This is a genomic window from Bacillus sp. V5-8f, from assembly GCF_002863565.1.
Taxonomy (GTDB): Bacteria; Bacillota; Bacilli; order Bacillales; family DSM-1321; genus Peribacillus.
In genome coordinates this window covers 57,672-115,342 of sequence record NZ_PGUW01000017.1, presented here as the reverse complement: position 1 = coordinate 115,342, position 57,671 = coordinate 57,672, and the positions used below count along the sequence as shown (strand labels likewise).

Here is a 57,671-nt window from a genome sequence, read left to right as displayed (position 1 = left end):
ATCACTATCTAAAATTGGAAATTGTTTCTCGAACCATTCTATGTTTGAATTATTTTCCAACCAAACCAACCCCATCCAATATCCTAGGAATATTGTATGATTATGTATCATCTACGTCAAGGTAACTAAAAGAATTTCTACATCTGGTTTCCTATACATTCCGCCTTTTTCGATTATAAACTTTTTTCTGTCTTCAAATACTTCCTTCCTGATTTATTCTGCAATCATCTTTATTGCATCTTAATCACGTATAGGTAACCCTACAATGCTGTCCACTACTACCAATATCATCATTTATTTGGCTTCAATGCAGCTGGATGTACCTTGTCGCAATCATTGACTGGTATTCCCGGTACGTTGTCAGTTGGGAATTGGATCAGACACTGGAAATAGACTTTGTCCTGGAAGCCGTTAAACGGGCGCTTTCACAGAGCCAGCCGGTCATTTTAAACAGTGATCAGGGCGGTCATTTGACCAGTCCGAAATATACGGATTTGGTGTCTGAAAAGGATATTCAAATCAGCATGGATGGTAAAGGCCGGGCGCTGGACAATATTATTACGGAGCGATTATGGCGGACGCATCAAGTATGAGGAAGTGTATTTAAAAGATTACCAGACTCCCAGAGAAGCAAGAAAGAGATCGGCAGCTATATCGACTTCTACAACCAGGAGCGCCCCGACCAGTCATTAGGCTATAAACCACCTGTATCCATGTATGGCCTGTGAACGATTCATCCTGAAAAGAGTCTCCTTCTCACGGGTGAACCTGCCGAGGATTCGGCTACGCCCTCGCTTCGCTCGCTCTTGACAGAACCTCCCCAGAGAAGGAAAAATAAAAGAAGGATGAATTGCTCCCAAAAAATGTGTATAACTAGCCTCTTTTAGGCCCAGTAAGCACCTTGGCTCAAAAAAAGAAGACACTCAGGTTGCGTGCTGCCCCACCTTAAAAATATATAACTCGTGTGTTGACGATGGGGTCCACTTTAAACCGTATTTACAAGTTCATCATTCTTTACGAAAAGTTGGACATATAACACCTTAAAAGAATGTTCCTTTGTCATTTCTCCAATGTATTGACATGTTTGTCTACTTTTCCCTGTGCCTGCCTCATAATAAAAACATGGAAGTGTTGGTTATCCCATTTTTCTTGGTTGATTATCTGCTCTTTTAATTCCCTAAAATAAGTAGATCCTTGATTCATTTGATGATTCCTCCTTTTTAGACTGCTTTTGCCTATAAAGGATATAGAAAAAACTTTTGTATGTAGAAAGAGGAAATCGGTTCTATGCTGTTCTATAATATGCCCAATTATGTAAAACATAGACTATCATATATTGATAAAAATATACTTGATTTTATCTTTGTGGAGGAATTTGATGTGTGACATTGTTGGTTTGGCTACTCTGTTGAGTGTGTGGATATGTTTGTTTGTACTTTTTATGCTACTTAGTATGTTCAAGGTCAGTTACAACCCTTTACGCAGAATCAACTTGAAAACTACCTTATTCTTCACTTTTATTTTGAGTGTGCCTATAACGATGGTGATAGCTTTTTTTAATATGGAAATCCAATAATTTTTTTATCATCTTGCGTTATTTCCGTAAGAAAAAATCAATGACTGCAATAAAGCAGGTTTTTTTCTTTGGGTTAAAATTCAACAATGGAATTTAACTGAGCCTATTACATAGAAGTGGGCCGGCGGCGTAAACTTCTTTACATAATCACGATTTTGTATTAAGTCTACCTGCGCTGATACTAGGGACGAAAGTAAATGTGATACGGAATAACACACAAATACTCGATATCAGCAATGTGCAAAGTCCTTCAACTACCTAGAAGCACCTATTATTATGAAGAAAAAGTAAGAGTAGCAGAGGATGATATCACTTGGATGTCATTGAAATCTTCCAGGCGAGCCGTCAAAATTATGGGACTCGAAAAATTAAGGTTGAGTTAAAAAAACGTGGCCTAATCGTCTCCAGACGAAGAATTGGACGGATTTTGAAAGAGCAGGGTCTTGTATCCACGTATACCGTGGCCCAGTTTAAGCCACATACTAAATCATGTAATGAATCTGAGCTGAAGAATGAACTAAACCGTGAGTTTAACCAGGAAGAAGAAATGATAGTGATAGTGAGCGATTTGACGTACATAAGAGTCGATAAAAAATGGCGCTATGTATGTGTATTTGTTGACCTCTTTAATCGGGAAATCGTGGGCTATAGCACAGGACCAAACAATGATGCATTACTTGTCTATCGTGCACTTTCCTCCATCAAGGTGGACCTTCATAAGATTCAACTCTTTTCCATACAGATAGAGGAAACGAGTTTAAGAATAAGTTGAGAGATGATGCTCTAGGGACATGTAAGATTAAGCGATCACTAAGCATGAAGGGCTGCCCTTATGACAATGCCGTCGCAGAAGCAACGTTCAAAATCATCAAAACGGAGTTTGTTAAAGGACGAAGTTTTGATAGTTTAGAAGATTTGACACGAAAACTACATGACTACGTTCACTGGTTTAATCACATAAGAATTCATGGGACACTTGGGTATGTCAGCCCGATTGATTATAAACTTGAACACCTTAAGGAAATTGTCTAGTTAAGTGTTGAAAATCCAGGCTTTTCACCTGCTTTTTTTCAGGGTTTTAGGGTTCAGAGAACCCCTCTCCCTTTTCTTTAGACATCAGGTTTCTCTGGTTTATTGCACCGTTTTCCGTTCCGAAGTTACTTCTTGAGCCTCAACCTGTTCCAAATTCTCCGTTCTGAAGCGACATGCCTATTTAGAAAAGAAAAAGGATGGGATTCCTGTTCCCATCCTTTCTTTCCTGCTTGTAATTCCTGCCTTTGTCCACACGTTTTCCACAGATGTCAGAACTTTAAATTGAATATCCTATGGGTTTGTTTTAAAGGTCAGGAGTTTATTATTGGGCTACACTTTTAAAATTATCTGCGATACTACTTCAACATGCGACGTCTGTGGAAACATATCCACAGGCTGCATGTACTCTACTTTGTATAGCTTGCTTAATTTCTGCAGGTCCTTTGCAAGCGTGGAAGGATTGCATGATACATATACTACTTTCTTAGGTTTTACTTTTAAAATGGTTTGGAGCAGGGCGTCATCACAGCCCGTTCGTGGCGGATCCACTACTAGGACATCGGGCTTCCAGCCTTCTTTAATCCATTTTGGCAGGATTTGCTCTGCTTTTCCAACTTCATATTTGACGTTTTTCCGGTTATGGCGCTCAGCATTTTTACGTGCGTCTATAATGGATTCTTTGATTACATCCATCCCGCGGACTTCTTTCGCCCCTTCTGACAGCCAGAGCCCGATGGTGCCTACTCCGCAATACGCATCGACCACCCTTTCGTTACCAGTCAATGCCGCCGCTTTTTTCACTTCATCGTACAGCTTAACCGTTTGAACGGGATTTAACTGGAAGAAAGTGCGGGCCGAGAGTTCATAGGAAAGGTCGCCTAATGTTTCATTGATCACTTGTTCACCAGCAAGGTGAACGGTTTTTTCTCCAAAAATCAGGGATGTGTTCCTGTTATTCACGTTTTGGACAATTGATTTAACTTCCGGAAGCTGTTCCGTTATAGCTTTAATAATTAAATCCTTTTTAGGAAGACCTTCCGTGCTTGTAACAATAACGACCTGGACTTCGCCTGTTTGGAAACCGACCCGAGTGATCACTGTCCGTACAATCCCTTTTTTCTTCTTTTCATTATAGATGGAAATGTTCAGGTCTTTTAAAATTCGCTTAATCACCGAAGTTGTCTTATTGCTGGCAGGGTGCTGGACCATGCAGTTGGGCAGGTCGATTAAGCGGTGAGAATTCAGACCATATAAGCCCGCTATAACATCCCCGTCTTTCAGGCCGACCTGGAACTGGCTTTTATTACGGTAGTTCCAGGGGTTTTCCATGCCGATCGTATCTTTTACTTGTTGAGGTTGAAGCGGAAAACGTGCATAACGCTCCATTGATTGGAGGACGATATCCCGTTTTTCTACTAGCTGTTGGCTGTAACGCAAATGCTGGAGCTGGCAGCCGCCGCACTCTTCAAATACCGGACATGGCGGTTTTACCCGATGCGGCGATGGCTTTCTGATCTTTTTTATTCTTGCTTCTGAGAATTTAGGCTCCACTTTTGTTGCTTCTGCCACGATTTCTTCTCCTGGCAGTGCCCCGGGAACGAAAACCACTTTCTTTTTAAAATAGCCTACTCCCTCTCCATTAATGCCAAGCCGTTTTATTGTCAAAGGGAAGGTTTGCTTCACTTCAAGCTTCGTATCTTGCTGATTTGCCATCTTTTTCACTCCGTTTTTCAATGCTTCTCCATAAGTACAAAGAAGCATAGCTTAAGAATGGAGACCAGTCTTTGCTATAAATCTCCATCTCTTCCTGTGTCGGCTTTTGTGGAAGCCCATATAACTTTTGCAGTGCCTTTTGAATGCCGATATCCGCTTTCGGAAACAGATTCGGCCGGCCGACTCCGAATAAAAGGAAGCTTTCTGCCGTCCACTTTCCAATTCCTCTTATTTTAACCAGCCCATCGATAATCTCTTGGTCTGATTTCTTTACAAGCTCGTTTAAATCCAGCCTTCCTTCTACGATTTCTTTGGAAAGACCGATAATATATTCTGCTTTTCTTGCACTGAACTGGATTTCTCTCAGTTGCTCCACTTCTAATGCCGCCGTCTGCTCTGGTGTTGGGTAAAACCACACACCTTCAAATTCGAATCCAAACGTTTTTACGAACCGTTCTGTCAGCTTATAGGCAAAAGAAAGATTTAACTGCTGATGGATAATGCTTCTCACTAGACAGTCATAATAATCAAAGTCTAACACAATCGCAGTCCCATAATGTTTTTCAAAAATATCCTTCAAGTCAGTTTTCTCGAAATGGGCCGCAATTTCGCTTAGAGGCTTGTGCCAATGAAAAATCTTCTTTAGTCTTTCCATTGCCTGACTTTTTGGTGCATCCATCCCGCCTTTTATGACAAAAACAGGCTTGTCCATTCTTCCGATACTTTGAACAGTTAACACAACTGGCTTTTTTTCTATATATAGAGGTACCTTAATCATGCGATTTTCGGTGTCTACTACATGAAGAGGGTCCAATTGCAACCGTTCAAGGACCAGGTCAAAATTGTAGGGCCCCTGGACCTCCAGTGTTTCAGTCCACATAGAAATCCTTCCTTTTGCAGTTTTCCACGTATTATAGCATGTTTTGCTGCAAATTACCTGACACAAACATATGTCTATTAATAAAGCATCTGATCCGGCAGCTGCTGCCCGATCATTAAATCATCCAGACTTTTAAAGGTGTATCCCTGTTTCTCCAGTTCCGTGATTATGGAATCAAGTGCATCTGCATTATCCTTGGAAACTGTATGTAAAAGCAGGATCGCTCCGGGATGGATTTGTTTCATCACTTCTTTATAAGAGTATTGAGCCCCTTTTTGTTGATCCACTACCCAATCCTTGAATGCGAGTGACCAAAATATATGCTGGTATCCCTCTTTTTTTGCCACAGCCATCGTTCTTTCGCTAAAAACTCCACGCGGAGGGCGCAAATAGGCCATTTCTTTCTGTCCGGTGAGCTCTTCGGTTTTTTGTCGGACCATCTCAAGCTCCTGTCTGATTTTTTCGTTTGTAAGTGTTGTCATATCAGGATGGTGCCACGAATGGTTGCCGATAATGTGCCCTTCTTTTGCCATTCTTTTTACTAAATCAGGGGCCGTATTCAGATAATGCCCTGTTATAAAAAATGTACCAGGAACATGATGTTTTTTTAAAACGTCCAGCACCTTTGCTGTATAACCATTTTCGTAGCCATTATCAAAGGTGAGGTAAATCTCCTTTTTTGTCGTATCACCCTTATAGACCGCGCCATATTTCGCAATCATTTCGTCAAATACCTGCCCAGCTTCGGCAGGGACACCGTTTCTTCCTTTTCTAAATCCCCAGCTATGTGGTGAATTGGATTCTGCAAGAGCTTTAGTAGACAGCAACATAAAGAAACACAACGCCATAAGAAGAAGTGCCTTTGTCCTCATATTCGAATTCCTCCTGTGTTCCATTTTCTTTTATTGTCACATAACAGGAAGAAAATATACAAAATGGGCCGCCCGCTCATGTAATGCGGCTGCCCATCAAAAATTACTTAAATAAGGATTTGAAACCGCTCCAAATAAGGAATAGTGAAAGTACGAGTATATCAATAATACCTATTGCTGTTGTAACTGGGGCAACGGCTGAAACGATACTGTTCATAGTTCCAGTCATTTCAAGACCCGGCAATAAAACTAATGCAAAGCCAGATAAGATTGCAAGAAACAATAATCTAAAATCCATGATAATTCCCTCCCTTCCATACTAATTTATGCTATTCGCACGATTTGTGTCAGCGCTTACATTAGCAATTTCAAAATTTTATTCAATAAAAAAAGCCCACAGCAGATGCTGTGAGCATACGATACTAGTTAAATACTGGGTCCTTAAACTGGGCAAGCTTCTCCAAAGATGTTTGTGCAACATCTTTATGAAGACTGTTTCCATGTGAATCCATCGTGACTACAGCTGTGAATCCTTCTACCTTCAGGTGCCACATTGCTTCTGGAATGCCGAACTCCATCAGGTCGACACCTTCAACAGACTTAATGCAGTCTGCATAGTATTGTGCTGCCCCACCGATTGCATTTAGATATACACCGCCATGTTCCTTAAGAGCTGCAAGGGTCTTAGGGCCCATTCCGCCTTTGCCGATCACAGCACGAATGCCAAATTTCTTCATGATATCCCCTTGGTACGGTTCCTCACGGATGGAGGTAGTCGGACCAGCAGCCTTCACATGCCAGTTTCCTGCTTCGTCCTTCATCATTACAGGACCGCAGTGATAAATAACTTGCCCATTGAGGTCCACAGGTGAATCATGGTCTGTTAGGTATTTGTGGATGGCGTCGCGTCCTGTATACATCATGCCCGTAATATGGACGACATCCCCCACTTTTAATTCACGGATTTGCTCTTCTGTAATCGGGGCTGTCAAAACGACTTCCCGGTTTGTCGGAGCAGGAGCGGCTTCCGCAGACGCAGCAGTCTCAACAGCTGCCAGTTCTTTTTCTGCTTCTGCCGCAAAGTCAATGTTGTCACCTTCCTGATAAAGCCATTCACGAATGTCTCCTGTTTCCGGATTCAGTTTAACCCCTAAACGGCGGAAAGCCCAGCAGTTGTAGGCAACTGAAACGAAGAAGCTCGCTGGAATACGGTGCATGACTCCAATTTTACAGCCCAGCAAAGTAGTTTCGCCCCCAAAGCCCATCGTACCGATACCAAGCTCGTTTGCCGTCTCCATAATGTACTCTTCGAGCTTGCGCAGGTCTTCATGCGGATTCACATCATCAGCACTTCTAAACAATTGTTCCTTTGCCAGGTCATAACCGGAAGAACGGTCGCCACCGATCCCCACACCAATAAATCCGGCGCTGCAGCCCTGTCCCTGGGCTTGGTAGACCGAGTGAAGGATGCATTTACGGATACCATCAAGGTCGCGGCCGGCTTTTCCTAGCCCCTCCAGCTCGCAAGGAAGGCTGTACTGGATGTTTTTATTTTCACACCCGCCCCCTTTTAAAATGAGGCGTACATCTATGTAATCATTTTCCCATTGCTCGAACTTCATGACAGGGAGTCCAAGCCCAAGGTTGTCGCCGCTGTTTTTCCCTGTTAGGGAATCTACTGCGTTTGGACGCATCTTTCCTTGTTTTGTTGCTTGGATCATAGCATTCTTAATGGCTTCCTTTAATTCCAGCTGGTTGACGCCAACCGGAGTTTTTATTTTAAATGTCGGCAGCCCGGTATCTTGGCAAATCGGCGACACCTTCTCATCAGCCATAGAGATATTTTGTGTGATGGTGGATAAACTCATAGCTGACCGTGTTCCGGCGTTTTCACGTTCTTTTGCGGCTTTGATCGTTCTGCGGACATCTCTTGGAAGGTTCGTGGACGTCTCAACAATGAGCTTGTACATACTTTCTTGAAGCTTTTCAATATTCATGATACTTTTTCCCCCTCTTGCTTCCCTTTGTTCTCCAGCCGCCTTATGACAAGCAGTCGGATACCGTTTTATGGCGATTCCAATAATAGAATAATCGAAATTTTCATTCCCCGTCCATTATACTCCTATAGCTAAAAATAGAAAAGATATCTGTTGCAACCGATTGCAATAAACTTCAGCGCTTTAATGTATAAGGGGTCAGTCCCCCGCCGCTTTAACGCGGTGGGGGACTGACCCCTTAAATTACCGTTTTTTAAATTGTTCCATTTTTGTTTCAATATCATCAATAATAGTGATGAGACGATCGATGTCGTCGAGTTCTGTGCTTTCAGGTTCTATATTTTCGATAACCTCCATAAACATTGAGAGGCGTTCTTTTAAATATGTTAATTGATCATCCTTATTACTAATGGATTTGCCCATGTTCGTCGCTCCCTTCGATTCTACTATCCTACCGAAAACCGGGAAATCGTGCAAATGATTTCCATGTATAGGGATAATCCTTTCTGATATTGACATTGTTATATTGCTTTTCGATAATGGGTTAGGGCAAGCCCAAAGTGAGGAGATTCTTTACCATGACAACAAAAACTAAAATGTTACAACCAATCACCCCTGATTATGATCCATGGGAAGCTTATACAGACGTTGAGCAATACGGAAAACTAACTCTAACAAATATAGAATTTACAACGACAACCCTGTGTAATATGAGATGTGAGCATTGTGCAGTCGGCTACACGCTCCAGCCAAAGGACCCTGATGCCCTTCCGCTTGAACTGCTGCTTCAAAGACTGGATGAAATACCTGCCCTGCGGTCGCTCAGCATCACAGGCGGCGAACCGATGCTATCTAAAAAAGGGGTAGCAACATATGTGGTGCCCCTTTTAAAGTATGCCCGGAAAAGAGGAGTCCGCACCCAAATCAATTCCAATTTAACATTAGATCTCGACCGCTACAACGAAATTATTCCTTATTTAGATGTTCTCCATATCTCACATAACTGGGGGACTCTTGATGATTTCATAGATGGCGGTTTTGCCATGATGGAACGGAAGCCCTCAAGGGAACAACGCGCAAGGTTGTTTGAAAAAATGATCGAGAACTCACGCGCCTTATCCAAAGCTGGTGTCCTTGTTTCGGCAGAAACCATGCTTAATAAGCGGACCCTTCCCCATTTGGAACATATACATAAACAAATTGTTGAAGAAATGGGCTGCCAGCGCCATGAAGTTCATCCAATGTACCCAAGTGACTGGGCATCCAACCTAGAAACGTTATCGTTAGACGAATTGCGGGCAGCCATTCATCATCTTCTTGATATTCGTGACAAAGATACATGGATGCTGTTTGGCACGCTTCCATTTTATCCATGTAGCAGTAACGAAGAGGATTTGAACCTGCTGAGAAGGCTATTTGCAGCCGAAAACGTGACAGTACGGAATGATCCGGATGGCCGTTCTAGGTTAAATGTTAATATTTTTACCGGGGAAGTGATTGTGACCGATTTTGGTGATGCACCAGCACTCGGCAATATTGTAGACCAGCCGCTTTCGGCCTCATACGATATCTGGATGAAGTCTAAGCTGGCTAAACAGCTGAACTGCCATTGTCCATCGGTTCAGTGTCTTGGTCCAAACGTTCTTGTAAAAAATGCTTATTATCCCGGTACAAATTTCAATGAACGAAAAACAAATATTTAATTCTTAGAAGCTGGCTGCTCATAGAATGATCTAGTTTGATTAGCTATGGAGAGTACGGTAGGTAATGTTTTTTTACTCAAAAGTCAGCTTTTTTTGTTTTTCTACCTTGTGAAGTGCCAGGAAAGTATGAGGCAAGTAAAAACCCGGCTCAAGGCCGGGCAATATTTTATTTACTTTTGTACATTAGTCGAAGTAAAACTAAAAGAGACTAAATCCTGAATCGGTATCCAGGCACCAATGCCTTGAGAGGTGACATTTTTTAAGGCAATAGAACGTTTATTGCCTTTAAGAATCAAATAGACTTCTCCATACGTAACCTTCCCTTTCTCATTAACAGCCGATGCATAGGCATGTAAATAACCGAGTCTTTTCGAAGGGATATTATACTGTTGGTCCTTTTTGGTGCCTGCGCCTACAATCGTTTCAAACGCTAGCGGCAGATTTGTTTTTTCCGTTGCTTTTAAGAGCATCATCTTTTGAACATCATCCGATGCTGGAATTTTTGCGGTCAGCCCACCACGTACTTTTTTCTGGGCTTCTTGAACATAATGGATTTTATACGTATCCTTGCCGCCTCGATTATCGAAATAGTTCGTATTGATTTTCTGATATTCCCAGTTGGGCGAAGTTTCAACTGATTGGTAATTCAATGCCCAATGTCCCAAATAAATGGTAGCACGATAGCCAAATGCAAATGGTGCTTTAGCAATATTGGTTTCATTCAGCATATGAATAAGTTCAGGATTTTCAATCTTTGTATCTGATGAATCAATCAACAGCTTGGCAAGCCTGCTAGGTTGTAAGAACGGTAAATCCTGGGTAGGATTTGGGTAGGTATTTTCCTTTGTAATATTTTGGACGGACGGGGGTACATTGACCTTTGAAACGGCTGGCAATTCATCCGGAGCTGCCTTTTGGCTTGCAGTAGTGTTGCCTGGTTGAAAAGCAATCGCTAACAGAATCATAAACAGTAATAAAAGGCGTTTCATGATGTCGCACTCCTTGTAAGGTAATCTTGTTTAAGTTTAGATTTCACTGCCGTCCCTTTTTTTATGCGCTGCTATTGGCAACAAATATAAAACTTTGGATGAGATAACCTTTGATAATTTAAATGTGTTTAATGAATTTCTACGGATTGTAACATTTTTGTAATGTTCTGAATATTTACAATTTTATATTTTTGTTGTATACTTTACCTACCCTATAAAAAAGGAGGCGAATTCATTCATACCTAACACCTAACCATCTCAAGGAGGTATGTTTATCGATTAAATCACCTATCAATCATTAGCTCAAAAAGGATATTTTCTCTTCAAGCTATGCTACCGGTAAAGGCGGGTGAAATTTCTAGAATTATTGATTGCTGAAGCAAGCAACATACGATAATAATTTTGGATAACAATATGTACTTACCTTTTTTAAAACAATGAAAATGACTCTGCAAATCAAGGTATGCAGAGTCATTTTTTATAGTTTATGCAAATATCTTATAACAAATAAAATCCTATCCCCATAATCACATAAGCCGCTAACAAGGTAAGCCCCTCAAACCAGTTTGTTTCTCCGTCATTCGAGATGATCACGATTAAAAACACAGCCGTTACCATCGTGATCAATTCAGGCCATGTGAATACCAGCGGCATGGATGTTGGGAAAAATAATGAAAGTAAAACAAGCACTGGTGCAACAAACATAGCAACTTGAAGCGTAGAACCAACAGCAATCTCAACAGCAATATCCATTTTATCTTTATATGCCATGATGACAGCCGAAGCGTGTTCCGCGGCGTTTCCAACTATTGCAACAATAATGACACCGATAAATAACTCAGTCCATCCAAAAGCTTCCCCTACTTCATGGAAAGTATGGACAAGATGCTCTGAAACATAGGCAACAGCAATGGTGGCTACAGCAAGAATCGCCATCGCTTTTCCTTTTCCCCATTCAGGTTCTTCCTCATGACTCGCCTCTGCTCCGCCCTTTTCCTTCGACTGATATACCCCCCGATGGGTAACAAGTTTAAAGAAGAGTGCCGCAAGATACAATGTGATCAAGATTACAGAGGTGCCAATGCTTAACGCCATTGTTTTCCCTTCCGGCATCCCCTGGGAGAAAACCTCGGGAATAACAAAAGCTACAATTACAGCAAAAATCAATAGTCCTGCATTATGCCTTGCATCGTACACATTGAATTTCTGCCGTTTGTATTTTAAGCCTCCCACAAAAAAAGATAAGCCTGCCACTAAAAGCAGATTCCCTAACACTGAACCGGTAAGGGATGCAAGCACTACACCAACTAACCCAGCTTTTAAAGAAAAGATAGAAATGATTAGTTCCACCGCATTACCGAATGTTGCATTGAGAAGCCCTCCAATCCGTGGCCCCATGGTTACTGCCAGGCTTTCTGTCGCTCTTCCCATAAATCCGGCCAAGGCAATAATCGTTAAGCAGTAAACAACAAACATTAGAATACTAGACCAATGCAGTAGAGATCCGATTACGGAAAGTGGGACACCCACTAAAACTAGAATCAAAAATATTCTGTTCATCAGTACAACCTCACCAGTTAATAAATTTAGATTTTTATGAAATATAGTCCCTAACGTGCTATTCATTTTATGATTGGATATATTCCAGCTAATTTTACATTACATTATTTTCCTTCCGCGAAACATGAAACCCATCCGTATGTATTTTCTAGAAAACATATACCCTAATTACCCTTGATTAATCATCCCGTTACCAAGTAACATCAAGAGAGCAGATTTTATAGAAGTCATCTCAACGTAATATTGAAACAACATCCTTCACCGGAACGTTGAAGCGCTTTTTGAAAGTTAGTAAATATGCTTGGGTGGCCTTCCTTCCTCCTTTTGGCTATGGATTCCTTAAAGCGTCTCTTAATGGGAATTTTCCTGTACATGCTCTTCGTTCTGGGATTGATATAAGCATGGTTTCGATCATTATTACTTCTTTTTCGGCAGGGAGCTTGATGTCGCAAATCCCGTTTGGCGTAATGAGCGATAAAATAGGACGAAGAAAAGTATTGTTGTTTATCCTTTTTTTTGGATTTCTTATCTTGTTTTCTTCCGGATTCCTGTACAAGTCACCGATTAGCTTGCTATTATGTTTCCTCCTCACCGGTGTAATGGTGGGTTCCACCTTTTCTCTTGGAATCAGCTATATGGCTGACCTTGTTCCAAGAAACCTTTTGCCGACTGGAAATTTATTATGTGGTATCTTCTTCAGTGTCGGAAGCATTTGCGGCCCTTTTATCGGGCAGATTGGTCATCGAATTTTTAAAAGGAGACAGCTTTTTTTTCGTCATCAGTTTCATGCTTTTGCTCATCTTCCTAGCTCTAGCTCTGTAAAGGAACGTGCAGCCCATTTGCCGGATACACAGGAATGGGCACCCCATAAGAATATTTAATATTTAGAATGGAAAGAATAAGCAAATTTCTTTTTTTAGGATAGAATGTATGGTAGGATAAACATAAAATAATTTTATTAATTTCTATTCTTATGGGTATACGCTGTCATCGGCTTCGATGACAGCTTTCGTTATTTTTAGGGGTAATGATGTTGAATATCTTTCTCATTTAAATAGAAGATTGATTGTTTCATAACCCTTTGCATCCAATTTGCTAGAAAATATCTACAGGAGGAACGTATATGACTTCAGAAACAAAAACAATGGCCCGCGGGAAAGACGTAAACTTCCTTTCCTTTGAAAAAATCATGCCTCATCTGGAACTTATTGCAGCATTATTAAGTGGTGTATTGATTTTGACCGGTTGGATTTTATCAAAAAACAACATGGAAACCGCTTCTATCGTTTCTTACCTGCTCGCCTTTGTAATTGGGGGTTACGCAAAAGCCAAAGAAGGCATTGAAGAAACAATAGAAAATAAGGAATTGAATGTAGAGATGCTGATGGTGCTGGCCGCTATCGGCTCCGCAATCATTGGCTATTGGACAGAAGGTGCTATTTTAATATTTATTTTCGCGGTAAGTGGTGCTTTGGAAACATACACAATGAATAAAAGCCATAAAGAAATTTCCGCATTGATGGATCTGCAGCCTGAGGAAGCCTTAAGACTCAATCCTAACGGCATGGAGGAAAAGGTCCCCGTTTCAAAGCTTGCTGTCGGTGATTTCATTTTGGTAAAACCCGGTGAACGCGTTCCTTCTGATGGAGTCATCACTGAAGGACAAACAAACATTGATGAAGCTGCGATAACAGGGGAGTCTATGCCGGTCAGTAAGGTACCGGGCAATGAGGTGTTTGCAGGAACCGTTAACCTGCGCGGTACCGTTACGATAGAAATTACAAAACCAAGCAGTGAAACCCTTTTCCAAAAAATCATTACGCTTGTACAATCAGCCCAAAGCGAAAAATCACCTTCTCAGCTGTTTATTGAGAAATTTGAAGGTACTTATGTAAAAGTTGTGCTCCTCATTGTTGTTTTAATGATGTTCCTGCCCCATTTTATCTTCAGCTGGAGTTGGACAGAGACTTTCTACCGTGCGATGATTTTACTTGTAGTGGCATCACCCTGTGCCCTTGTCGCTTCCATTATGCCAGCAACATTATCGGCCATTTCCAATGGGGCTCGCCATGGAATTTTATTTAAAGGCGGAGTTCACATGGAGAATTTGGGAAATTTGAAGGCCATTGCCCTTGACAAAACAGGTACATTAACAAGAGGAAAGCCGGAAGTAACTGATGTTATTTTAAGAGAAGATTTAACAACTGAGGAATTCCTCTACCACGTTGCATCAATTGAAAACTATTCGAACCATCCGCTTGCCAATGCAATCGTTCGTTATGCTATAGCAAATATCAATAAAGAATTGATAAAGCCAGAAGCGATGGAGGATATATCAGGCTATGGCGTGCAAGCTCAGTTTGGGACTGTTCAATGGAAAGTCGGCAAGGCTGACTTTGTCGGCATTGAAGAGGCACAACAATTCCAGGGTGGCATTGCTGCTTCATTGAGCGCTGAAGGAAAGACAATCGTATTCGCCCGTGACGATAAAGGGATTGCCGGAATCCTTACCCTAAAGGATCAAGTGCGTGATGAAACCATTTCAGCCATTGAAGATTTAAGGCATGAAGGAATCTACACCGTCATGCTGACAGGCGACGGTGAGAAAACAGCGAAAGCAATTGCCGCCGAAAGCCATTTGGATGAATATGTATCAGACTGTCTTCCTGAAACGAAAGTGCAGGAAGTCAAAAAATTAAAAAATCGGTTTGGCACCGTTGCGATGGTTGGAGATGGAATTAATGATGCTCCTGCCCTTGCTACAGCATCTGTTGGCATCGCCATGGGGGAAGGCACTGATGTCGCGCTAGAAACCGCAGACGTTGTCCTTATGAAGAATGACCTGCCTCGGATTGCTGAGGCCGTAAAGCTTTCAAAGAGAATGAATAAAATCATTAAACAAAATGTAATTTTTTCGATCAGTGTCATCATGTTGTTAATCGCTTCAAATTTCTTTCAATTTTTGGATCTACCATACGGCGTGATCGGTCATGAAGGCAGCACCATACTGGTTATCCTTAACAGCTTACGTTTATTAAAAAATTAATCACAATTAGCTGGCTCCGGGTTTGAACCCGCAAGCCGGCTCTTTTATTTTTACTTCAGTAAATGTTAATGTTTATCTCACAGATAGACCTGCTGATTTTATCGAGGATATATGCGTTCAGCAGTAGGGTTGTTTTCGGTCACTTTTGATTGCATTGACCTCCCCTCCAATAATAATAATGAATCCGGATAAATAAAACCAGATCATGAGCACGATGATTCCGCCAAGACTTCCATATGTTGAGGTATAATTGCCGAACCTTTCTACATAGAACGAAAATCCAAGTGAAACCAGGATCCAGCCAATCGTAGCAACAAGAGAGCCTGGCAACACGCTCAGGCAGCTAATCTTTTTATTGGGTGCAATCCAATATAACATCGTCAGGACGAAAAATAATACAAGGGAGCTCACTACCCATCTCATTGCATTCCATATATGCAAAAATTCGTCAGACAGCCCGAAGCTGGAAGTTAAAAATAGCCCGATCTGTCTTCCAAACACGGGAAGAAGTAAGGCAACAACAAAAACAAAAATCATGGCAATAGTCAGAACAATGGACATCGCCCGTGCAACTAAGAAATGCCGGTCTTCTACGACATCGTAGGCCTTATTAAAGGCCCGTACCATTGTATTAATTCCATTTGAGCCAGACCACAATGTGGCAAAAATACCAAAAGTGAGAGCCTTTCCATTACCTTTTAATACTTCATTGAGGTTTCTCTCGATAACCTGCATGGACTCCTGTGGTGCATAACCTCGTACAAGATTCAGAATATCCTGGTAGGATAAAGATAAGTATGGCAGGATTGCAACTAAAAAAATCAAGAGAGGGAACAGTGAAAGCAGGAAAAAATAGGCTAGTTGTGCTGCGAGACCTGTAGCTTCATCCCCGGACATGCGTTTAATTAGACTGATCATGAATGGCCGTTTTGCCCTTTCCTGTCTTTCCATCATACTCCCACCTCTTGAAGATCCTTAACCTAGGTTTGTCCTGAGCTAATGTTTTAAGGTTTGGTTTACGTGATGTAGACCATCCTCGGAAACGAATGCATCCTTTGTTTCCCTAACCATTTCGGCCAATTGGGGCGGAATTTCTTTTATCTCATCCATTCGGGCAGAGATGAATGCAACATCTTCTGCAATATTTTCCATCGTTGTTCGAAGCTTGCTTGTGGCTTCTTTCACTTGATTCATGGTGCTATTTGGGTGTGAAGCCATCGTTCTCATATCATTTAGATATCTTCTGCTGTTATTCATGACCGAATAGCGTGTCTGTCTGTCGAATAGGCTGATTGCTGCCCCAGCAATTGCACCATATAACATAGCTTGCATAAATCTGCTTCTTGTTTTATTCTGATAGACGTCCATTTTGCTACCTCCTCTTGATGTGATTTTTCAGTAAGGGAGTATGGAAGTAATTGTTGATTTAATTTTTATTGGAAGAATCTATGCGCTTGTATAGGCTTCTTCGCATTTATTATCTGCGGAAACCGACAATCTTATTGTTGGTTATTTTTCGGCAGTTCCTTTTAAAGGTCCAATTTCATCTAGTAGTTGACTTATCGCTCCAATCGTGAAAAGATGAAAATAAAATTCTTGAAGGGTGGATTTTTTTATGGATTTAACAAAAAATACAGCAGAAAATGTGGAATACATAATTGAAGCGATTAAAGAGAAACTGAAGGTAATGAATATTGGTGCCATTAAATCTACTCACTTCAACGCGGAAATGTACGAAGAGCTTGTTGAAATTTATGAAATGGTGATGAAGAAAAACAATTTCAGTCCTAGTGAGATGCAGGCAATAGCCGAAGAACTTGGGAAGTTAAGAAATCAATAAATAAAAACTAAAGATATAAATTAAATCCAGACGGTTTTCACTGTCTGTTTTTTGTTTTGCAAGGATGTCTGTGTAAGTGTGAATGATCTTCAGCCATATCCATGGTATATTAACGAAATCCAAAAAATAGGGGTAATTTCAACATATATCAGCATTCCTTTCAACAAATTTCATTTGCAATATGCATCATTACCATCCTTCGTATGATTTTGATATAGTTTAATTAGGGATTTTTACTGTATTGTAAATATTGATACTTAGAATCAAAAAGGGCTACTTATTATAAAGCCCATGTTATATAAAAGACTGGAGTGAACAGCATGGTAGAGCGCAGGACACCCATCAGTGTGTCTGAAGCAGTTGAGAAAGTGATGAGCAAGAAACTGGAGGGTTCAGTGGAATGGGTATCCATTTCGGAGTGTGACGGGCGCTTTCTCGCTCAAGATATAGTAGCCACGCATGATGTCCCCCATTTTAATCGGGCACCTTATGATGGTTTTGCTTTAAGGTCCTCAGATACAGCCTCGGCTTCGAGAGAAAATCCACTTGAATTTGAAGTCGTGGAGGAGCTTGGTGCCGGAATGGTACCACAAATTCCGGTACAGGAGAATCAAGCTGTCCGAATCATGACAGGGACACAGATGCCAATTGAATGTGATGCGGTTCTTATGCTCGAATTGTCTGAAGAATTTAAAAAAGAAGGCAAAAACTACATACGCTTCAAACGTTCTCTCAAAAAAGGGGAAAATGTTTCCTTTAAGGGTGAAGATGCCAAAAAAGGGGATGTTCTTGTCGAAAAAGGGACAATCATAAACCCTGGAATAAAAGCGGTACTTGCAACGTTCGGGTACGATAAGGTGCCGGTAGCAAAAAAGCCGGTAATCGGTCTTTTTGCTACCGGATCGGAACTACTGGATGTTTCTGAACCGATCCAGCCAGGGAAGATCAGAAACAGCAATTCTCATATGATTTCTTCACAAATTAAGCGCGCAGGTGCGGATGTTCTCTATTTTGGACAACTAGCCGACAATCTGGAAGTTAGTTTTGAAGCAATCCGTACAGAATTAGAGAAAGTGGATCTCCTTATCACAACAGGAGGAGTTTCGGTTGGTGATTATGACCTTTTGCCTGATATCTATGATAAGCTCGGTGCCGAAGTCCTTTTTAATAAAGTAGGAATGCGGCCGGGTAGTGTTACGACTATCGCATCTTTGGAAAACAAGATTTTATTCGGGCTATCCGGCAATCCTTCTGCATGCTATGTAGGCTTTGAGCTCTTTGTTAGGCCTATTGTTAGAACAATGTTGTTTTCCAATAAACCGCACCTTCAAAAAGTACAGGCTAAATTAGGTGCCGATTTTAAAAAGCCAAATCCGTTTATGCGATTTGTCCGAACAAAGCTTAGCTATATGGACGGACAATTGACGGTTGTCCCTAGCGGCATGGACAAATCAAATATCATTACAAGCCTGGCGGGATCCAATACACTCACCATCCTACCTGGCGGGTCACGCGGGTTTACGGAAGGAGACACCGTCTTCGCCCTTCTCCTCGATGATCAGGAAGGCAGCGCTTGGCCATGGTAAAACCCTATATATTTCAAATTGTAGGTTATCAAAATAGTGGCAAAACAACGATTATTTCCAAGCTAACCCATCAGTTAAATCAGGCTGGGCTTACTGTATCCGTAATCAAACACCATGGACATGGCGGCGCGCCCGACTTGCCCGACAAAGACTCAACAAGGCTTTTTACAAGTGGCGCACAGGCAGCCTTAGTGGAAGGCGCTGGAACCATCCAGCTTACTGCAAGCCTGCCAGCTGGATGTGACTTACTAAGCAAGAATATTGATATTCTTGCAACCTTCAATCCGGACATAATCCTTATTGAAGGTTATAAACGAAAAACATTTCCTAAGGCAGTAGTAATAAGGCATGAAAGCGACCTTGTCTTGCTGGAAGAGCTCGAAAATATTCAAGCCGTCATTTGCTGGCCCGAAATGAAAGGACCTAGTAAAAGCAAGATCTCAGGAGTACCTGCTTTTGACGTAAACTTGGACGGCTTTAGCGACTGGTTTTTTAGAAAATCAAGATGAAGTTAATGGGTAGCAAACTATGCCATGGTGAGGTGCTTAATGTTTATTAAATTTCCGCTAGACCAGAAAAGTGCGATGAAATCCCTTATCAAGGAATATGTTAAACGTGAATTCGATGAAGAAATCGGAGAACTTGCAGCTGAGAACTATTTAGAATTCATTATAAAGGAAATCGGACCCTATATTTATAACAGGGGTGTTCAAGACGCCAAAGCTGTCGTTCAAGACAGAGTAATGATGATGGATGAGGATCTAACATCGCTTGAACGGCCGATAAAAAACTAAGTAAACCTGCGGGGGCCAACATATGCCCCAAAAAAAGCAAATTATAATTAGGGTTTGTCTAAAGTCTTAGAGCTGCTCCATCTAATGGGGCAGCTCTTTGTGTTTCACTGTTCGGTAAGAATCATCGGGCCATTTTTCGTAATTGCAATGGTATGTTCATACTGGGCGGAGTATTTTCCATCAGCGGTTGATGCCGTCCAACCATTTGGGTCTCTTACAGATTGATACGTTCCTATATTCACCATCGGTTCAATTGTAAAGACCATTCCTTCTTTTATGCGCGGCCCTTTCTTAGGCAGGCCATAATGCGGAACTTCCGGTTTCTCATGAATGGATGGCCCTATTCCATGGCCAATGAAGTCACGGACAACTGAAAAGCCCTCAGACTCGACATATGTTTGAATCGCATGTCCAATATCGCCAATGCGGTTTCCTGGAATACTCTGTTCAATTCCTCTATATAACGATTCTTTTGTCACTTTGAGTAGATGCTCTGTTTCCTGTGAGACATTGCCGACCTTATACGTCCACGCAGAATCAGCAAGTGCGCCATTATAGTTTACAACCATATCGATCGTAACGATATCGCCATTTTTTAAAGGAGACTTTCGTGGGTACCCATGGCAAATCTCCTCATTTATGCTGGCACAAGTAGCATATTCGTAGCCTTTATATCCTTTTTGTTCAGGTGTTGCTCCCGCTTTACGTAAATAATTCTCTACAAATTCTTCAATCTCCCAGGTAGTAATTCCGGGTACAATCATCTTAGCGATTTCCCTATGGCACGCCGCCAAAATTTTTCCCGACTCATGCATAGCCTGGATTTCGCGCTCTGACTTCAATACGATCAACTATTACACTTCCTTTACCGAAATAAAGTGATACCTCCGCGAGGGAAATACACCCTTTTCATTGAAACTATCTCTATTTTACTCCAAATAATACGAGATATGAATTATGAGGCTTATGAAGATTACTTGAGGGGATGTATCCTTAATTATATATGGAAAAATCTTGTTGGAGGTGAGTTTATTACAGAAAATAGAGGGGGCTGTGTCATAAAGGAACTGATTCCCCCCCACAGATTGAATTATAGTAGGGACTAGACTATTCCTTACAACACAGCCTCGTAGAAGTTAGTTAAGCAGACTCAATGACTCACGATTGAAGGCCGGTATGTCACGAGGTTCACGGCTTGTAACAAGCTGACCTCCACAAACGACAACTTCTTCATCCTTGTAAGTAACGCCCGCATACTCCATATCCACTTTAATCGATTTATAGCCTGTAGCATTTCGCCCCTCGAGAGTCTTGGCTGTTATTAACAATTGAGGACCGTGGCAAATAGCGAATACCGGTTTTTTCTCATCCATGAACGATTTAGCAAATGCTACGAAGCGCTCATCCGCGCGAAGTTGGTCAGGAGAGAAACCACCTGGAATAAACAAAGCATCGAAGTCAGAAGGATTTGCATTGTCGATACTCTCGTCGATGCTAACAGTGGCCTCCTTATTCTTCCCCGTAACTGTTTTTCCTTGCTCCTTCTCAATCGCTACCACCGTATGGCCCGCTTCTTGAAAGGCTTTCGCTGGTTCGGTGTATTCAGAGTCCTCGAACATGTCAGTGATTACACAAGCTATTCTTTTAGCCATCATACTTCCTCCCCTTTAGTTAAATGATTGTTTTGACCTTATATTTCTTCCCTTTGTTTACGCTGTTAAACGTAGATATACGTGTGAATATAAAAAATGGCAAGCCTAGTTAAGCCGGCCTGCCGATTGCATATAATTCGATTTTTGGATCAATAACTATTGGTATTGGATCAACATCTTGCTGCTGAATGCAGGGGAGGGCCTGGTTTCTAACCCCTTCCCTCTTTGTTGAAAGATGCGTAGAAGTGCACTCTTTGGACCCTACTTGTTATCGTGCTGCGGATATTTCCCGACCACATGTATCGCGCTAATGATTCGCTTATTAATCCACTTTCTATTTTCCGCGGTGTTGAGCTGTTCATAAATCCTTTGTCTTCCTTCTTCTGTTGTAACGTAGTGGCTTGGGAGTTTATTTAAGCTTAGCGTAATAATATCTTTCCTGCATTTTGAACACTTGCAAAAAGTTTGATATTCTGTCCCGGACATCAAGAAATTCACGATCGTGTACACGATTTCTTCCATAACATTGACATAATCTTTTTCCATCTACTCACTTCCATTATACAAATAGCAGGAACTCTCCTGGGAAATTTCTTAATCTATTATTATCAAAAATATCGCTGAGTGGAAACCTGTTTTCGAACATTCCAACTAATTCCAGTAGTTGTTTTAAAAAGCCTTCCACTCACTCCCTGTAGCCAACTGGATTACACTACCAAAAAAATCATGAACTTTCTGACGAAATTGTGTTCTGCGTGACTAATTGTGAATATAAAAATGGTATAAAAATCAATCCTGGAAAAACGGAGGATGTTGAAATGGCCATGCTTCATGTTTTAAATTTTGCCATTCCGATCGTTTTTATAGCCCGTTCCGGTTTCCTAATGGTTTTGTGTATGCCTGCTCCTGCCCCATCCCAAACACCTGCCGAGGAATAACTTTGACTATACATGTGACGTTGCAGAAGTAAAAAAACCTGTCTCCCGACAGGTTCTACTAATTATTATTGATTGGCCGCCGACCGAGGCATGATTAAGATTTCTACGCGCCGGTTTTTTGAGCGGCCTTGATCCGTTTTGTTTGAGGCAACGGGCTTAAATTCACCAAAGCCTTTTGCGCTAAACCATTCGGGATTCAATTTCTTATTCTCCAATAATATCTTCATAAAGTTTACAGCTCTCATCACGCTTAAATCCCAGTTTGAACTATATTGCTGTGTTTCGATGGGTATATTATCCGTATGGCCACTAATTACAATGGTCCTTGGCGGGTCCATTATCAATAAATTTGATATTTCTTTAACAACTTCCCTATTTTCTGTCGGAACCTCAGCGCTCCCAGATTCAAAAAGGACATTGTCACGGATTGTTACTAACAATCCTTCATCTGTCAACGAAGTGCCCAGCTTATTAGTTAGCTGTTTTGTCTGGATATATTGATTTACTTTCCGTTGAATGTCTGTAAGCTCCTTCTGCTCTTTCTCTCCAAGAGCTCCTTTAGCTGTTTGATTATTATTAGTTGTTTTAGCTTCTTTTGTATCAGAAGGAGTGTCAGTTTGTACAGGGCTTTGGTGGTCCATTACACCTGTTCCACCATCAAAGATTTGTTCAAATACAGTGGACATTTGTTTAAACTTATTTGCGTCAACCGAGCTACTGGCGAATAAAACAATAAATAGCGCCAAGAGAAGTGTTAAGATATCTGCATATGGAACTAACCAGGATTCATCGAGATGCTCTTCGTGTTTTTTGTGTTTCTTCTTCCTAGCCATCCTGCTTCACGCTGCCTTCAAGCAATTTTTTTCGCTCTTCAGCCGGCAGGTATGATGCTAGTTTCTGTTCGATCGTTCTTGGAGCTTCTCCTTCAATGATTGACAGAATCCCCTCTACCATCATTTGTTTTATGCGCACTTCCTGTTGTGATTTACGCTTTAACTTATATGCGAACGGGTGCCATAGCACATATCCGGTATAAATACCCATTAACGTTGCAATAAATGCTGCTGCAATGGCGTGTCCCAAGGCTTCAGTATCTGCCATATTTCCAAGGGCAGCAACGAGTCCTACCACAGCACCCAATACACCAAGCGTAGGCGCGTACGTTCCGGCCTGTGTAAAGATAGCGGCACCGGCAGCATGTCTTTCCTCCATGGCTTCAATTTCTTCAGTTAATAGATCACGAATATACTCTGCGTTTTGGCCCTCGATAGCAAGGTTTAAACCATTTTTTAAGAATTGGTTTTCAACCTGTTCAGCAATGCCTTCCAGAGCCAGAAGCCCTTCTTTTCTCGCCACGACTGCCCATTCTGAAAAAGTTTTAATTAATTCCTCAGGTTTCTCCAGTTTTGGCTCCTGAAAAAGGATTTTGAATAACTTCGGAAGCTTCTTCAATTCGAAACCAGGAACCGCTGTAGTTACGGCTGCCGCTGTACCGGCAATAATGATTAAGATAGCCGCAGGGTTTGCAAGTTGACTTACGGGTACTCCTTTAAGCGTCATCCCTACCCCTAGGGCTACAATCCCTAGAAGTATTCCGACTAACGATGTTTTATCCATGAGAACTCACCCATTCATTTTTTTCTAATCTCTTATTTATATCGGAAGGAAAACGAAAAAGATGAATAGGTTTAGGTAAATTCGTCTAACTCAATAAAGACATTCCCTAAGTAGAAATGTCTTTTTCAAAAAAATCTTATTTAAATAGTCGATCTATTTTATGTTGGTATTCTTTGAAAATTGTGCTGTTTGAAACATTCCTTTTCTTTATGACCTTATTAAAAGCAAGAAGTTTCTCATTCAGCTGCTTTTGCAGTTTTTCTCTTTCGGTATCATCTTCACATGAGGCTAATAGATCCTCAATGCGCATCAATTCTTTTCGATACCCATTGTCCGCTTCTTCAAGCATCCCGGCATTTTTTAACATTCTGTATGCCATTCGAAGCTCCGGCGGTATTCCCGGCATTTCATCAATGACCAGAGGTTTTCCCTTTCCTGGTAAATGATCAAATTCCCCATCCTGTATGGCCTTGCGGATTTTATCTTCGGCCACAATATGAACAAAGTCCATTTACGCTCATTCCCCTCTGTGTGTATTCAGGCGGTCATATTATATCATGCAATATTCTTTACTTCCCAATTCATGAGCAGGTCGGGACATAATTATTGTATAGATGGGCCAAACTTTAAGGTAGTAGGATAAAGGAGATGATTATGTCTTGAGCAGAGGTCAGCATTTTAATTCAAAGAAAAAAGGGCATCCTGGTGAATTCCCTAAAAATAGCATAGCACCTAAAAAAGAACATATCGGTGAACATGAGGAACCTGATATCGTCGCCCTTGAAGCATTTAAAAACAGAACTGGAGATTTAAAATAAAACGTTTTTTTAAAGCATGCCCCATAGGTAGCATATTTCAATGTGGGCATGTCTCTTTTTATATTTAGGTAAGGATAACAAATATTCTACAGTTACTCTATCGTTTTTACTAAAAGTCATCTGTCTTTGACAAGGGGCATCACCGTTTTTGGTGAGCCCCGGAAGCCTGGAGATACCTTTTAAGCTTACACGCTCTTAAATAACTCAAAATATAAGAGCAGTAACTCCTCGGCTTTTAGGTCTAAACTTATCCTTCATTTGAGAGAACAGAGTCCACCGTGTATTTCATTAGATGGGGCAGTGTTTCCAAGAAAAAACTAAGCTCTAAACGTTCTGTCCGTTTATGGGCATCCTTCCCATAAGGGCCAAGATTAATGGTCGGGATGTCCAATTCCTGTATCTCTTGAAGCGGTAATCTATATTTCTTTCCATACAGGGGCATTTCATCTTTTAACGAAGGAATGACACGGTCAGCATCAAGCAGCCGGCAGTAGCTGACATCGGACAACCCCGTAAAGAATTGCTTCAGCTTTATCTCTTGCCCATACATATCTTTTGCCATTTTACTGACCGCCTCTGCTATCGAACGGATCTTTTCGTCCCTCCCTCCGTCCTTTTGCAGCGTTACATGGGGATAATACGGCGGAGCAAACATGATGAGGTAAAATGGAGCCATATCCTGAAAGTACCCGCTGATTTTCTTTGCCAGCTCCACTGTCTTTTGCCGGTAATCAAACTGGGGATCCGTTTGTTGATCATGCACCTCCTCCATTTCCCTTTCAAACCTTTCCCCAAACTGTTCTATTCCAAGGCGATAAAGGTAGGAATATGTATAGACCCTTGGCTTAACATAATCCAATTCAGATCCTACATGGGAGGTGTACATTTCCCTCATCTTCTCCAGGATTTCCCTTGCACTCTGCTCGGCTATCAATCTTAGCTTACCCATTACGTCATCGGGAGTCTGCCGTAATGTTAATACGTTATATAATACATAGGCATCGGTAGGTGTCTGAACATTATACTGTTCTTTTAAATCTGTGAGTTTCAGGCAGGTCGGCGGCGGATTCCGCTCCTCTCCATCCTGGTCAATAAAAACCTTGGACAATTCCATGTTCGCCGTAAACACTGCTGCCATCCAGGATGCATTGACACCTTCTAGAGGCTCGCCTACGTGGGTTTCTTTTCCGTTGCAAAATACCATGGGGAGCAATTTTCCGGCAGACCCCAGATAAATATACTTTGAATCATCGCCCGGATAACTGGCAAAGGAAGGCTCTGAACAGATCCCGATGCTGTATTGAAGGCCATACTGCTGTTTGAGGCTGGATAGCAATTCAACAGCTGCAAACATCCCTTCCGAATTCCTTTCCTCATCAGGGGTGGACAGAAAAAGGATATTACCTTCAAAATCTCTTTCTTTAGCATATTCCGCCAAAAGGGAGATATGTAGCGCAATGCCGGCCTTCATATCCATTATGCCGCGAGCAAAAAGCCAACTGCCTGAATGTAATTCTTTCATAATATCCTCTGAAAGCGAATGTTCCTTTAATATCTCCGAATAGGCATCGGGGTCAAATGCATAATTTTTGAGATAGCCATAGTCTTCTACACCTACAACATCAAAATGGCTTAAAAGAATGACGGTCTTATTCGATTTACCCTTCGATCCTTTTAGTAAAGCAGCAACAGCTTTCCTATTCAAAAAATCTCCTTCAATATGCTTTTCAAAAATGAGGTCTGGGTTCTCCCTGAAATATTGTATTTCTTTTAAAATGGTCAGGAGTTCGTCTGCCATTACATTTTCATCTGTTGTGCCGGCAATGCTTGGAATTCTCACAAGTCTCTTTACCAAAGCTAGGATTCTATCCTTGTTGTTCCAATATGATGTTTCCCCCAAATTTATTCACCCCGCCAAAACCATGTTACATGGTTGTTCTGAGTATTCTTCCGCCGTTTGAGTATTTGTTATAGCGGAGCATATAACTCCTCTATTTTGTTTCTTTCATCTTTACATGACAGACAGAAATTTATTGTCCGGGAAATATCTCGTAATTTCGACATTGTTTTCCCTTTATTTAGTTGGAAGCAAAATTCCATTTACATTATTCATTTTATGCTTGTTTTCATCTATAGCATGACTGTATGATTTATAATGGAAAATTTTTTTGCTCAGGAACAAGAAAGCAGGAATATACTATGCACCTAAGAGATTGGGACTTTAACTTAAAAATCCGTCTGACCGGAGAAATGCTTGTTAATATAACCTTCTGGATGTTCTTTCCCTTTTTGGCCATCTATTTTACAGAGTCTTTCGGAAAATCAATGGCCGGTTTTCTGCTCATTCTTTCCCAAGTGTTTTCTGTTGTAGCCAATATACTAGGAGGCTATTGTGCGGATAGGTTCGGCAGAAAAAAAATGATGGTTTTGTCATCTTTTGGCCAAGGCGTTGCTTTCCTATTCTTCGCCTATGCAAGCTCCCCGTGGTGTGACTCGCCGATCCTTGGCTTTATCTGTTTTACTCTAGTAAGCATTTTTGGTTCATTCTATTGGCCTGCAAGCCAGGCAATGGTGGCAGATGTAACCGATGAAAAAAACCGCAACGACGTATTTGCTGTTTTTTATACATCCATCAATATAGCTGTAGTGATTGGCCCGATCCTTGGAGGAATTTTTTACGCGGAACACAGATTTGAACTTTTACTAATGGCCGGTTTATTAAATATCGCATTGGGCCTTGTTCTAGGAAAATGGATATCGGAAACCGCTCCCCCATTCCATGCAATGGAAGCTTCCGGGACATCTGGAAACTGGTATAGCTTTTTGCTCCACCAACTGCAAGACTATAAGGTTATTATTCGGGATAAGACCTTTCTTCTTTTCATCCTGGCCGGTGTGCTTGTCGGCCAGACCTTTATGCAGCTGGATTTGCTTATTCCTGTATATGTAAAGGAAACGGTAGAGGCCCAAACCTTATTTTTCTTCGGTGGCAGTTGGTCTATTGATATTAGGGGCGAGCAGCTTTTCGGGTTTCTGATTGCGGAAAACGGATTTCTCGTAGCGTTGCTCACAATCGTCATTACCAAATGGATGGCGGGATATAAGGAAAAGAATGTCTTTATCATTTCATCAATTATGTATGGGGCATCCATGGTCATGTTCGGAATCACCAACTGGATTTGGGGACTGATTCTCTCAATGGCTGTGTTCACGTTTGCGGAACTGATGACGGCTGGCATACAGCAAGGCTTTATTTCCAAGCTTGCCCCGGAGCACATGCGTGGGCAATATTTTGCTGCAGCAAGCCTCCGGTATACAATTGGAAGGATGATTGCTCCAATTGCGATACCGATGACAGAATGGATCGGTTACATGGGGACATTTACCACCCTTTGTGTCCTTACGTTATTAAGCGCATTGCTCTATTCCATTATGTTCAGGCGGTTTGATACTTAAAAAGGCATAACATGCGGGTTGATAGAAAACGGTCCATAAAGAATGGGCCGTTTTCTATTTGTTATGACAAAATCATGTCGTAAATGTCAGAATTAGTAATAACTGTCATGCAAACTTAACAACGAGTTCCATCGCGGCTAAAACCCTTATATATCAATGGTTTTAAACAAGTTAGTTAGCAATTTCCACAAATTCCTACACCCATAAATCGACAAGTTTCTGTAGAATGCTTATATGGGGTTCAAACTCTGATTAAAGGAGTGGCTATATTGTTATCTAGCATAGAAATAGGAATTGATTTAGGAACTGCCAATACGCTTGTTTACAGTAAAAACAAGGGAATCGTATTGAATGAGCCATCAGTTGTGGCCATTGACACTGAAACCAAAACGGTATTGGCTGTTGGAACTGATGCCAAAAACATGATCGGCAAAACTCCAGGAAACATCATTGCGGTACGCCCATTAAAGGATGGCGTTATCGCTGACTTTGATATTACATCACAGATGCTGAAGCAAATAATGAAAAAAGCAGGAAAGAAGCTAGGCTTTTCAATCCGCAAGCCTAACGTAGTTGTCTGCACGCCTAGCGGTTCAACCTCGGTTGAGCGCCGCGCCATCCATGACTCAGTGAAAAGCTGCGGTGCAAAGCATGTACATCTGATAGAAGAGCCTGTTGCCGCTGCAATTGGGGCAGATCTTCCAGTAGATGAGCCGATAGCGAACGTGGTTGTAGATATTGGCGGAGGAACTACCGAAGTAGCGATCATCTCGTTCGGCGGTGTTGTTTCCTGCAATTCCATCAGAATTGGCGGAGACCAATTGGATGAAGATATCGTGCAATATGTCAGAAAAAAATACAATCTTCTCATTGGTGAGCGAACGGCTGAATTGATCAAAATGGAAATTGGCTATGCATTAATCGAACATGAACGCAAATCAATGGAAGTAAGAGGCCGTGATTTAGTAACCGGCCTGCCAAAAACGGTTACGCTTCATTCTGACGAAATTCAGGACGCGATCCGCGAGTCACTGCTTCATATCCTTGAAGCCATCCGGGCTACACTGGAGGATTCCCCTCCGGAATTGAGCGGCGATATCGTAGACCAGGGAGTTGTACTCACAGGTGGAGGATCTCTACTGAACGGCATGAAGGATTGGCTAAGCAGCGAAATCGTTGTTCCCGTCCATATTGCCCCAAATCCACTTGAATCCGTAGCAATCGGCACGGGCCGTTCCCTTGATGTCATCCACAAACTGCAAAAAGCTGCTAAATAATCGAAGTATATCAGACTCCCGCTTAATGGCCGCGGGAGTCTTTTTTATGAGTCAGCTGCTATCCTTCTTAAGCATTTTAATATCTGAGAATTATGATTGCATATTGCTTTCATATTTATATTAAAGCAAGTTATCATTAAGAAAAGATTGATAATGCGGAGGATTGCCATATGAGTTCACTTAATAGCTGGTTCAATAAAGGGTTGACGAAAGAAGAATATATAGGAAGTATGCAAAAACACAAAGACAGTCTTGAATCGATTTACGAAAGATTCCAGTTGAAGGAACAAGATAAGGCAGAGATTACATCAATTAAGGAAAAGAAGCTTCGCGCAATTGTACTAACCGCAGACTGGTGCGGCGATGCCATGGTTAATCTTCCTATATTAATGAGAATTGCTGAGGATGCCAATATCGACACGCGCTACTTAATTCGCGATGAAAACCTTGAATTGATGGACCAATATTTAACCAATGGTACAGCCCGTTCCATACCGATTTTTATTTTTATTAATCAAAATGGAGAGGAAGTCTCCAAATGGGGTCCCCGGGCACCTAAAGTGCAGGCTTTCGTTGATGAACTTAGGAACACAATTCCTGCTAAGGAAGATCCGGCCTATGAAGCAAGTTTTCATTTATTCATTGAATCTGTGACCAGCCGGTTTACCACAGACGAGGTCCTATGGAACCACATAAAAGATGATATAAAAAACACCATCCAAAAAATAGATTGAGTCAGGCGGCATCCAATGAGATGCCGCCTCTTCCTTTTAGTGAGAGAAATATATATTCTAGGGGTTACCTGCGGATGCTATCTTTTATGGATGCCTATGTTTTGAATGTTACATAAACCTGCGTTATACTGTAATTAAGTAAAGTAATATACAGGAGTGATCGCCTTGGACTACGTCGAAGCCTTTAAAGATATTAAACAAATACAGGCAATTAAGAAATTTTTGAAGGCACACTCTGAAAGAGATTATTTGTTTTTCGTCCTAGGTATTAACACCGGCTTGAAAGTAAATGAGATCCTGAATCTGAAAGTAAAGGACGTGGTCGATGAACAAGGGAATATTAAAAATTTCTGCACACTACCGGCATATGAGAACCATCCCGAAAAAGAAGTCTATCTTAACGGAAAGGCTAAAAACGCCCTCTTCTCTTACTCTCTGACATCCAGATTTGAAAGCGAAGATTATTTATTCGTCTCTCCCAAGACAAACAAACCGATAACCCGCCAGCAAGTGCATAGAATCATTCACCAGGCTGTTGATGGCTTAGGGATACAAGGTAAATATGGTGTAAGTTCCATGAGAAAAACTTTTGGATATCACGCTTATAAACAAGGTGTTTCTCTTACTCTTATCCAGAAACACTTCCATCATGCCACCCCTTCCGAAACACTTAAATACCTTGGCATTCAAAAAGATGAAAATATTAAGACGGTAATAGACGTGAATCTATAACTTGGAAAATACAAAAAATGAACTGGGTCTCGCAATATGCGCCTAGCTTTCAACTAAATTCAACTTTCTCAGGTAAGGCCTCGTTTTTTAGAACTAAAATTATAGTTATGTGTAATAATACGGAACTAAATTAGATTACCGCGAAAAAGGTAAGGACAATACTGTATGTGCATGATAAAAATAATCAAGGAGGAATTTTTAATGAAAATCAGAGAAATCGAGCTTCCAGGCATTGGCCAAAAATTTGAGGTTATTACTCGTAATAACGAGAAGGTTGTCATCGTCATCCATGATGATGGACGGCGAGAAATTTACCACTTCGATACAGATCATGAAGAAAGCGTTTCAAGTGTGACGTTTAACGATTCCGAGTCTCGTCAGATCGCTGCCATACTAGGCGGGATGGTTTATAAACCACAAGCACTGGAAACGATTGAGATGGCTTTTGAAGGTCTTGCTATTGAATGGTTCAAGGTAGAACCTGGCGCGCGCAGCATCGGGAAGACAATCGGGGAAATTGATGTACGAAGTAATTATAATGTAACCGTCATAGCCATCCTAAAAAAGAATATGAAAAAACAGCTAAGCCCAGGACCTGAATCCGTAATAGAAACAGGCGATACAGTAGTCATTTCAGGAGAACGCCAGGAACTTAAAAAAATGATTAAAGAACTGTTAACTAACGAAAGGGGGGATTAATAGAATGGATCACTTGGTTCTTGAGGTCGGCACTGCTCTGGTATTAGTAGCAATTGCAGCAGTATTGGCCGGAAAATTCAACTTCTCAATCATCCCGTTTTTGATTATTCTTGGAATGCTTGTAGGCCCTCATGCACCAAAATTCGGTGTTATTGACCTGCGTTTTATCGAGAGTCAAGAAATCATTGCTTTTCTTGGGAGAATCGGTGTATTGTTCCTCCTCTTCTATCTTGGATTGGAATTTTCCATAAAAAAGTTGATTAAATCAGGGAGGTCTATTGTAACCGGGGGAACGATTTATATTTTAATTAATTTCGCCATTGGGGTACTTTATGCTTTACTGTTGGGCTTTCCCCTCCTGGAAGTTTTAATTATTGCTGGTATCATTACCATTTCTTCGAGTGCTATCGTGGCCAAAGTACTTGTCGACCTTAGAAGGACCGGGAATAAAGAGACGGAATTAATACTTGGAATCATAATGTTTGAAGACATTTTCTTGGCTGTTTACCTTTCCGTAGTGTCTGGTCTTGTTCTAGGTAATGCAACAAGTCTTATGGGGACCCTTACGTCCATCCTTATTTCCCTCGGCTATATGCTCTTGTTTTTTATAGTGGCCAGGAAAGCCACACCTCTTTTAAATAAGCTACTTGATATCTCCTCAGATGAAATTTTTATCATTGTGGTGTTTGCCTCACTGTTTTTCATTGCCGGCTTTTCAGAAACAATCCACGTCGCAGAGGCTATTGGTGCGCTTTTACTGGGCTTGGTTTTTTCCGAAACGGAACATAGTGACCGCATCGAGCATCTAGTCGTTCCATTCCGTGACTTCTTTGGTGCGATCTTTTTCTTTAGCTTTGGCTTAAGCATTGATCCCTTTACTTTGGGCGGTGCAATATGGCTTACTTTAGGCGCTGTGGTATTGACCATACTCGGTAACTTTATTGCTGGCATGATTGCGGGACGACGGGCAGGTTTGTCGCATAAAGCTTCCACAAATATAGGGTTGACCATTGTCTCCAGAGGAGAGTTCTCCATCATCATGGCCAACCTGGGTATTGCAGGCGGACTCATGCCTGTTTTAAAACCATTCTCAGCACTCTATGTTTTAATCCTCGCCATCCTCGGGCCACTATTAACAAGGGAGTCTAAAAATATATATAAAATATTGGATAAGATTTTTAGATGGAGCCAAAAAACAAGCAAAGCACGAGAACAATCTTCAGACTGAACTGGGGGTCAGTCCCCCAGTGCGTCACAGCAATAAAGTCTCAGCTCGTAAAGCAAATCTTCTTTTGTAGGGTTAATTGGGCAGACAATCGGGAAAAGGGTTGTTATACTTAGCAATTAATCAGGAGTTGATGCTGGAATATGAACAAACTGATTTCCTTTGGGAAAATGCTCGGCCAAGAAATAAAGGAGGATCGTGCTACAGGATTAGCGGCTGAGCAGGCCTATTACTATATGCTCGCACTTTTCCCTATGCTGATCTTACTCCTTTCCATTGTGCCTTATTTGTCCATTGAACCTCAGAAAGCGATTGATTTTATAGGAACTGTGATGCCAGCCGAGACATCAGATGTGTTTAAAGACAATATTATTACCATTGTCAGCGATCGAAATGGAGGATTATTGACTTTTGGTATTCTCGGTACCCTCTGGTCTGCATCAAATGGAATGAATGCTTTTATCCATTCTATGAACATTGCGTTTGATGTTGATGAAACAAGGAGCTTCATTAAAGCGAGATTGCTTTCGATCGGATTGACACTAGGATTAATCCTTGCTTTTATTGTCGCGCTCTCCCTTCCTGTTTTCGGTAAAATCATATTGGACTTGATAAATAAAATTGTTTCTATTCCCGAGAGCATGCAAATCTTGTTTAGCATTCTCCGCTGGGTCGTTGCCATCGTGGTCATAGCCTTTGTATTGGCAATGATGTATCGCTTTGCCCCGAACAAACACTATCCGTTTAAGCAGGTGATTCCAGGAGCTGTAGCCGCCACAGTTATTTGGCAGATAATATCCTTAGGTTTTTCCTTTTACGTGTCCCATTTCGGAAACTATTCATCCACTTACGGAAGCTTGGGCGGTGTGATTGTCCTTATGCTATGGTTATACCTGACAGGGCTTGCGTTGGTGATTGGCGGCGAAATTAATGCCTTATTCCATAGACAATCCACTGTTGCCAGCAAACGCACCAGTTCCAAGACTGCCCCTATCTCTACATGAAAACACCCCGGCTTTTGCCGGGTGTTTTTATTATGATAAAAATCGTTCAGGCTTTGTGGAAATCCTGAAAATTTAGTTGATTTACTGTGTGATTTGACTGAGGGATGAAAATTAAAGGGTAGAAAGCTTTTCAGCTTCTTGTATCTTCACGATGTTAAATAACATGTCCCTTCCACACACAAACAGCCCGCAATCGTATAGCAGGCTGTATGAACTAATGCCTATTTCCCTTTCATCCTTTGGTGAAAATTCAATAAATACTCAACAAATCTATCATCCCTTGCCAAATAAGCATAATAGTCACGTTTAATATGCTTTTCAATGGTACGGAAATCAGGAAACATCTGCTCGTCCTTTTTCTCATTAATTTCGAAAAACCATCCGTTTCCTTCCTCTAAGTATACAAAGATTTTCTCGTCGTGTTTCCCTAAATATAGACTCCCTTGCGCCGAACCTTTATTGTTGTATCTGTTGCGGAAGGCATCCCTTTTCAATGGTTCGATTTGGAATGTCCTTTCCACAAACTCATGAAAGGCTTTTGGGGTTAAATTGCAGCCTGATGCTTTTTGGTGGCCCCCGCCGTCATATTCGGCGGCTACTTCTGAAACATCCACATCATCATGAATCGTCCTTAAGCTGATGCGCTTTCCTCCGACCATAATCATGGCTATGTAGTCCAAATGTGGAAACTCCTTAGAAAGCTCATTCCCCAACTCGGAATGGTAAGATTCGGCATGCACAATTCCCGCAAGATACTTGCCGACCTCCATTTGGTAAACCTCTCGTTTTTTTCTGCGGATATACCTTTCAACTCGGTCTTCTTCCACATCAAGCAGCTTCTTCTCGAGCTCATCAAAGGAAAAAGTGGATTGTTGAGTGAGTTTTTGGATAATATTTTCCTCAAACTCATCGATAGAAAACATAAAGAATAGATCGTTCAGCTGTTTTGCTGCAACATTGTTGTTCGCATCCCATTCCCACGTATCATACTGCCTAACAAGTTCAACAAATTCATCCATGATGGCTGTTGATTTAAGAAGCCCCCTTTGGACCAGGTAACGGTAAAATAACGAAGTCGCTGATGCCTGCTTCCCATTGGGCTGGGACACCGTGACCGAAGCCCAGCCATATTGATTTAAATGCTCGGCTGAAAGATGGTGGTCAATTAACTTCACTTTTCCTCCTGAAGAGACAAAGTCAGAAATTCTTTTTTCATTTTCCTCGCTAACTGATAAATCGGTAATGAATAACTCTGTGTCCACATCCCCTCTTTCAAGAAATGCCGCGACTTGATAATTAAGTCCTGAAATAGAGTTGTAACTGACGTCTACATGTTCCTTAAGCGCAAGTTTTGCAAGAATGCCGCAGCCTACTCCGTCCAAATCGTTGTGTGTTAAAAGACGATACACATTAATTCCTCCCCTGTAAATATTCCTATTGCTAGTATTCCCTTTTACCCCGTCATTTATGGCGCAATTCCATTTCTGAATAAAGGTTACTGAAATGTCTACAATAATGGTGATTAACAGGAAAAGAGGGGTATATAAGTGAAAGAACTATTACAGCAAGCAAAAGAAATCCTGGAATACACCTATGACCATCCTGAATCAGGAAGGCTCGCACAATGCATTGACATGCTGGAAGGGGCAAAGGAATCAGCCGGTGAAAAAAAAGAAATGCTTGAAAATGTGATTACGGCGGTAACACAGGCCCATCATGCCCAACGGCAGTTGGACATTGCAGGGGATGTTTCATCTTCTAGTGCATTCGGCCAGGCGTTTAACGCACTGGATCAAGCGATTGAATCATATAGCTAAGATAGGATTAACTAGTTTAAAGATCTTCTAAAAAAACCGGAAGGATTATTCCCTTCCGGTTTTTTACGCTGGTTTCGCCAGTTAAGTCTTTATAGTCTCTGTGAGATTTGCCTTACCCGATCATTTTACCGAGGTTCGCCATTTCAATTGCGGAAACAGCTGCTTCATATCCCTTGTTTCCTGCTTTTGTTCCTGCCCGTTCAATAGCCTGTTCAATATTTTCTGTGGTTAGGACACCAAATATAACTGGTACGCCCGTTTCTAACGATACCGAAGCAATACCTTTAGCCGTTTCATTAGAAACGTAATCGTAATGGGTTGTAGCACCCCGGATTACGGTGCCAAGTCCTATTACTGCATCATATTTCCCGGTATTCACCAGCTTTTTAGCGATCATTGGTACTTCATACGCTCCCGGCGTCCATGCCACATCGATGTCAGCCTCATCAACACCGTGGCGCTTCAATCCATCCATTGCACCGCTAAGCAATTTATTTGTGATAAATTCATTAAACCTTCCTACTACGACCCCAATTCTTAAACCCGTGCCAATTAAATTTCCTTCAAATACTTGTCCCATGCTGCTTCCTCCTTATAAAAACAGGTGTCCCATTTTCGTTTTTTTTGTCTCTAAATATTGCTCATTATCCTTCTTGGCCGGCATTTGGATTGGAACGCGTTCGACAATTTCCAATCCATAGCCGGTCAATCCAGAGATTTTTTTCGGATTATTCGTCAATAATCGCATTTTCTCAATGCCAAGATCTCTGATAATTTGTGCACCTAGCCCGTAATCACGGAGCTCCGCGGGAAAACCAAGCTTTTCGTTCGCTTCCACAGTATCAAGGCCTTCTTCTTGGAGTTTATATGCCTTCAGCTTGTTGATCAGGCCAATCCCACGGCCCTCCTGACGCATATAAATCAAGGCTCCTTTTCCTTCTTCCTCGATTTGCGCAAGGGCCGCATGAAGCTGAGGTCCGCAATCGCAGCGGAATGAACCAAACACATCGCCGGTGAGGCATTCAGAATGCACACGCACCAAAACAGGCTCCTCAGGTTCCCATTCTCCCTTAACCAATGCGACATGCTCTAGGTCATCCAGAGGATTGGAATACCCGATTAGCTTAAATTCTCCATATGCAGTGGGCATGTTCACTTCTGCTTCACGCTTGACCAGTGTTTCATGCTTGTTCCGGAAGCGAATTAGTTCAGCAATAGTAATTAGCTTCAGGTTGTGTTTTTCCGCAATCTCGATCAAATCAGGAACACGTGCCATCGTTCCATCCTCTTTCATGATTTCACAAATGACACCGGCCGGAGCTGCGCCGCACAGCTTAGCCAAATCCACTGATGCTTCTGTATGCCCGGCCCTTCTCAGCACGCCGCCTTTTTTGGCAACAATCGGAAAAATATGTCCAGGCCTTGTAAAGTCCGCTGGTACAGAATCTTCATTTAATAACTCGAGGATCGTTGTTGACCGTTCAAACGCACTGATTCCCGTTGTCGTATTGACGTGGTCAACACTGATAGTGAAAGCGGTTCCTTTATGATCAGTATTTACGTCTACCATCGGATGCAGGTTCAGCTTTGTAGCCAACTGTTCGGTAATGGTCGTACAAATGAGTCCGCGGCCATGGATTGCCATAAAATTTATCGCTTCAGGAGTTGCTTTTTCAGCGAGCACAACAAAATCTCCCTCATTTTCGCGATCCTCATCGTCGACTACAATAACAGCCTTACCTGCTTTCAAATCTTCAATCGCCTCTTCTATCGTGTTAAACATATGATCCACCACCTTGTTTAGAATCCATTCTCAGATAAATAATCCAATGTAATTTCTTTTTTTTGCTTCTTGCTTTCTGCCTGATGGATTATGTATTTACCAATCATGTCATTCTCAATATTTACGATATCCCCGGCATTCTTCCTTCCCAGCACGGTGTCTTGGTGGGTGAGTGGAATCAGGGATACCGTTACCAGATTATTCCTAATATCAAAGATTGTCAGGCTTGTCCCATCAATTGCGATGGAGCCTTTGGGTATGCAGTATTTGCTAAGGAAATCATCCAATTCGATTACATAATAAACAGCGTTGTCTTTCTTTTCTTTTTTTACAATCGTACCAGTGCCGTCAATATGGCCGGAAACAAAATGGCCGCCAAACCTGCCATTTGCACTCATAGCCCGCTCCAAATTCACTGGTGAACCGGGTTTTAAAAGCCTAAGAGAGGTATCGTTCATTGTTTCAGGCATGACATCTACTGTAAAGGTTTCATTAGTAAAGGAAATCACTGTCAAACAGACCCCATTAACAGAAATGCTATCACCCAAATGGACGTCTTCAATAATTTTTCGTGAAGCGATTGTAAGGACCATGCTGTTGCCACTGCTGTTAAGCGATGATACCGTTCCGATATCTTCTATGATTCCTGTAAACATCTTTTCACCTTATTTCATCATTAGCTTGATTTAGGCCTATCCTTATTATTCAATCGATTGCTTCGTACTAATCCTCCTTCCTGAAATATAAAACCCTCCAGGAATAAACCTGAAGGGTCGTTATTAAAGGGAGAAATTGTTTACAAAATATACAACGAAATAAGCCTATTTAAACAATATTTTTCCAATAGACTTTAAGCTTATATATTTTTCCTGTGTCCTTCTCCCATCCAGACTGTACTGTCGGCTTTGGAATCACACCAAATCGTGCCTTTCGTTAGGCTCGCGGGCTTAGAATTGCTTCATCACCGCCGGTTGGGACTTTCACCCGACCCCGAAGGACAAATATTAATCTTTTGTGCGGGCTTTAAAAACGTGTTTCATAGGGAATTGTAATTCAGACTTTTTGAATCTCTAAATTCTGACATTTCCCCTATTATGCAAGCCCTTTATTTGTATAGGATTTTAACACTTAAAGTAGAAAAATGCAATTAGGTTGTCCAAGCACGAAGATTTTAATCTTCCAGCCTTCTTTATGATTGTTCTCAGGTGATGGGGAGTTTATATACAGATACTATCATAATACCAATGAAATGAATGGCTCACTTGTATAATTTTTTAATCGAACAAGAAACTAATGCCGTAGGTCTTTTATTCAAGTAACATGCTCAGCTTCTTCATTGTATATCGAAGGAAGAGTCGCCGGTTTACAGTATGCCAGCCTTGAATTTCTCCGGTACTCGTTTATTTTATAAAAAGGGGTTGAACAAGGTATGGTTCAAATTAATAAGATATTAAGTCAAATGGCACATAACTATTTTCTCGTTGCTATTGCAGCCACTTTGTTTTTCTTAGCTAAAGCGATTACTGGATACCTAACATATAGGCACTATGACAAAAAGTTTAAAAGGATTGAAGAGAAACTGGATAAAATCATCCAAAAATTATAAGAATGTTAGGCATTCCATATCTCTTAGAAATACACAATTCATGTCAGGATGTTCACGCATCAATTTCAGTTAGTGTGATTATGGCTACGCTATTAATAAACTGTTTCTTTCCGACAACAAGGCCGCCCACGACATCACCGTGTCCGCAAATGTATTTTGTCGCGCTGTGCAGAACAATGTCACATCCCCAGTCAAGCAGCCTTTGAAGATAGGGAGTTGAAAACGTATTATCAACCACAACGGGGATTCCGTGTTGTTTTCCAACCTGTGCAATCATCTCAAGGTCAAGTTTGTTCATGGTCGGGTTTATCGGAGTCTCGACATAAGTACATGCTGTCTCCGGGCGGATCAGCGCCGAGAGCTGTTCAACAGATTCCATCGCACAAAAATCATGGTTGATATTGTATTTGTTTTTCATGAGCTGCAATAGCCCGAATGTACAGCCATACAACCCTTGAGAACAAACAATATGGTCGCCCGCTTTTGTCAAAGCTATCAAGACAGCAGAAACTGCAAAAAACGGGGTCAGTCCCCCACTGCTGTTAAGCATTAACGCAGTGGGGGACTGACCCCGTTCGTTTATTTTGCATCTACTATTTCGCCCTTGTAAAAGTCTTTTTTGCTGACGGAAATACCTAGCTCACGGGCAATCTTTTTTAATTCTCTTTCCTCGCGCTCTGTAACAATGGACATAACCGTCCCGCTTGCACCAGCCCGTCCTGTTCTGCCTGAGCGGTGAACGTACTGGTCGGTTGATTGAGGAACATCAAGGTGGACCACTGTGTTTAACCCTTTTATATCAAGACCTCTGGCTGCTACATCCGTTGCGAGCAGTAATGGGGATTTTCCTGATCGAAGATTACGCAGCGATTTTTCCCGTTCCATTTTATTAGATTCTCCATGAAGGATGTTCAATTCAATGCCTTTGAAATCGAATTTTTCACCGATTACAGTGATTTCTCCGATATCGTTCGCAAAGGCGAGCCCTTTTAAATCCTTAAGCCGTGAAATTTTTTCTAGCACCTTTATTTTGTCGCGTTTTTCGCTTACGAAATAAATGTGGTCTACCTTTGATGGAATGTTTTCATCTTTTCCAATACGGATTATTGTTGGATCGTCCGTTAATTCCAAAGCCAATTTTTCCGTGTGCGGCGGCAGTGTGGCGGAAAACAACAGAACTTGCCGATCTTTCAATGTAGCTTTAACAATATTGCGTACTGTCCCCATGTGCTCAGGGACAAGCAATTGGTCCCCCTCGTCAAGTACGATCGTTTTCACTTCATGCATCTTAATTTTCTTTTGGCTAATTAACTCATAAAGCCGCCCCGGTGTACCAGCAATAATTTGAGGACGTTTTTTCAATTTTTCAAGCTGCCGTTTCAAATTGGCACCTCCGATAAACGCTGCGCCTGTAATTCCACTCTCCTCAGCCCAAGTCCTGATTTCCTCGGCAATCTGCATCACCAATTCACGGGATGAAGCAAGGATCACAGCCTGAATCGATTGTTTTGCGGGATCTATTTTTTCGAGCAATGGAAGCAGATATGCCAGGGTCTTCCCTGTTCCTGTCGGTGACTCGGCAATTAGGTCCCTGCCTTCTTGTATAGCGGGAATGGCCTTTTCCTGAATCGGCGTTCCCTGTTCAAACCCTGCTTTTTCCCAGGCTTTTTGGATAAACGGTTTCATGTTTGATATAAATTGCGGTGTCTCGGTCATAAGAATCTCCTTTTATCATTCCTGTCAAACTTACAAATTATTGTACCATGCCTGCTAGTATTTACATAATGCATCAGATAACTTCTCTCACAAGCTCTTTTCTTATAGAAAAGATGTAGGAAGGGTCGAAGTCTACTGCAACTGGATAAATAAACATGCCTAGTTAACGCCAATTCCACATCTACTTGAGCGTATGTTACCGGTTGCTTAGCCCTTAAGGAACTAATACTTAATTTACATCTTCTCCATCTACGTGTTGGCCAGATTTGTGTCTGGCTTAATCCCATGTCCATGTGTAGAAGTACTAGGATTGCCTACGATAAAGGACACAGGTTCTATGTCGTAACCTAATTCTTTCTGTTTAATATCAACGAATGCTTTATAAAAACATCGGGGCGTAAATTTGATGCTATTACTAAGCGAATTGGTCCATACTTGATTCAGTTGGTCTTCATCTGCTTGTATATTCATTTCCTCAAGCTGAAGATTGATGTCAATTTGTTTCTCTGCCCTTTGAGGTTCTAAATGAAGATGGATGTTAAAGGTGATTGGATTTCATGTGACACGTTAGATACGAAATCTTGCCGCATTTGATCCAACTTAGTTAGTTGTTTAGCCATATTGTTAGAGCTAGCGGTGAAAATACTGATTTCGTCCTTTCGTTTGGTTATAAGCTCCTCCCCGAACTCTCCATTCACCATGATCATCGTTGCATCCGTCAAACGGAGGAGCGGGTTTACGATATATCTGGCAGCAATCAAAATAAGTAGAGCTCCGAAAAACAGGGAAAATAGCATTAATAGATGCAATTAATCCATCATTTCCTTGTCGATATTATTTTCTTCTACCGCTAAAAATCATCCACAACTAAAAATTGACGGCAAATTCAATACCTCCGTTTAATTTATGGTAAGAACCCCAATAACCTTTTACATATAAAATAATGAACTCCGTTTTGATATATTCCTAAATAAATCTTACACTGTTAAAAGGGGTTTTTTAATATTTAAGGTAAAAAAGTGGTTATTAATTAAAAGAGGATCACTGTGGAAAAACGATAAAAACCCTAATGGACTGAAGGGAAATTAAACAGCCTGAGTCCATATCAATACAGGACCCAGGCTGCCTAATTGTGCTGTTTATTACTGTCTACTTAACAATGGTGAGCGTCTTTTCTTTTTCATGAAGTTTCAATCATTTCAGAATAATTTATCATTATAGGATTCTATGTGCCTTCGCCTAAATTTTAAGGTTTTCGATGTGGATAAAATCATACCGTGCCAGTTTTACAAAAAGATGTTAACCACAGTAACCGATAAATATAACAATGCTGCGTCCCCTGTTTACTATGCGAAAAGAAGAGGCATGGGTCCATAAATCAAGATAGTGCTTTTACAGCGGCCTCAAATTCTTCCTCCACTTCCTTAGAAGGTTTTGAAGTCAGCAAACTTACTACAATAATTGCGATCGTACAGGCAATAAAGCCTGGAATGATTTCATAGACTTCTTTAAATTTATCGATCTGCTCCCAGATAATGACTGTTGCGGCGCCAGCAATGATTCCTGCAAATGCCCCCATTTTATTCATCCGTTTCCAGTAAAGGCTAAACAAAACCACCGGTCCAAATGCCGCCCCAAATCCTGCCCATGCATACCCGACCAGGTTGAGGATCGTTTCACTCGGATTTAAGGCCAACACAAGGGCAATCAAGGCCACTGCTAGAACAGCAAACCTGCCGACTAGCACCAATTCCTTATCTGACGCAGAGCGCCTAATAAATGCTTTATAAAAATCTTCTGTCAGTGCACTTGATGTAACAAGAAGCTGTGCAGCAATCGTGCTCATAATGGCTGCGAGGATTGCCGCTAAAAGAAAGCCGGTAATCATGGATGGGAATAATTGCTCAGCAAGGACGATGAATACCGTTTCATGTGCCCCCTCTGCCAGCGGCGCACCCTTTATATTGAAATAAGCTATGCCGAATAGTCCCGTAATCATTGCACCCACTATCGAGAACAACATCCAGCTCATGCCGATTCTTCGCGCACTTTTCATTTCCTTTACTGATGTAATTGCCATAAAGCGAACGATGATATGAGGCTGCCCAAAATACCCGAGTCCCCAAGCAAGTAGAGATATAATTCCAATTGTCGTTGTTCCTTCGAAAGCCTGAAGCAGCTTAGGATCAATTGATTGAATCTCATTGAAGGTTGCATCCAGGCTTCCGATGTTTGTGACTGTTACAACAGGGACAAGGATTAACGCAATGAACATGATCGTTCCTTGTACGAAGTCAGTCCAGCTCACCGCAAGAAAACCGCCAAACAACGTATAAAGAATAACTACGCTCGCCGTCAGCCAAATGCCTGTCGTATAATCCATGTTAAATGCAGTCTCAAAAAGCTGTCCTCCCGAAACCATCCCTGACGATGTATAAAATGTGAAAAATATTAAGATAACTAATGCGGAAGTGATCCGTAGAATCCTGGTATGGTCTTTAAATCGGTTCTCAAAATAATCCGGAATGGTAATCGAGTTATTGGCCACTTCTGTGTATGTTCGTAAACGTGGCGCAACATAAAGCCAATTCAAATATGCCCCTGCACACAGCCCGACGACAATCCATCCGCTGCTTAGCCCCGATAAATACATAGCGCCTGGAAGGCCCATTAATAACCAGCCGCTCATGTCGGATGCCCCCGCGCTTAATGCCGTTACCGCCGGACCCAGATTTCTCCCGCCAAGCATGTAATCTGTCAGATTTGAAGTGCGTCTATAGGCAAAGTATCCGATCGCTAGCATCCCAACCATATAAATGGAAATTGATACAATTACACCATACTCCATAAATATCCCCCTTTATTCCTAGTTTTTTTAGCAGCTTATAGCAGAATAACAAAAAAATCGACATTTGTTAACAGCCTCAAGCGTTTCAAATTGATTTCCAGACTGTTCTATTTGATTAGCGATAAGAAGTATTCTATTATAGAAGGTAAAAATTATAATATTTTTGCAGTTTTATTCGCAAATTACATCAGATATTTTAGGAGAATTATATGGAATCATATATAAATCAACCAGATGGCATTTTCCCATCCGTTTGCTCGCTTGATTGCCCTGATCAATGCGGGCTGCTCCTGCATAAAAAGGATGGGAAAATTATAAAAGTGGAAGGCGATCCTACCCACCCTGTAACAAAAGGAAATATCTGCAATAAGGTCCGTAATATGACAGCCAGGCTGTATGACCCAAAACGCCTGAAATACCCCTTAAAAAGAGTAGGTGCCAAGGGTGAAGGCAAGTTTGAGAGAATCACCTGGAAAGAGGCAATTGAAACGATTACCTCTAAATGGAAGGATCTTATAGAACTGCATGGACCCCAGAGCATCCTTCCCTATAGTTTCTACGGTAATATGGGGAATTTAAGCGCAGAAGGTATGGACAGGCGATTTTTCAATCGCATGGGTGCAAGCCGACTCGAACGAACAATATGCAATGCAGCAGGCAGCACCGGCTATAAATATACAATGGGAGGATCGTTTGGAACAGATCCTGAGGAAACCGCCCATTCAAAGCTTTTCATCTTTTGGGGTATTAACGCCGTTAGCACAAATATGCACCAGGTCACAATCGCCCAGCAGGCACGCAAAAACGGTGCCAAAATTGTCGTAATCGATGTGCATAAAAACCAAACCGGCCGCTGGGCTGATTGGTTCATACCAATCCTGCCAGGCACTGACGCGGCGCTGGCACTTGGAATTATGCATGTTCTATTTGCTGAAAATATGCAAGATGAAGAATTCCTCAAGCAATACACTGTGGGTGCCGAAGAATTAAAACAGCGCGCAGCCCAGTATGATCCTGCAACCGTGTCCGCTATTACAGGCGTATCGGTGGACGATATATACAAGCTGGCCCGTATGTACGGAACAATTTCACCTTCCTATATCCGTATTGGGAATGGTTTGCAGCATCATGATAACGGCGGCATGTGTGTCCGTACGATTTCCTGTTTACCGGCAATTACCGGACAATGGCTCATAAAGGGCGGCGGAGCCACAAAAGGGAATTCAGGTTATCTGGCCTATAATACGAGGGCGCTTCAACGTCCCGATTTATTAAAGGATAAATCTACCCGTATTATTAATATGAACGCAATTGGGAAAGCTTTACTGGAGCTGGAAGAGCCCATCCGCTCAATGTTTGTCTACAATTCAAATCCGGCTATAATTGCCCCCGATGCGAATAAGGTACGGATGGGGTTAATGCGGGAGGATTTATTTACCGTTGTACATGACTTATTTTTAACTGAGACGGCGGCCTACGCAGATATTGTTCTCCCTGCTGCAGCCTCCTTTGAAACAACTGATTTCTATGCTTCGTATTGGCATCACTATATGCAAATTCAACTGCCAGTAGTAGAAACGTATGGGGAATCTAAGTCTAATACAGAGGTTTTTAGATTACTAGCTGCAGAAATGGGCTATGACGAGGAAGTTTTCAAAGCCACGGATGAACAGTTGATTGAAGAAGCATTAGATCATCCGGCAAACCCGTATCTTGAAGGCATTTCTTTAAAAGGTCTATTGGAAAGGCAATACTTGAAAGCAAGTGTCAAGCCTATTGTTTCAGGCTCGCTACCTACGCCAAGTGGAAAAATAGAGCTGTATTCCGAACAAATGTTTAAAGACGGGTTTGATCCAATTCCTGTTTATCATCCAATTGTAGAGGATGGAGATCTGCCATTTTTATTCGTGCCTGCGCCAAACCATAATTTCCTTAACTCAACCTTTTCCAATAACGCACGCCACATCGCACTGGAAAAAGAGCCGAGGCTACACATGAATGCAAGTGATGCCGCAAAAATTAGTATAGAAGATGGTGATATGGTCCGAATCCATAATCATCGTGGTGAATGTGTGTTAAAGGCGGCGGTTGGAGAAAATGTACTTCCAGGAGTTTTGGTCAGCCAGGGCCTATGGGCAGACACGCCTGGAACCAAACAGCTTGTTAATGCACTAACGCCTGATAGAATCTCTGATATGGGCGGCGGGGCTACCTTTTTCTCAGGTCGGGTTGATGCAGAAAAGATAATCGTTCCTAAAGGTTGAATACATGAAAAAAGGATAGATGGAGCAGGATCATCCCGGTCTCCATCTATCCTTCTTTTTTAGAAATTAGTATCTGCGCAGTGTATCGTCACCATCCGGAGGAAAGTTCCGGTCCGTATCTACAGTACGGTCATAATGGTTACGCGAATCCATGAATGAATCAGTAGTTGAATTTAAATCGTTATTTACTAGTGAATCGTTCTTCGTTGCATTTGGGTCCAACAGAACGAGCAGCTTGCCATCTTTGACATCTCGTTCATATCGATCCGCTTCGTCTTCCGGAATCCCCATACCAACCAATGCACCTGCCAGCCCGCCAGTTCCGGCACCAACAGCAGCACCAGTTAATGTAGCGGCAATAGGACCGGCCGCTAGAATTGGCCCAATCCCCGGAATGGCAAGGGCGCCTACGCCTGCTAATAATCCGGCCGCACCACCCAAGATTCCTCCGGTCGCTGCCCCCGCTGCAAGGCCTTCCTCGGTTTTTGTACCTGTTTCTGCATTTACAGCGTCTACTTCATCGCGGTCTCTTGCAACTACTGAAATATCATCACGGTCATACCCTTGCGCCGTTAATTCCCTAACTGCGCGGACCGCTTCATCACCATTGTCGTAAACTCCAATTACTCTTTTATCCATTCTAATCATCCTCCTTTTGGGAATTATGATCACTCTAGTCTATACATACCCGTGGTGGAGGACGAATAACATGAACTATATTTTTTCCATTATTTACTAATGCAAAAGATTCATAGATATAAAAAGCGTAATTGCCCTTTTTTAAAGAAACATCCGCTAGTACAGCCACGCCGCCGTAGCACGTAAACGGCCGCACATTCTGAAAAAGCTATGCTTACCTTCCAATAATATTAGGTAAGAGAACCTTCCATTTCCTGTGGAAGCTATTTTCTTCGTGCAAAATCAACGAAACGGAATTTATCAGGCCGGTGCCGTGATTCGGTATATTGAAATAAGCTAGCGTCATCGAGATGCACATAGTTTTTGACAACTACAATATTTTGGAAGCCTGCAAAATCAAGATATTCTCTATCTTCTCCTGTTGGTTCTTCTACCGTAACGATTTTTTTAGCGAACGAAATAGATAGCCCAAGCTCTCCTTCCAAATACTCGTAAATGGAATTGCGGCTAATTTCTTCCGTGATGTTTGAAACAAATTTTGCAGCAAGAAAATCCTTGTCCAGGATGATTTTCTCCCCGTCAATCTCCCTAACCCGCGCGATTTCCCAAACGTAGTCGTTTTTTGCCAGTTTTAACTGCTCACGTATATACAAATCAGGGATTCTTTTTTCCAGCCATGCTACATTTGTTTTGGCACGTTGCCCCATTTTCTGTGTTAATTCTTTGAAACTAGTAAGGCCTGATATCGGGAAATCCAGCCTTTTTACATCGAGGACAATCGAGCCTTTTCCTTGTACCTTATGGATATACCCTTCTTCAGAGAGCAAGTTTAACGCCTTTCTGATTGTTTCTCTTGATGTTTTGTACTGGGTGGCTAATTCATTCTCGGATGGCAGGAGGGAGCCTGATTTAAGGCTCCCCTCCTGGACTTGTGAAGCAATTTCTTCATATATTTTCATGAATTTATTTTTCACTGCTAATCACCAGGCCCATTTTATCACTTCTTTTTCAAATGATAAACGGCGGATTCATACGGACGGAAAGTCATACGACCGCCAAATTCAGGAGCTTCAGGATAATTGGAGATCAGTACTTTAATGACATATTCCTCTTCCATGAAGTTCGCTGAATAATCGAGAACCGCTTCTCGTCCGTAGAAATTATTAAATGAAATTAAAATCTCATCTTCATGCTCACGTTTGTACACGAATAATTGGTCATGTTCCGGGAAGAGAAGCTCATAGTCCCCGTACGTAATGATGTCATATTCCTTGCGGAGCGCGATTAGATTTTTATAATGGTAAAAAACAGAGTCCTTATCAGCCACCGCTTTTTCCGCATTGATTTCCGGGTAGTTCTGGGACACACCGATCCATGGTGTACCGGTGGTAAAGCCGGCATTTTCAGAATTATTCCATTGAACCGGGGTACGGGAATTATCACGCGATTTTTGCTTGATGATTTCCATGATTTCTTTTTCTGATTTCCCCTGTTGTTTCATGATCTCGTAGTAGTTTAATGTTTCCACATCGCGGTACTGGTCAATGCTGTCAAACTTCGGATTGGTCATGCCGAATTCTTCACCCTGGTAAACATATGGAGTACCCTGCATCATGTGGATCGTCGTTGCAAGCATTTTTGCAGATTCTTTATGAAATTCTTCGTCATTTCCATAACGAGTTACGATGCGTGGCTGGTCATGATTACACCAGAACAACGCATTCCAGCCCCCACCTTTATTCATTTCAACCTGCCATTTAGACAGAATGTTTTTTAGAGCAGAAAAATCCATCTCTCCAATAGCCCACTTCTCGCCATTTGGATAATCTACTTTTAAATGATGGAAATTAAATGTCATACTAAGTTCCCGGCTGTCCGGGTTTGAATACCGGATACAATCTTCAATTGTCGTTGAAGACATTTCCCCGACAGTAATGCTTTCATATTTAGAAAGTACCTCGTCATTCATTTCACGAAGGAATTCATGGACACGCGGGCCATCCGTGTAGAACTTACGACCGTCTCCTGGTGGGGTTGCACCGTCATCATTCGGGAAATTCTGGTCCTTGGAGATTAGGTTAATGACATCCAGCCTAAATCCGTCAATTCCCTTTTCGAACCAGAAATGCATCATATCATACACTTCTTTTCTAACTGCTTTATTTTCCCAGTTCAAATCACCCTGTGTAACATCAAACAGATGCAGATAATATTGCCCGGTTTTCTCGTCAAACTGCCAAGCCGATCCGCCGAATTTGGAAACCCAGTTATTTGGTTCTTTTACGTCGACAGGGTCTTTCCAAATATAATAATCGCGATATGGATTTTCTTTAGATTCACTGGCTTTTTTAAACCATTCGTGTTCAGTGGAAGTATGGTTTACAACTAGATCCATGATGATTTTAATATTTCTATCGTGTGCTTCCGATAACAGCCTGTCGAAGTCTTCCATGGTTCCATACTCTTCATGTACCGCATAATAGTCGCTGATATCATAGCCATTATCCCGCTGTGGGGATTTATAAATCGGCGTCAGCCAGATAACATCAATTCCCAGTTCTCTTAAGTAATCCAGTTTTTCAATGATTCCATTAATATCGCCCGTGCCATTCCCGGTCGTATCATTAAAGCTCTTCGGATAAATTTGATAAACTGTTGACTTTCTCCACCATTCCTTCAAGGGAAACACCACCAAATAAATTTTAGTCTATTTTAATACACGCATGCGCTGGGGAAATGACCCCGACTGCTAAAAACAAAGGAAACCATTGGAATGAACCAATGGCATCAATATTTCCTTAAGCATTTTTTCTATTTCTTACTTTAGCCATTATAAATGTCAACGCAAATGGTACGACAATTGCAATGACCATTCCGATCGCAAATGGTCCCCATTTTTCAGGCACGATTGAGAAGATGGCTGGAAGACCGCCTACTCCAATCGAAGGAGCGATAACATCATTCATGGTTATGAAAATTGCTGCAAGAGCGGATCCGATCATAGCCGAGAAGAACGGGAACCGGTTAGGGATATTTACACCAAACATGGCTGGTTCTGTGATTCCCAGATAGGCAGAAACCGCAGAAGAAAGTGACAATCCTTTTAGCTTCTCATCACGTGCTGCAAATAACATAGCAAGCGCTGCTGAACCTTGTGCAATATTTGAAATTGCCACAATTGGCCATAGGAACGTTCCGCCGATGCTGCCGATCAATTGGAAGTCCACAGCAAGGAAGGTGTGGTGCATACCGGTAATAACAAGCGGTGCATATAATGCCCCATAAATCAAGCCACCGATTACTGGTACTGTGTCAAAAATTCCCGTAAATAATGAAGTGATCAAATTACCGATTGTAAATGTGATTGGTCCGATAACGATGAATGCCAAGAAACCTGTTACTAATAGTGCCACCGGTGCAACAACCAATAGTTTGATTGAGTCAGCAACCCGTTTATTCAAGAAAACCTCAATTTTCGCAAGTACATAGGAAGCAAACAAGATTGGAAGCACCTGTCCCTGGTAGCCAATCTTATTAACTTCGAGGCCAAATAAGTTCCATGTAGGAATTTCGCCTTTTGCTTTTGCATCGGCATATCCCCAAGCATTCAGAAGTTCAGGATGGACGAGCACCAAACCTAAAACAATCCCCAATAGCGGATTCCCGCCAAACTGCCTAACTGCAGACCAACCGATTAGAGCTGGCAAGAATGTAAACGCTGTATTCGCAATCAAGTTTATAATTCCCGCAAAATCTTTCCATTGAGTATACACATCTACCACTGACTTATCGTCAAAGAAAATTCCAGGCCCAGTAAGAATATTATTGATCCCCATCAAGAGACCCGCAGTAACGATAGCTGGAAGAATTGGAATAAAGATGTCGGCCAATGTTTTAACGGCACGTTGAAGCGGGTTCAGATTTTTCTCCGCTGCTTTTTTTGTTTCTTCCTTTGAAGCCATACCGATTCCAGTTTGTTCTGCCATTTCCCGGTAAACCTGATCAACGGTACCTTGTCCAATCACGACTTGGTATTGGCCATTTGCAGAAAATGAACCTTTCACTACATCGATATTTTCTAAAGCTTGTTTATCTACTTTGCCTTCATCCTGTAAGGCAAAACGAAGACGTGTAACACAGTGTGTGGCAGAAGCAATATTCTCTTTCCCGCCAATGGCATCCACTATTTTTTTTACGTCTTGGCTGTAATCTTTCGCCATTGTAAATCCTCCCTCTGCGAACGTTTTCATTTTGTTTAGTATTTAAAGTTGAACACAGACTAATTGCGCCACGGCCTCATGTCTTCGTCTGTGTGACCCACATCCTGTGCGTCTAAACAAAACTACTTGTATATACATGCTGTGATTACAGTGTAACTTGTATATACAAATTAGTCAACAATAATCGCAACCGCTTTCTTCTTATTATTTTTTCCCAGAATGGGAAAGTTTTATGAATATAACCGCATAAAATGGAATTATATATTTATTTTTTGTTCATAAGGGTATAAGCTTAATAACGGGTGCAGGCATTTTATAGAAGAAATTCGTTTGCAGGGATAGGGGCCGTGGCACATAAGGAGGTTGTTTTACTGATATGCTTGTCGATTTATTAAAGGATTTAGTAGCAATTGACAGTTCCACAAAAGAAGGTGCTAACAAAGCGGTGGAGTATTGCTCTGGTTGGCTTGCAGACCAGGGGCTTACAGTAGACCTTATCGATAATAACGGGTACAAAATGCTTGTTTGTGAGATAGGCAAAGGTGATAAAACATTGATTTTTAATGGTCATGTGGACGTAGTTAGCGGACAACCGGACCAATTTATCCCCATGATTAAAAATGGAAAATTATACGGCAGAGGTGCAGCCGACATGAAAGCCGGTGTTGCGGCAATGATGTGCGCCATGGTTCGGCTGCAATACGAAGGGCTCGGACTGAAGATCCAGCTGCAAATAGTATCAGATGAGGAAACAGGAGGATTCAATTGCTCCAGGCATCTTGTAAAACAGGGCTTTGTGGGAGATTTCGTCATTTGCTCCGAGCCGACACAGCTGGGCATTGGCCTTCAGGCAAAAGGAGTTCTTCAAGCAGACATCGAAATAAGCGGGAAGTCCTCCCATGGCAGCCGTCCTTGGGAAGGAATTAATGCTATTGAAAAAGCGTATCATGTATATGAAAAGATCCTTGATCTCCCCTTTACAAGAGAAGAGACGGAATTCTATGCATCCCCTTCTGTTAATCTTGCAAAAATAAGGGCAGGCGAGGTTTATAATAAAGTTCCTGATAAATGTTTGATCAGCTTTGATATCCGTTACCTCCCTTCCCAGCAGAAAAACGAAATAATTAGACAAATAAGCAGTGCCACCGATGGAAAGGTTATAGAAAAAATGTTCAGCCTTCCCGTCAGTACAAATGTGAATAATCCATACGTTTCCCTACTGCGGCCAGTGATTGAAAGACATACAAATAAAGAGGCTGAAATATTCGGGCAGCACGGTGCTGCTGATACGGTCTATTTTGCCGCTTTAGGCATACCAGCTATCGAATTTGGCCCTAGCGGTGCAAACTGGCATGGTGACAATGAATATGTAGAACTCGATTCAGTATCGGTTTATGAAGAAATGTTAATTGATTTTGCAACAGAATTTTCGAAACCGAAAATACACGTTTAAGTTTCCTAAAACCCTCCCGAGTGGAGGGTTTTTTTATAGCCTTGTCTTTGTTAGGAAGTATAAAAAACATATTGCGTGGTTTTGTTCATCTGTTGCGGCGCGGGTAAAAACCTTCTATGTTTTGATCATCAGTGGAATAAGCGATATCCATATAAGAATCAACTGACTCCTGCTCGTCCTCAAAAGAATACTCTAATATATCCTTCAACCTTGTTGGGCATTCATGCGATTTAGATATATCCGGCTGCCGGCCAGTCAAGCTGTAATAAATCTGTGTAAAATTATCCAAATGGTTGTTTTCATCCTTAATAATCTCTGTAATGACACTTTTTTCTTTTTCCGTAGGCACCATTTTGACCAGCTTGTTATAGCATTGGATCGCACTGAATTCCCCATCTATTGCCTTCGCTATATTGGAGATGAAATCATAGTTGGGTTGGCGTGAGTAATAACGGTAATCATAATACATAATATACCCCCTATTCTTTTTACAGCATATGGAGAATAAAAAAATGAGTACGTTTCCCATTAGAACCTGTTTTTTTAGCTGGCAAATATATTAATGCTATCTTTTTTGTTACAAAAGACCTATTAATGTCTTCAATTTGTAACATAATTAGCAATCCTTTGAAACATGCCTGTTATATTAAGCTGTTATTCTATGTTTACGAATAAAACAAAAGGAGATTTTATATTTTGAAAAAATTCCTACTGTTAACGACTTCGGCATTCTTTTTAGTATTTGGATTTTCAGGGGCAGCATCGGCAGCTGGTACATATCAGGTAAAGAGCGGAGACACCTTGTGGAGCATATCAAAAAAACATAAAGTAACAGTCAGCCAGCTTAAGAGCTGGAACAAACTTAAGAGCGATACCATAAAGCCTAAGCAGGTACTAAAGACTTCAGGAACAGCAGCAAAGACGGCATCACCTGTTAAAACAACAGCAGTAAAAACGGCAGCAGCAAGCAGTGCATCATACAAAACCATGACGGTAAAAGCTACCGCTTATACGGCAAGCTGTAAAGGCTGCAGCGGAATCACTGCTACAGGAATCAATTTAAAGAAAAACCCAAACGCGAAAGTAATCTCGGTTGATCCGAAAGTAATACCGCTTGGTTCAAAGGTTTATGTGCCGGGCTACGGGATGGCAGTTGCTGGTGATACTGGCGGCGCCATGAGAGGCAAAAAGATTGATTTGTTCATCCCTTCAAAATCAAAAGCTCAACTATGGGGAAATAGGACTGTAACAATCAAGGTTTATAAGAAATAATTCAAAAAGCCTGCATTGCTGCAGGCTTTTTTCGTTCCCAGGTGTTTGTCTGCTTGAGGCTTCATTCGAGAATATTCAAACAATTACATAAATGATATAATAGCAGTAAAAAAGCGAGGGACTGTCTATGAATATAGTTATCATGGGAGCAGGTGCGGTAGGTGCCTACTATGGAGGCAGATGGGCTGAAGCCGGACAATCGGTACAATTTTTGGTGAGGGAAGCCCGGGCTCAGCAGCTTGAAGAAAACGGATTATACATAAACAGTACCCATGGGAATTATCATTTTGATCATTTATATTTTACTGGAGATGCTGGTGAAATTGAAAATCCAGACTTAGTGGTCTTGGCAGTAAAAGGTTATCATCTGAAAGGGACAATCCCTTCATTAAAAATACTTGTTGAGAACGGGGCAAAGGTCCTTCCACTTTTAAACGGCATCGAGCATATCAACATTCTGCAGAAGGAACTAGGTGAAGAAGCGGTCATCGGGGGAAGCGCTTATATAATTGCCACATTGGATCAAAAAGGGCATGTCGTACATTCAAGTGATCAGCATGACATCGTGTTTGGTCCGCTCCATTCCTCCCAGAAGGAAATTTGCTCAGAGCTTGAAGCTGTTTCCAGGGATGCGAAAATGAATAGCAGACTTTCCTATGAAATCCTTCAGGAATTATGGAACAAATACATGTTTATCACTGCATTCTCCGGAGTGACAACAGCGTCAGACCTGGAAATTGGAGATATCCTCTCGTCACCGCCGACAGCTGAATTGTTGAAAAAAGTATTAGTAGAAATGCAGAATCTCGCCAATTTGCAGGGAGTTACCCTTTCTGATGAAGAAGTTGCACAAGCATTTGTGAAATTTAACAAATTCCCGGCTACCGCCACTTCTTCCATGCATCAGGACAGACGTAAAGGATTGACCTTGGAAGTTGAACACCTGCAGGGTGGGGCTTTAAGACTTGCAAGTGAAGCAGGCATCTCCCTCCCTATTGTGGAAACGCTATATGGATTAATAAAACCTTTCGAAAAATAAAATCTATTTAAAGTATCGGGGATTTTTTCCGATACTTTTTTATTTTTATAATCTTAAAATTTTCTTTACCAAGACCAAAAAGACCAATAAGAACAATATAACCATAAACAAGTATTTTCTGAACTTTCTGCTATCATATAATTATAAGAAAGCGCTACCAAATCTTTTACAAGGAAGTGACATATATGAAAATATTAAAGAACCTAACTGTTCAGGTTGTAATCGGTATTGTGTTAGGTATTATTGTCGGTTTAATTTTTCCTGCCTTTGGCGAACAGTTGAAAGTGCTCGCTGACGTTTTTATTAAACTCATTAAAATGGTCATTGCCCCGATTGTGTTCTTTACCGTCGCTATCGGTATCGGAAGCATGGGAGACATGAAAAAAGTCGGCCGGATCGGTGGAAAGGCCTTACTTTACTTTGAAATCGTCACTACCTTTGCCCTTGCAATCGGAATACTGGTTGTTAATTTTGTTAAGCCCGGCGAAGGATTCAACAAAGAAGGTGTTGAAGGTGGAGACGTCTCTCAATATACATCAGCCGCACAAGAGACAAGCCATGGTACAATAGATTTCATAGTAAACATCATCCCGGACAACGTCGTTGCCGCAATGGCAAAAGGCGAACTGCTGCCAATCCTGTTTTTTGCTGTATTATTCGGCCTATCCATGGCTGCTATGGGTGAAAAAGCTAAGCCTGTTGTAACTTTTTTTGAACGAATGACGGATATCTTTTTCGGTATTGTTAATATGATTATGAAGGTTTCTCCAATTGCGGCATTTGGCGCCATGAGTTATACGATCGGAAAATTCGGCCTTGGTTCACTTATTAACCTTGGAAAATTAATGGGTTCCGTGTATATTACAATGTTCTTGTTTATCGTGATTGTTCTCGGCGCAATAGCAAAATTCTATAAGTTTAATATCTTTAAGTTCATTGCTTTCATCAAAGAAGAAATCCTATTGGTACTAGGAACCTCTTCTTCAGAATCCGCTCTTCCAAGCATGATGAACAAGCTAGAAAAATACGGCTGCTCAAAACCTGTTGTAGGATTGGTGGTTCCGACCGGATATTCCTTTAACCTGGACGGAACATCTATATACCTATCGATGGCTGCCATTTTTATCGCCCAGGCATACGGCATTGATTTAACCATCTGGCAGGAAATCACGCTTCTCGGTGTGTTAATGTTAACATCTAAAGGGGCTGCTGGTGTTACAGGGTCCGGTTTTATCACACTTGCAGCGACACTTGCGGCTTTCCCAATGATCCCTGTAGAAGGAATCGCTCTCCTGCTAGGTGTTGACCGATTCATGTCGGAAGCGCGTGCGATCACTAACTTAATCGGAAACGGTGTTGCAACCGTTGTGGTCTCAAAATCAGAAGGAGAGTTCGACTCGGAAGCAGCTGCCAAAGCTACCTTGGATAAAGGCTCTGTTTTACAAAATTAATATGTTCAAAGTTAAAAAGTAAGTCTACCCTATTACATAGACAGCATTTTATGTAAGAAAACACTAGTGGCTTTAACCCTTTATTCTAAAGGATAAGGCCACTTATTTTTTGTCCTATTGTTCCATAGGTATCTTGTTGCACACCGAATTGTTTTTTCATTTTTACAAGTTGTGTATGTAGACTGCTCAGTTTTTCATTCACCCAATGCCGATTCATTTCCAGAAAGTTTACTTGAGGATTCCTTCGACTTTTCTATTTAAAGCGCACACTTCTCATATCAATGTTCTGAAATTGGCTTTAGAGGAGATTATAGATGCAACCTGCCATTTGTGACTCGTGTAATTACTCCTTTAAGACGAAGCACCGTGCGATTTCCATGAGAGAAATAGTTGTTAACGTTAGCCCCTACAGCTCACTTATTGTCATGTGTTATGAATGAAAAATCTAGCTACCGGGAAGGAAGATGTCCTTCATCGGTGTTATGAAGGACAAAATCTTAGCTACGGGGAAGGAAAATGTCTTTCATCGGGACTATGAAGGACAATTTCTAAACAAAAGGATAGGAAAATGTCCTTCTACTGATGAAAACAAAAAATGTTGATATCCCACCAAATGGTTTATTGATAAATGCAGAATTTCGTTTTGTATTTATCACAGTTTATGGGGTCTCTCCGAACATAAAGACTAATTTCGTCCATCTACTGTATTGAAGCCACCCCAAATGATCTGGCATAAAGACGGTTCTCGTCCAACCAGCCCTCCTTTCAAGCGATTTTTTCATACTAAGTTCCCTTTTATTTGTTAGAAACATAAAAAAGAGCCCAATTTATTGGGCTATCTTTACTTCTGAATCGTTGTTTCACTTACGAGACTATTATTTTTTGTGACTGAGATATATTTTTTTACTGAAAATGCTACTGCAGTTCCCCACAATATGAAAAAGATAGTGTAGATCATTGGATAGTGCTCAGCAGAGTTAGGCAGCCAAGAACTTAGTATTGTCCGTGCATTGACAATAATAATGAAACCCCCGACGAAAACACCCATTAATTGCCCAGGTATGATTCTCACAAGCCATGCTGCGATAGGGGCTGCAATCACGCCGCCAATCATTAGGGCAGCTACCCACATCCAATTCACTACGTCCCAACCTAGGGAAATGACAAAACCAAGGGTAGCTGACAATGCGACAGCAAATTCAGTAGTATCGACCGTCCCAATTACCTTGCGGGCGGTCATTCCTTTTTTCGATAAAAGGATCGGAGTTGCAATCGGCCCCCAGCCGCCCCCTCCAGTGGCATCGGCAAAACCGGCAATCAATCCTAACGGAATAGATTGGGAGTATGGCAGGGGCGGGGCTTCCCGCTCCTCGGTCGGCTTAAATAAAAACAGAAATCTGAGTATGATATAAACTCCAAGTATTAAAAGAAATGTAGAAACATATGGTTTTACCAGATGCCCTGGCAAATTGCTTAAAAAGCAGGCACCAGCAAAAGCACCGACAGATCCTGGTATAATCAAACGAAACACCATTTTCTTATCTACATTTCCAAACCGGATATGGGAAATCCCCGAAGCTGCCGTCGTTACCACTTCAGATAAATGAACAGAAGCAGAGGCTACAGCGGGAGCAATACCAAAGGCCAGTAAAAGGGAAGAGGAGGTAACTCCATAAGCCATTCCTAACGAACCATCAATCAATTGCGCAAGAAAACCAATAAAAGCCAAAACAAGTAACTTTTTCATTACACCCTCCTTTTGTCGGCCAGGCTGCGTCCAGGGAAATCCCACAATCTGAACGTATCATTCCGGCGTTCAACCC

Annotated in this window: 54 protein-coding genes, 3 pseudogenes and 1 riboswitch (1 of these 58 only partly in view); of the genes and pseudogenes, 24 read left to right on the top strand and 33 right to left on the bottom strand. The window is 41.6% G+C overall.

From position 1 onward, the window contains the following. Nucleotides 1-290: 290 nt before the first annotated feature. A pseudogene (locus CUU64_RS22720) lies at nt 291-728 on the top strand (transposase); the annotation flags it as partial. A gap of 331 nt (nt 729-1,059) precedes the next feature. Here CUU64_RS22720 and CUU64_RS22130 read toward each other — a convergent pair. Next, entirely contained in the window at nt 1,060-1,203 is a 144-nt protein-coding gene (locus tag CUU64_RS22130; RefSeq protein ID WP_180954640.1) for a hypothetical protein, read from the bottom strand. Nucleotides 1,204-1,760: 557 nt separating this feature from the next. Between CUU64_RS22130 and CUU64_RS22715 the strand changes: the two are divergent. Then, nucleotides 1,761-2,608, top strand: a pseudogene (locus CUU64_RS22715) (IS3 family transposase); the annotation flags it as partial. A 330-nt stretch (nt 2,609-2,938) separates the two neighbouring features. Here CUU64_RS22715 and rlmD read toward each other — a convergent pair. The 6 genes from rlmD to CUU64_RS16215 all read right to left on the bottom strand — a co-directional run bounded on the left by rlmD (nt 2,939) and on the right by CUU64_RS16215 (nt 8,493). Then, on the bottom strand, nt 2,939-4,330 hold the full coding sequence (gene rlmD / locus CUU64_RS16240; protein WP_374702731.1) for a 23S rRNA (uracil(1939)-C(5))-methyltransferase RlmD: 1,392 nt from the start codon (nt 4,328-4,330) through the stop codon (nt 2,939-2,941). Then, a complete protein-coding gene (locus tag CUU64_RS16235) occupies nt 4,293-5,201 on the bottom strand; it encodes a DNA-3-methyladenine glycosylase family protein (protein WP_101634670.1) in 909 nt (302 codons plus the stop codon). The genes rlmD and CUU64_RS16235 overlap by 38 nt, the downstream gene beginning before the upstream one ends. Before the next feature lie 77 nt (nt 5,202-5,278). Further along, entirely contained in the window at nt 5,279-6,073 is a 795-nt protein-coding gene (pdaA, locus tag CUU64_RS16230; RefSeq protein ID WP_101634669.1) for a delta-lactam-biosynthetic de-N-acetylase, read from the bottom strand. Between the two features lie 103 nt (nt 6,074-6,176). After that, nucleotides 6,177-6,371 (bottom strand): hypothetical protein, encoded by a 195-nt coding sequence (locus CUU64_RS16225; RefSeq protein WP_101634668.1) that lies wholly within the window; start codon nt 6,369-6,371, stop codon nt 6,177-6,179. A gap of 124 nt (nt 6,372-6,495) precedes the next feature. Continuing rightward, nucleotides 6,496-8,070, bottom strand: coding sequence for a fumarate hydratase (locus CUU64_RS16220; RefSeq protein WP_101634667.1), 1,575 nt, complete (start codon nt 8,068-8,070; stop codon nt 6,496-6,498). A 243-nt stretch (nt 8,071-8,313) separates the two neighbouring features. Next, the gene (locus tag CUU64_RS16215) at nt 8,314-8,493 is read right to left on the bottom strand and encodes an SE1561 family protein (protein ID WP_101634666.1); all 180 of its coding nucleotides are present in this window, start codon (nt 8,491-8,493) and stop codon (nt 8,314-8,316) included. A gap of 155 nt (nt 8,494-8,648) precedes the next feature. Here CUU64_RS16215 and yfkAB point away from each other — a divergent pair, with 155 nt between their 5' ends. After that, a complete protein-coding gene (yfkAB, locus tag CUU64_RS16210) occupies nt 8,649-9,773 on the top strand; it encodes a radical SAM/CxCxxxxC motif protein YfkAB (protein WP_101634665.1) in 1,125 nt (374 codons plus the stop codon). 170 nt (nt 9,774-9,943) lie between these two features. Here yfkAB and CUU64_RS16205 read toward each other — a convergent pair whose 3' ends face one another. Both CUU64_RS16205 and cax read right to left on the bottom strand, forming a co-directional pair. Further along, nucleotides 9,944-10,762 carry a YfkD famly protein gene (locus CUU64_RS16205; RefSeq protein ID WP_180954639.1) on the bottom strand — a complete coding sequence of 273 codons (819 nt, stop codon included), beginning with the start codon at nt 10,760-10,762 and terminating at the stop codon, nt 9,944-9,946. Nucleotides 10,763-11,260: 498 nt separating this feature from the next. After that, nucleotides 11,261-12,322 carry a calcium/proton exchanger gene (cax, locus tag CUU64_RS16200; RefSeq protein ID WP_180954638.1) on the bottom strand — a complete coding sequence of 354 codons (1,062 nt, stop codon included), beginning with the start codon at nt 12,320-12,322 and terminating at the stop codon, nt 11,261-11,263. Nucleotides 12,323-12,603: 281 nt separating this feature from the next. Here cax and CUU64_RS16195 point away from each other — a divergent pair, with 281 nt between their 5' ends. Next, on the top strand, nt 12,604-13,203 hold the full coding sequence (locus CUU64_RS16195; protein ID WP_257985554.1) for an MFS transporter: 600 nt from the start codon (nt 12,604-12,606) through the stop codon (nt 13,201-13,203). Nucleotides 13,204-13,445: 242 nt separating this feature from the next. Continuing rightward, nucleotides 13,446-15,368, top strand: coding sequence for a heavy metal translocating P-type ATPase (locus CUU64_RS16190; protein WP_101634661.1), 1,923 nt, complete (start codon nt 13,446-13,448; stop codon nt 15,366-15,368). A gap of 117 nt (nt 15,369-15,485) precedes the next feature. Here the strand turns inward: CUU64_RS16190 and CUU64_RS16185 are convergent, their stop codons facing one another. Both CUU64_RS16185 and CUU64_RS16180 read right to left on the bottom strand, forming a co-directional pair. Further along, on the bottom strand, nt 15,486-16,319 hold the full coding sequence (locus CUU64_RS16185; protein ID WP_180954643.1) for a YihY/virulence factor BrkB family protein: 834 nt from the start codon (nt 16,317-16,319) through the stop codon (nt 15,486-15,488). Between the two features lie 45 nt (nt 16,320-16,364). Beyond that, nucleotides 16,365-16,736 carry a hypothetical protein gene (locus CUU64_RS16180; RefSeq protein ID WP_101634659.1) on the bottom strand — a complete coding sequence of 124 codons (372 nt, stop codon included), beginning with the start codon at nt 16,734-16,736 and terminating at the stop codon, nt 16,365-16,367. 247 nt (nt 16,737-16,983) lie between these two features. Between CUU64_RS16180 and CUU64_RS16175 the strand changes: the two genes are divergently transcribed. The 4 genes from CUU64_RS16175 to CUU64_RS16160 all read left to right on the top strand — a co-directional run bounded on the left by CUU64_RS16175 (nt 16,984) and on the right by CUU64_RS16160 (nt 19,588). Beyond that, on the top strand, nt 16,984-17,208 hold the full coding sequence (locus CUU64_RS16175) for a DUF1128 domain-containing protein (protein ID WP_101634657.1): 225 nt from the start codon (nt 16,984-16,986) through the stop codon (nt 17,206-17,208). Between the two features lie 320 nt (nt 17,209-17,528). Continuing rightward, complete coding sequence (locus tag CUU64_RS16170; protein ID WP_101634655.1) at nt 17,529-18,794, top strand: molybdopterin molybdotransferase MoeA; 1,266 nt, start codon at nt 17,529-17,531, stop codon at nt 18,792-18,794. Next, nucleotides 18,788-19,303 carry a molybdopterin-guanine dinucleotide biosynthesis protein B gene (gene mobB, locus CUU64_RS16165; RefSeq protein WP_257985556.1) on the top strand — a complete coding sequence of 172 codons (516 nt, stop codon included), beginning with the start codon at nt 18,788-18,790 and terminating at the stop codon, nt 19,301-19,303. The genes CUU64_RS16170 and mobB overlap by 7 nt, the downstream gene beginning before the upstream one ends. Before the next feature lie 39 nt (nt 19,304-19,342). Continuing rightward, complete coding sequence (locus CUU64_RS16160; RefSeq protein WP_180954637.1) at nt 19,343-19,588, top strand: DUF2164 domain-containing protein; 246 nt, start codon at nt 19,343-19,345, stop codon at nt 19,586-19,588. 104 nt (nt 19,589-19,692) lie between these two features. On the opposite strand, the gene map is transcribed toward CUU64_RS16160, so the two are convergent. From map to CUU64_RS16130, 6 genes are all read right to left on the bottom strand, one after another. Continuing rightward, nucleotides 19,693-20,439: a type I methionyl aminopeptidase gene (gene map / locus CUU64_RS16155; protein ID WP_101634650.1), complete on the bottom strand. Its 747-nt coding sequence runs from the start codon at nt 20,437-20,439 to the stop codon at nt 19,693-19,695. A gap of 285 nt (nt 20,440-20,724) precedes the next feature. After that, nucleotides 20,725-21,240 carry a type 1 glutamine amidotransferase domain-containing protein gene (locus CUU64_RS16150; protein WP_101634649.1) on the bottom strand — a complete coding sequence of 172 codons (516 nt, stop codon included), beginning with the start codon at nt 21,238-21,240 and terminating at the stop codon, nt 20,725-20,727. Between the two features lie 261 nt (nt 21,241-21,501). Further along, nucleotides 21,502-21,786, bottom strand: coding sequence for a late competence development ComFB family protein (locus CUU64_RS16145; RefSeq protein WP_257985552.1), 285 nt, complete (start codon nt 21,784-21,786; stop codon nt 21,502-21,504). Between the two features lie 457 nt (nt 21,787-22,243). Then, nucleotides 22,244-23,011 carry a flagellar motor protein MotB gene (gene motB, locus CUU64_RS16140; RefSeq protein ID WP_101634648.1) on the bottom strand — a complete coding sequence of 256 codons (768 nt, stop codon included), beginning with the start codon at nt 23,009-23,011 and terminating at the stop codon, nt 22,244-22,246. Beyond that, nucleotides 23,004-23,795, bottom strand: a complete 792-nt coding sequence (gene motA / locus CUU64_RS16135) for a flagellar motor stator protein MotA (protein ID WP_101634647.1) — start codon at nt 23,793-23,795, stop codon at nt 23,004-23,006. Before motA ends, motB begins: the two co-directional genes overlap by 8 nt. Before the next feature lie 136 nt (nt 23,796-23,931). Next, the gene (locus tag CUU64_RS16130) at nt 23,932-24,306 is read right to left on the bottom strand and encodes a DnaJ family domain-containing protein (RefSeq protein ID WP_101634646.1); all 375 of its coding nucleotides are present in this window, start codon (nt 24,304-24,306) and stop codon (nt 23,932-23,934) included. 148 nt (nt 24,307-24,454) lie between these two features. On the opposite strand from CUU64_RS16130, the gene CUU64_RS22125 reads away from it, so the two are divergent. Continuing rightward, complete coding sequence (locus CUU64_RS22125) at nt 24,455-24,613, top strand: hypothetical protein (RefSeq protein ID WP_180954636.1); 159 nt, start codon at nt 24,455-24,457, stop codon at nt 24,611-24,613. Between the two features lie 247 nt (nt 24,614-24,860). On the opposite strand, the gene CUU64_RS16125 is transcribed toward CUU64_RS22125, so the two are convergent. Continuing rightward, complete coding sequence (locus CUU64_RS16125; RefSeq protein ID WP_101634645.1) at nt 24,861-26,513, bottom strand: M20/M25/M40 family metallo-hydrolase; 1,653 nt, start codon at nt 26,511-26,513, stop codon at nt 24,861-24,863. 299 nt (nt 26,514-26,812) lie between these two features. Here CUU64_RS16125 and CUU64_RS16120 point away from each other — a divergent pair, with 299 nt between their 5' ends. The 7 genes from CUU64_RS16120 (at nt 26,813) to CUU64_RS16090 (ending at nt 33,740) form a co-directional block, all read left to right on the top strand. After that, nucleotides 26,813-28,069, top strand: coding sequence for an MDR family MFS transporter (locus CUU64_RS16120; RefSeq protein WP_101634644.1), 1,257 nt, complete (start codon nt 26,813-26,815; stop codon nt 28,067-28,069). Nucleotides 28,070-28,338: 269 nt separating this feature from the next. Next, the gene (gene mreBH, locus CUU64_RS16115; protein ID WP_101634643.1) at nt 28,339-29,346 is read left to right on the top strand and encodes a rod-share determining protein MreBH; all 1,008 of its coding nucleotides are present in this window, start codon (nt 28,339-28,341) and stop codon (nt 29,344-29,346) included. A 170-nt stretch (nt 29,347-29,516) separates the two neighbouring features. Further along, nucleotides 29,517-30,080 carry a thioredoxin family protein gene (locus CUU64_RS16110; RefSeq protein WP_101634642.1) on the top strand — a complete coding sequence of 188 codons (564 nt, stop codon included), beginning with the start codon at nt 29,517-29,519 and terminating at the stop codon, nt 30,078-30,080. Between the two features lie 165 nt (nt 30,081-30,245). Further along, nucleotides 30,246-30,812, top strand: a complete 567-nt coding sequence (locus CUU64_RS16105; protein ID WP_101634641.1) for a tyrosine-type recombinase/integrase — start codon at nt 30,246-30,248, stop codon at nt 30,810-30,812. Between the two features lie 201 nt (nt 30,813-31,013). Further along, a complete protein-coding gene (locus CUU64_RS16100; RefSeq protein ID WP_101634640.1) occupies nt 31,014-31,511 on the top strand; it encodes a cation:proton antiporter regulatory subunit in 498 nt (165 codons plus the stop codon). A 4-nt stretch (nt 31,512-31,515) separates the two neighbouring features. Next, nucleotides 31,516-32,739: a cation:proton antiporter gene (locus CUU64_RS16095; RefSeq protein WP_101634639.1), complete on the top strand. Its 1,224-nt coding sequence runs from the start codon at nt 31,516-31,518 to the stop codon at nt 32,737-32,739. Nucleotides 32,740-32,879: 140 nt separating this feature from the next. Further along, nucleotides 32,880-33,740 (top strand): YihY/virulence factor BrkB family protein, encoded by an 861-nt coding sequence (locus CUU64_RS16090; protein WP_101634638.1) that lies wholly within the window; start codon nt 32,880-32,882, stop codon nt 33,738-33,740. A 221-nt stretch (nt 33,741-33,961) separates the two neighbouring features. On the opposite strand, the gene CUU64_RS16085 is transcribed toward CUU64_RS16090, so the two are convergent. After that, entirely contained in the window at nt 33,962-35,149 is a 1,188-nt protein-coding gene (locus tag CUU64_RS16085) for a DHH family phosphoesterase (RefSeq protein ID WP_101634637.1), read from the bottom strand. A gap of 138 nt (nt 35,150-35,287) precedes the next feature. On the opposite strand from CUU64_RS16085, the gene CUU64_RS16080 reads away from it, so the two are divergent. Beyond that, a complete protein-coding gene (locus tag CUU64_RS16080) occupies nt 35,288-35,557 on the top strand; it encodes a hypothetical protein (RefSeq protein ID WP_101634636.1) in 270 nt (89 codons plus the stop codon). 112 nt (nt 35,558-35,669) lie between these two features. Here CUU64_RS16080 and ribH read toward each other — a convergent pair whose 3' ends face one another. The 3 genes from ribH to ribE are packed head-to-tail and all read right to left on the bottom strand — an operon-like array spanning nt 35,670 to nt 37,996. Then, a complete protein-coding gene (gene ribH, locus CUU64_RS16075; protein ID WP_101634634.1) occupies nt 35,670-36,137 on the bottom strand; it encodes a 6,7-dimethyl-8-ribityllumazine synthase in 468 nt (155 codons plus the stop codon). Nucleotides 36,138-36,149: 12 nt separating this feature from the next. Continuing rightward, nucleotides 36,150-37,340, bottom strand: coding sequence for a bifunctional 3,4-dihydroxy-2-butanone-4-phosphate synthase/GTP cyclohydrolase II (locus tag CUU64_RS16070; RefSeq protein WP_101634632.1), 1,191 nt, complete (start codon nt 37,338-37,340; stop codon nt 36,150-36,152). A 17-nt stretch (nt 37,341-37,357) separates the two neighbouring features. After that, complete coding sequence (ribE, locus tag CUU64_RS16065; RefSeq protein ID WP_101634629.1) at nt 37,358-37,996, bottom strand: riboflavin synthase; 639 nt, start codon at nt 37,994-37,996, stop codon at nt 37,358-37,360. Nucleotides 37,997-38,210: 214 nt separating this feature from the next. After that, nucleotides 38,211-38,342: riboswitch (FMN riboswitch) on the bottom strand. A gap of 427 nt (nt 38,343-38,769) precedes the next feature. Between ribE and CUU64_RS22120 the strand changes: the two genes are divergently transcribed. Beyond that, on the top strand, nt 38,770-38,946 hold the full coding sequence (locus CUU64_RS22120; protein ID WP_180954635.1) for a hypothetical protein: 177 nt from the start codon (nt 38,770-38,772) through the stop codon (nt 38,944-38,946). A 61-nt stretch (nt 38,947-39,007) separates the two neighbouring features. Here the strand turns inward: CUU64_RS22120 and CUU64_RS16060 are convergent. From CUU64_RS16060 to putP, 4 genes and pseudogenes are all read right to left on the bottom strand, one after another. Beyond that, nucleotides 39,008-39,460 (bottom strand): annotated as a pseudogene (locus CUU64_RS16060) (PLP-dependent transferase); the annotation flags it as partial. Between the two features lie 65 nt (nt 39,461-39,525). Next, complete coding sequence (locus CUU64_RS16055; protein WP_101634625.1) at nt 39,526-40,662, bottom strand: DEAD/DEAH box helicase; 1,137 nt, start codon at nt 40,660-40,662, stop codon at nt 39,526-39,528. A gap of 521 nt (nt 40,663-41,183) precedes the next feature. Continuing rightward, nucleotides 41,184-41,423, bottom strand: a complete 240-nt coding sequence (locus CUU64_RS22965) for a hypothetical protein (protein ID WP_180954634.1) — start codon at nt 41,421-41,423, stop codon at nt 41,184-41,186. 617 nt (nt 41,424-42,040) lie between these two features. Continuing rightward, nucleotides 42,041-43,510 carry a sodium/proline symporter PutP gene (gene putP / locus CUU64_RS16045; protein WP_101634624.1) on the bottom strand — a complete coding sequence of 490 codons (1,470 nt, stop codon included), beginning with the start codon at nt 43,508-43,510 and terminating at the stop codon, nt 42,041-42,043. Nucleotides 43,511-43,719: 209 nt separating this feature from the next. Between putP and CUU64_RS16040 the strand changes: the two genes are divergently transcribed. Continuing rightward, on the top strand, nt 43,720-45,774 hold the full coding sequence (locus CUU64_RS16040) for a molybdopterin oxidoreductase family protein (protein WP_101634623.1): 2,055 nt from the start codon (nt 43,720-43,722) through the stop codon (nt 45,772-45,774). 66 nt (nt 45,775-45,840) lie between these two features. Here CUU64_RS16040 and CUU64_RS16035 read toward each other — a convergent pair whose 3' ends face one another. The 4 genes from CUU64_RS16035 to treP all read right to left on the bottom strand — a co-directional run bounded on the left by CUU64_RS16035 (nt 45,841) and on the right by treP (nt 50,633). Then, nucleotides 45,841-46,413: a YflT domain-containing protein gene (locus CUU64_RS16035; protein ID WP_101634621.1), complete on the bottom strand. Its 573-nt coding sequence runs from the start codon at nt 46,411-46,413 to the stop codon at nt 45,841-45,843. 263 nt (nt 46,414-46,676) lie between these two features. Then, nucleotides 46,677-47,387: a trehalose operon repressor gene (gene treR / locus CUU64_RS16030; RefSeq protein ID WP_101634619.1), complete on the bottom strand. Its 711-nt coding sequence runs from the start codon at nt 47,385-47,387 to the stop codon at nt 46,677-46,679. A 23-nt stretch (nt 47,388-47,410) separates the two neighbouring features. Continuing rightward, the gene (gene treC, locus CUU64_RS16025; protein WP_101634617.1) at nt 47,411-49,093 is read right to left on the bottom strand and encodes an alpha,alpha-phosphotrehalase; all 1,683 of its coding nucleotides are present in this window, start codon (nt 49,091-49,093) and stop codon (nt 47,411-47,413) included. A 118-nt stretch (nt 49,094-49,211) separates the two neighbouring features. Further along, entirely contained in the window at nt 49,212-50,633 is a 1,422-nt protein-coding gene (gene treP, locus CUU64_RS16020) for a PTS system trehalose-specific EIIBC component (RefSeq protein ID WP_101634615.1), read from the bottom strand. 376 nt (nt 50,634-51,009) lie between these two features. Here treP and CUU64_RS16015 point away from each other — a divergent pair, with 376 nt between their 5' ends. Next, nucleotides 51,010-52,086, top strand: coding sequence for a M20 family metallopeptidase (locus CUU64_RS16015; protein WP_101634613.1), 1,077 nt, complete (start codon nt 51,010-51,012; stop codon nt 52,084-52,086). Between the two features lie 85 nt (nt 52,087-52,171). Here CUU64_RS16015 and CUU64_RS16010 read toward each other — a convergent pair whose 3' ends face one another. Continuing rightward, nucleotides 52,172-52,555, bottom strand: a complete 384-nt coding sequence (locus CUU64_RS16010) for a ferritin-like domain-containing protein (RefSeq protein ID WP_257985551.1) — start codon at nt 52,553-52,555, stop codon at nt 52,172-52,174. A gap of 227 nt (nt 52,556-52,782) precedes the next feature. Between CUU64_RS16010 and CUU64_RS16005 the strand changes: the two genes are divergently transcribed. The 3 genes from CUU64_RS16005 (at nt 52,783) to CUU64_RS15995 (ending at nt 55,848) form a co-directional block, all read left to right on the top strand. Beyond that, nucleotides 52,783-53,358: a 3D domain-containing protein gene (locus CUU64_RS16005; protein ID WP_101634611.1), complete on the top strand. Its 576-nt coding sequence runs from the start codon at nt 52,783-52,785 to the stop codon at nt 53,356-53,358. Between the two features lie 127 nt (nt 53,359-53,485). Then, complete coding sequence (locus CUU64_RS16000) at nt 53,486-54,397, top strand: ketopantoate reductase family protein (protein ID WP_101634609.1); 912 nt, start codon at nt 53,486-53,488, stop codon at nt 54,395-54,397. 185 nt (nt 54,398-54,582) lie between these two features. Next, complete coding sequence (locus CUU64_RS15995) at nt 54,583-55,848, top strand: dicarboxylate/amino acid:cation symporter (protein WP_101634607.1); 1,266 nt, start codon at nt 54,583-54,585, stop codon at nt 55,846-55,848. Between the two features lie 841 nt (nt 55,849-56,689). On the opposite strand, the gene CUU64_RS15990 is transcribed toward CUU64_RS15995, so the two are convergent. Next, nucleotides 56,690-57,595, bottom strand: a complete 906-nt coding sequence (locus tag CUU64_RS15990) for a sulfite exporter TauE/SafE family protein (RefSeq protein ID WP_101634605.1) — start codon at nt 57,593-57,595, stop codon at nt 56,690-56,692. 69 nt (nt 57,596-57,664) lie between these two features. Continuing rightward, a protein-coding gene (locus tag CUU64_RS15985; RefSeq protein ID WP_101634604.1) for a sirohydrochlorin chelatase crosses the window boundary here: on the bottom strand, nt 57,665-57,671 show its 3' portion. The gene runs 728 nt beyond the window's last position; only the last 7 of its 735 coding nucleotides appear in the window; its start codon lies beyond the right edge, outside the window; the stop codon is at nt 57,665-57,667.

Excerpts from the sequence above, each read along its gene's own strand:
- CUU64_RS22130 (WP_180954640.1), bottom strand. The coding sequence starts at position 1,203 with ATGAATCAAGGATCTACTTATTTTAGGGAATTAAAAGAGCAGATAATC.
- CUU64_RS16235 (WP_101634670.1), bottom strand. The coding sequence starts at position 5,201 with ATGTGGACTGAAACACTGGAGGTCCAGGGGCCCTACAATTTTGACCTG.
- pdaA (WP_101634669.1), bottom strand. The coding sequence starts at position 6,073 with ATGAGGACAAAGGCACTTCTTCTTATGGCGTTGTGTTTCTTTATGTTG.
- CUU64_RS16225 (WP_101634668.1), bottom strand. The coding sequence starts at position 6,371 with ATGGATTTTAGATTATTGTTTCTTGCAATCTTATCTGGCTTTGCATTA.
- CUU64_RS16220 (WP_101634667.1), bottom strand. The coding sequence starts at position 8,070 with ATGAATATTGAAAAGCTTCAAGAAAGTATGTACAAGCTCATTGTTGAG.
- CUU64_RS16215 (WP_101634666.1), bottom strand. The coding sequence starts at position 8,493 with ATGGGCAAATCCATTAGTAATAAGGATGATCAATTAACATATTTAAAA.
- yfkAB (WP_101634665.1), top strand. The coding sequence starts at position 8,649 with ATGACAACAAAAACTAAAATGTTACAACCAATCACCCCTGATTATGAT.
- CUU64_RS16205 (WP_180954639.1), bottom strand. The coding sequence starts at position 10,762 with ATGAAACGCCTTTTATTACTGTTTATGATTCTGTTAGCGATTGCTTTT.
- cax (WP_180954638.1), bottom strand. The coding sequence starts at position 12,322 with ATGAACAGAATATTTTTGATTCTAGTTTTAGTGGGTGTCCCACTTTCC.
- CUU64_RS16190 (WP_101634661.1), top strand. The coding sequence starts at position 13,446 with ATGACTTCAGAAACAAAAACAATGGCCCGCGGGAAAGACGTAAACTTC.
- CUU64_RS16185 (WP_180954643.1), bottom strand. The coding sequence starts at position 16,319 with ATGGAAAGACAGGAAAGGGCAAAACGGCCATTCATGATCAGTCTAATT.
- CUU64_RS16180 (WP_101634659.1), bottom strand. The coding sequence starts at position 16,736 with ATGGACGTCTATCAGAATAAAACAAGAAGCAGATTTATGCAAGCTATG.
- CUU64_RS16175 (WP_101634657.1), top strand. The coding sequence starts at position 16,984 with ATGGATTTAACAAAAAATACAGCAGAAAATGTGGAATACATAATTGAA.
- CUU64_RS16170 (WP_101634655.1), top strand. The coding sequence starts at position 17,529 with ATGGTAGAGCGCAGGACACCCATCAGTGTGTCTGAAGCAGTTGAGAAA.
- mobB (WP_257985556.1), top strand. The coding sequence starts at position 18,788 with ATGGTAAAACCCTATATATTTCAAATTGTAGGTTATCAAAATAGTGGC.
- CUU64_RS16160 (WP_180954637.1), top strand. The coding sequence starts at position 19,343 with ATGTTTATTAAATTTCCGCTAGACCAGAAAAGTGCGATGAAATCCCTT.
- CUU64_RS16150 (WP_101634649.1), bottom strand. The coding sequence starts at position 21,240 with ATGGCTAAAAGAATAGCTTGTGTAATCACTGACATGTTCGAGGACTCT.
- CUU64_RS16145 (WP_257985552.1), bottom strand. The coding sequence starts at position 21,786 with ATGGAAAAAGATTATGTCAATGTTATGGAAGAAATCGTGTACACGATC.
- motB (WP_101634648.1), bottom strand. The coding sequence starts at position 23,011 with ATGGCTAGGAAGAAGAAACACAAAAAACACGAAGAGCATCTCGATGAA.
- motA (WP_101634647.1), bottom strand. The coding sequence starts at position 23,795 with ATGGATAAAACATCGTTAGTCGGAATACTTCTAGGGATTGTAGCCCTA.
- CUU64_RS16130 (WP_101634646.1), bottom strand. The coding sequence starts at position 24,306 with ATGGACTTTGTTCATATTGTGGCCGAAGATAAAATCCGCAAGGCCATA.
- CUU64_RS16120 (WP_101634644.1), top strand. The coding sequence starts at position 26,813 with ATGCACCTAAGAGATTGGGACTTTAACTTAAAAATCCGTCTGACCGGA.
- CUU64_RS16110 (WP_101634642.1), top strand. The coding sequence starts at position 29,517 with ATGAGTTCACTTAATAGCTGGTTCAATAAAGGGTTGACGAAAGAAGAA.
- CUU64_RS16100 (WP_101634640.1), top strand. The coding sequence starts at position 31,014 with ATGAAAATCAGAGAAATCGAGCTTCCAGGCATTGGCCAAAAATTTGAG.
- CUU64_RS16095 (WP_101634639.1), top strand. The coding sequence starts at position 31,516 with ATGGATCACTTGGTTCTTGAGGTCGGCACTGCTCTGGTATTAGTAGCA.
- CUU64_RS16090 (WP_101634638.1), top strand. The coding sequence starts at position 32,880 with ATGAACAAACTGATTTCCTTTGGGAAAATGCTCGGCCAAGAAATAAAG.
- ribH (WP_101634634.1), bottom strand. The coding sequence starts at position 36,137 with ATGGGACAAGTATTTGAAGGAAATTTAATTGGCACGGGTTTAAGAATT.
- CUU64_RS16070 (WP_101634632.1), bottom strand. The coding sequence starts at position 37,340 with ATGTTTAACACGATAGAAGAGGCGATTGAAGATTTGAAAGCAGGTAAG.
- ribE (WP_101634629.1), bottom strand. The coding sequence starts at position 37,996 with ATGTTTACAGGAATCATAGAAGATATCGGAACGGTATCATCGCTTAAC.
- CUU64_RS22120 (WP_180954635.1), top strand. The coding sequence starts at position 38,770 with ATGGTTCAAATTAATAAGATATTAAGTCAAATGGCACATAACTATTTT.
- CUU64_RS16055 (WP_101634625.1), bottom strand. The coding sequence starts at position 40,662 with ATGACCGAGACACCGCAATTTATATCAAACATGAAACCGTTTATCCAA.
- putP (WP_101634624.1), bottom strand. The coding sequence starts at position 43,510 with ATGGAGTATGGTGTAATTGTATCAATTTCCATTTATATGGTTGGGATG.
- CUU64_RS16040 (WP_101634623.1), top strand. The coding sequence starts at position 43,720 with ATGGAATCATATATAAATCAACCAGATGGCATTTTCCCATCCGTTTGC.
- CUU64_RS16035 (WP_101634621.1), bottom strand. The coding sequence starts at position 46,413 with ATGGATAAAAGAGTAATTGGAGTTTACGACAATGGTGATGAAGCGGTC.
- treP (WP_101634615.1), bottom strand. The coding sequence starts at position 50,633 with ATGGCGAAAGATTACAGCCAAGACGTAAAAAAAATAGTGGATGCCATT.
- CUU64_RS16015 (WP_101634613.1), top strand. The coding sequence starts at position 51,010 with ATGCTTGTCGATTTATTAAAGGATTTAGTAGCAATTGACAGTTCCACA.
- CUU64_RS16010 (WP_257985551.1), bottom strand. The coding sequence starts at position 52,555 with ATGTATTATGATTACCGTTATTACTCACGCCAACCCAACTATGATTTC.
- CUU64_RS16000 (WP_101634609.1), top strand. The coding sequence starts at position 53,486 with ATGAATATAGTTATCATGGGAGCAGGTGCGGTAGGTGCCTACTATGGA.
- CUU64_RS15995 (WP_101634607.1), top strand. The coding sequence starts at position 54,583 with ATGAAAATATTAAAGAACCTAACTGTTCAGGTTGTAATCGGTATTGTG.
- CUU64_RS15990 (WP_101634605.1), bottom strand. The coding sequence starts at position 57,595 with ATGAAAAAGTTACTTGTTTTGGCTTTTATTGGTTTTCTTGCGCAATTG.